Annotated in this window: 29 protein-coding genes and 1 pseudogene; 8 read left to right on the forward strand and 22 right to left on the reverse strand. The window is 41.8% G+C overall.

Annotated elements, in window-relative coordinates:
- Positions 1-276, reverse strand: a pseudogene (locus tag A1232T_RS10245) (RNA-guided endonuclease InsQ/TnpB family protein); the annotation flags it as partial.
- A gap of 229 nt (positions 277-505) precedes the next feature.
- Here A1232T_RS10245 and yfaE point away from each other — a divergent pair.
- From yfaE to A1232T_RS10260, 3 genes are all read left to right on the forward strand, one after another.
- Positions 506-763 (forward strand): class I ribonucleotide reductase maintenance protein YfaE, encoded by a 258-nt coding sequence (gene yfaE / locus A1232T_RS10250; RefSeq protein ID WP_077449319.1) that lies wholly within the window; start codon positions 506-508, stop codon positions 761-763.
- A gap of 93 nt (positions 764-856) precedes the next feature.
- Complete coding sequence (locus A1232T_RS10255; RefSeq protein ID WP_077449320.1) at positions 857-1,618, forward strand: Nif3-like dinuclear metal center hexameric protein; 762 nt, start codon at positions 857-859, stop codon at positions 1,616-1,618.
- Between the two features lie 940 nt (positions 1,619-2,558).
- Positions 2,559-3,788 (forward strand): transglycosylase SLT domain-containing protein, encoded by a 1,230-nt coding sequence (locus tag A1232T_RS10260; protein WP_077449321.1) that lies wholly within the window; start codon positions 2,559-2,561, stop codon positions 3,786-3,788.
- Between the two features lie 160 nt (positions 3,789-3,948).
- Here A1232T_RS10260 and A1232T_RS10265 read toward each other — a convergent pair whose 3' ends face one another.
- From A1232T_RS10265 to A1232T_RS10350, 18 genes are all read right to left on the reverse strand, one after another.
- The gene (locus A1232T_RS10265; protein ID WP_077449322.1) at positions 3,949-7,131 is read right to left on the reverse strand and encodes a lytic transglycosylase; all 3,183 of its coding nucleotides are present in this window, start codon (positions 7,129-7,131) and stop codon (positions 3,949-3,951) included.
- A gap of 246 nt (positions 7,132-7,377) precedes the next feature.
- Positions 7,378-7,863, reverse strand: a complete 486-nt coding sequence (locus A1232T_RS10270) for a hypothetical protein (protein ID WP_077449323.1) — start codon at positions 7,861-7,863, stop codon at positions 7,378-7,380.
- 192 nt (positions 7,864-8,055) lie between these two features.
- On the reverse strand, positions 8,056-9,273 hold the full coding sequence (locus tag A1232T_RS10275) for a CNNM domain-containing protein (protein ID WP_077449324.1): 1,218 nt from the start codon (positions 9,271-9,273) through the stop codon (positions 8,056-8,058).
- A gap of 66 nt (positions 9,274-9,339) precedes the next feature.
- Positions 9,340-9,639, reverse strand: a complete 300-nt coding sequence (locus tag A1232T_RS10280) for an integration host factor subunit beta (RefSeq protein WP_077449325.1) — start codon at positions 9,637-9,639, stop codon at positions 9,340-9,342.
- Positions 9,640-9,961: 322 nt separating this feature from the next.
- On the reverse strand, positions 9,962-11,644 hold the full coding sequence (gene rpsA / locus A1232T_RS10285) for a 30S ribosomal protein S1 (RefSeq protein ID WP_077449326.1): 1,683 nt from the start codon (positions 11,642-11,644) through the stop codon (positions 9,962-9,964).
- Positions 11,645-11,855: 211 nt separating this feature from the next.
- On the reverse strand, positions 11,856-12,560 hold the full coding sequence (cmk, locus tag A1232T_RS10290; RefSeq protein WP_077449327.1) for a (d)CMP kinase: 705 nt from the start codon (positions 12,558-12,560) through the stop codon (positions 11,856-11,858).
- A 229-nt stretch (positions 12,561-12,789) separates the two neighbouring features.
- A complete protein-coding gene (gene tadA, locus A1232T_RS10295; protein ID WP_077449328.1) occupies positions 12,790-13,338 on the reverse strand; it encodes a tRNA adenosine(34) deaminase TadA in 549 nt (182 codons plus the stop codon).
- 48 nt (positions 13,339-13,386) lie between these two features.
- Positions 13,387-14,127, reverse strand: coding sequence for a uracil-DNA glycosylase (locus A1232T_RS10300; protein ID WP_077449329.1), 741 nt, complete (start codon positions 14,125-14,127; stop codon positions 13,387-13,389).
- 147 nt (positions 14,128-14,274) lie between these two features.
- Positions 14,275-16,821, reverse strand: coding sequence for an AAA family ATPase (locus tag A1232T_RS10305; RefSeq protein WP_077449330.1), 2,547 nt, complete (start codon positions 16,819-16,821; stop codon positions 14,275-14,277).
- A 347-nt stretch (positions 16,822-17,168) separates the two neighbouring features.
- Positions 17,169-17,600: an ATP-dependent Clp protease adapter ClpS gene (gene clpS / locus A1232T_RS10310; RefSeq protein ID WP_425272069.1), complete on the reverse strand. Its 432-nt coding sequence runs from the start codon at positions 17,598-17,600 to the stop codon at positions 17,169-17,171.
- Positions 17,601-17,652: 52 nt separating this feature from the next.
- On the reverse strand, positions 17,653-18,450 hold the full coding sequence (locus A1232T_RS10315; RefSeq protein WP_077449331.1) for a hypothetical protein: 798 nt from the start codon (positions 18,448-18,450) through the stop codon (positions 17,653-17,655).
- Between the two features lie 289 nt (positions 18,451-18,739).
- Positions 18,740-19,807: an N-acetyl-gamma-glutamyl-phosphate reductase gene (argC, locus tag A1232T_RS10320; protein ID WP_077449332.1), complete on the reverse strand. Its 1,068-nt coding sequence runs from the start codon at positions 19,805-19,807 to the stop codon at positions 18,740-18,742.
- A 275-nt stretch (positions 19,808-20,082) separates the two neighbouring features.
- Entirely contained in the window at positions 20,083-21,189 is a 1,107-nt protein-coding gene (gene hemE, locus A1232T_RS10325; RefSeq protein WP_077449333.1) for a uroporphyrinogen decarboxylase, read from the reverse strand.
- Positions 21,190-21,293: 104 nt separating this feature from the next.
- Positions 21,294-22,523 carry a glutamate 5-kinase gene (gene proB / locus A1232T_RS10330; RefSeq protein WP_425272068.1) on the reverse strand — a complete coding sequence of 410 codons (1,230 nt, stop codon included), beginning with the start codon at positions 22,521-22,523 and terminating at the stop codon, positions 21,294-21,296.
- 173 nt (positions 22,524-22,696) lie between these two features.
- Positions 22,697-23,905, reverse strand: a complete 1,209-nt coding sequence (gene obgE / locus A1232T_RS10335; RefSeq protein ID WP_077449334.1) for a GTPase ObgE — start codon at positions 23,903-23,905, stop codon at positions 22,697-22,699.
- 420 nt (positions 23,906-24,325) lie between these two features.
- A complete protein-coding gene (locus A1232T_RS10340; protein ID WP_077449335.1) occupies positions 24,326-25,768 on the reverse strand; it encodes a glyceraldehyde-3-phosphate dehydrogenase in 1,443 nt (480 codons plus the stop codon).
- A 354-nt stretch (positions 25,769-26,122) separates the two neighbouring features.
- On the reverse strand, positions 26,123-26,761 hold the full coding sequence (locus A1232T_RS10345) for a lipocalin family protein (protein ID WP_425272070.1): 639 nt from the start codon (positions 26,759-26,761) through the stop codon (positions 26,123-26,125).
- A gap of 293 nt (positions 26,762-27,054) precedes the next feature.
- Positions 27,055-28,158: an NUDIX domain-containing protein gene (locus A1232T_RS10350; RefSeq protein ID WP_167367068.1), complete on the reverse strand. Its 1,104-nt coding sequence runs from the start codon at positions 28,156-28,158 to the stop codon at positions 27,055-27,057.
- A gap of 266 nt (positions 28,159-28,424) precedes the next feature.
- On the opposite strand from A1232T_RS10350, the gene hemP reads away from it, so the two are divergent.
- Positions 28,425-28,589 carry a hemin uptake protein HemP gene (gene hemP / locus A1232T_RS10355; RefSeq protein WP_077449338.1) on the forward strand — a complete coding sequence of 55 codons (165 nt, stop codon included), beginning with the start codon at positions 28,425-28,427 and terminating at the stop codon, positions 28,587-28,589.
- A gap of 88 nt (positions 28,590-28,677) precedes the next feature.
- On the opposite strand, the gene A1232T_RS10360 is transcribed toward hemP, so the two are convergent.
- Both A1232T_RS10360 and A1232T_RS10365 read right to left on the reverse strand, forming a co-directional pair.
- Complete coding sequence (locus tag A1232T_RS10360; protein ID WP_077449339.1) at positions 28,678-33,693, reverse strand: translocation/assembly module TamB domain-containing protein; 5,016 nt, start codon at positions 33,691-33,693, stop codon at positions 28,678-28,680.
- Positions 33,694-33,939: 246 nt separating this feature from the next.
- On the reverse strand, positions 33,940-37,356 hold the full coding sequence (locus A1232T_RS10365; protein ID WP_077449340.1) for an autotransporter assembly complex protein TamA: 3,417 nt from the start codon (positions 37,354-37,356) through the stop codon (positions 33,940-33,942).
- A 291-nt stretch (positions 37,357-37,647) separates the two neighbouring features.
- Here A1232T_RS10365 and A1232T_RS10370 point away from each other — a divergent pair, with 291 nt between their 5' ends.
- Positions 37,648-38,970 (forward strand): MFS transporter, encoded by a 1,323-nt coding sequence (locus A1232T_RS10370; protein WP_077449341.1) that lies wholly within the window; start codon positions 37,648-37,650, stop codon positions 38,968-38,970.
- Between the two features lie 132 nt (positions 38,971-39,102).
- Here the strand turns inward: A1232T_RS10370 and A1232T_RS10375 are convergent, their stop codons facing one another.
- Positions 39,103-39,291 (reverse strand): hypothetical protein, encoded by a 189-nt coding sequence (locus A1232T_RS10375; RefSeq protein ID WP_077449342.1) that lies wholly within the window; start codon positions 39,289-39,291, stop codon positions 39,103-39,105.
- Positions 39,292-39,576: 285 nt separating this feature from the next.
- Here A1232T_RS10375 and A1232T_RS10380 point away from each other — a divergent pair, with 285 nt between their 5' ends.
- From A1232T_RS10380 to A1232T_RS10390, 3 genes are all read left to right on the forward strand, one after another.
- On the forward strand, positions 39,577-41,394 hold the full coding sequence (locus A1232T_RS10380; RefSeq protein ID WP_077449343.1) for a DUF389 domain-containing protein: 1,818 nt from the start codon (positions 39,577-39,579) through the stop codon (positions 41,392-41,394).
- A gap of 223 nt (positions 41,395-41,617) precedes the next feature.
- Positions 41,618-44,338, forward strand: coding sequence for an alanine--tRNA ligase (gene alaS, locus A1232T_RS10385; protein ID WP_077449344.1), 2,721 nt, complete (start codon positions 41,618-41,620; stop codon positions 44,336-44,338).
- Positions 44,339-44,787: 449 nt separating this feature from the next.
- Positions 44,788-46,071 (forward strand): aspartate kinase, encoded by a 1,284-nt coding sequence (locus A1232T_RS10390; RefSeq protein WP_077449345.1) that lies wholly within the window; start codon positions 44,788-44,790, stop codon positions 46,069-46,071.
- Positions 46,072-46,734 lie beyond the last annotated feature (663 nt).

Raw genomic sequence — 46,734 nt, forward strand, 5'->3', positions numbered from 1 at the left:
GTTGCTGCGCCAGCTAAGTTTGGCTTTTTTAAATTGTTTACGTGATTTAGCGTGTGTCTCATTGATAGCCTGTAAGGTCTGACTGTGTAATCCTAAATATTCACCGCTACCTTTGGTATACTCACTTAAATCATAAGCACTAAAAAACTTACCGGTACGTTTTAGATGCTCAAAACTTAACGCATTAACATAGTTCCACACGAAGTTCACTGAACCGCTTAGACGATTAAGCTCTTTTATGTGTTTGTCTTTAATGCGTAGCTTGAGGGTTTTCATATGCTTAGTATCGCAAGATTAATTTTAGCTTACAACCCTTTAACGACTTCTTACGACAGTGTGTGTCTCCTTATATCCACCCCCTGAAGTGGGTGATTTTACGGCGACCGGTGATAAAATAAGTGCGTGCCGTTGTTGAAAAATGACTGCACGCCTTTTTACTTAATGCCTATTTCTCTGGGCGTAAGTAGCAATTTATACATGAATCAGTAATAAGTGACTCAAAACTATGACTTGGGTATTTACCTCAAAAAAACGTTTTTATCTGCATGATGATGAAACTTTGTTAGATGGTTTATTACGTACTGGGCATGATATCAATTATCAATGTCGTGAGGGTTACTGCGGCAGCTGCCGGATTACCTTGACCCACTCCTCTTTTCCAGTGACTTATGCAGAGCCACCTTTAGCAATGATTGAGCAAGGAGAGATTCTTGCCTGCTGCTGTAAAGTCAAAGGCATGATTCATCTCAAAGAAGTTGAGTAACTTCTCACGCTTAAATAAAACAAAGCCCAGTTAAGTCTTTTATTATTTGACAGAAAATTTATTAACACAGTATTTCTATTTAAGGAGTTTGTAATGACCGAACTAAGCCCATTAGCTCTTGAGCAGTGGTGTAATGACTACTTAAAAGCCAAAGAATTTAAAGACTACTGCCCCAACGGTCTACAAGTAGACGCCGATACCCCCATCAAAAAGATCGTAACGGGAGTTACCGCCACAAAAAACCTCATTGACGCTGCTATTGCACAAAACGCTGATGCCCTATTGGTACATCATGGCTACTTTTGGAAAGGTGAGCCTGAGCCTTTGACTGGAATGAAAGGCAAACGTATTCGCAGTCTATTTCAAAACAATATCTCTTTATTCGCCTATCACCTGCCTTTAGATGCTCACCCAGTCGTTGGTAATAATGCCGTACTTGCTGACCTATTGGATTTAGAGGTTGTCGGAGCATTATATCCAGAAGAAAAGCACCCTGTAGGCAATATCGCCCAATGCGAGCCTATTTCCATTGAGGCTTTTATTGAAAAAGTTACCCAAAAGCTACAACGAACCCCTACTCATATTAGTGCTGGTAACTCTATGATTTCAAAAGTGGGTATCTGTACTGGCGGCGCACAAGATATGATTGAACAGGCTGCTAATATGGGCTGCCAACTGTATATCTCTGGAGAAATTTCAGAGCGTACCACACACTCAGCTAGAGAGTTGGGGATTGATTATCTAGCTTGTGGGCACCATGCCACTGAAATGGGCGGCATCCAAGCACTTGGAGAAGTTATTGCAAGCACTTTAGAGGTGCAAGTGAGTTTTATTGATGATCCAAACCCAGCTTAACTCAAGTTTATTTAGTTGATTTAAAAAATTTTAAGAAGCTGATTAAAATTATCATACACACCTAAAACCTATTTTTTAGTATAATTGTCCGCCTTATAAATGTGGTTACTCTTTAGTAAGTCGACAATTTTCGGTTTTTTGTCTGTTTTTTATCAACAAATGCCGATTTAATGTTGAATTTTCATCTTAATACCACAATATAGTTAAGATAAGAACTGCCAAATTTAACAAACTATCGCAAGTGCGGATTTTGACTGACTTAAAGGACTTAAGTTTTAATACTCAATGTCATAAAGTATTACTTATGAAATAAGGTTTTAGAACTGGGTTATATTTAAGTAAGTCGGTGATTGTGGGTACAGAGCACTGATAATGAGCTTTTTAAATTATTGTGCTTTAACCCCCAATTAAAAGTAAAACTAAGATAAATGACAGGGATTTAAAACGGCTATATCGAGTTTTAAACCCCTCTGGTATTGGTGCTGTTTAAAGGCTGTCTGCTTTATTAAAGCAGCTATTTAAGCGCCATCAAAACCAGGTCAAAAACCCTACACTTATCAAACTAGCAGTTTGGCTGATATATGCAAATGCTACTTGATAGGATGATGGGTTTTGCCCTAAAGACACATTTATTAGGGTATCTATCTTAGGAGGGCTTTAATTCGTCTTGCTAGCAATATTTTTGATTTTAAAAAAGGGTACGAGCTTTACTCGGATAATACCTTTAATAAATCAAGCGTTATATGATCAATAAAAATGGCTATTTGTGTTTTTGCCCACCTTTATTGATGCTTTACAGATACTTAATAGCCCTACTTAATCTTGCGGCTAAAAGTTCTATATAACGTCTATGTTGCTCATGACTGTGGCTTAAAGAGCCTTTAATACAATGGTGTATTAAACTCTACACAGTGTGGATAGTTGGACAACGGAGCCATCCATGCAACGACTATCGAATTGGATAAATCGCAAAGACAATCAATCTATCGCCTCTAATGTATTTATTGCCCCTTCAAACAGTACCAAAAGTGTTCGTCAATTTTTAACACCCCTACACCGCAATTCCTTTATTTCAAAACGCCCTGCGAACAAGAAGTTTGCTAAGACAAAAATGCTAGCGCAAATCTCTGGCATTGCTCTATTGTCATTGCCAGCGAAAAGTCTGACCACGGCGCTATTCACAACTGAAGCAGACGCTTATCAAAAAGTTATGGCTTCCCAAGTTCTAACTTTAGCTTCAGTAAAGGGCAGTAGTACTTATTTTTCAACAGACCGTTTTGAGCATGGATTTGGCTATGATATTGCCCGCTCCTATGCGCATGACTTAGGCGTTGATATAGAAGTAAAGCAATATGATTCTGACGCTGACGCATTAGCCGCTGTACGTGAAGGCGAAGCGGATATGGCTCTAACCACAGCCAGTACCAAGCTTAGCTCTGAATCTGGGGTGGCTTCTGTCAATATTAGCTGCGGCTTTGACAGCACCTTAGCGGCAAATGGTCTTCATCCTAAGACCAATTGGAGCTTTAGAAGCAGTTCAGATCCTTTGGCGGTAAAAGCCAGTCACTTCTTATGTGATGATGGTCAGTTAATTAATACCACCAAAATTGCCAATTTTTATGATCAAACTTTATTAAAAGATGATTATAACCGTAAGCATTTTGAGAAAGCTTTAACGGCCAACTTGCCTAGTTATAAGTCTTCTTTTCAGCAGCAAGCCAGCACCTATAATCATGACTGGCAGCTGTTAGTCGCCATGGGCTATCAAGAGTCCCATTTGGATGCCAATGCCATCTCACCCACAGGCGTTCGCGGCCTTATGATGCTGACCAATAATACCGCCAAAGCCATGGGCGTATCCGACCGAGTAGACCCTTATCAAAGTATTGGGGGTGGCGCTCGTTATCTAGAGCAAATGAAAGCTGCTTTTTCAGACGTACCCAATCCAGATCGCTTATGGTTTGCTTTAGCCTCTTATAACATGGGCCCTAATGCGGTAAAAAGCATTCAGAAAAAACTAGAGAACAACGGACAAAACCCAAACAGTTGGTCAAATGTCTACACCTATATGTCAGACCATGCCAGTCAGAACTCTCGCTATATACAGTGCATGGACTATGTGACCAATATACGTAGCTATTTAGAGTCGTTAAAGATGCAAACTGTTTAATCTGCTAATTAACCTGATAGTACCTATCAAGCCTATCAGAACAGCAGTTTTCATTAAGTTTCTTGTCCTACTTTAAATTAAAAAATTACAAGTAAAAAAGAGCCCAGTTTAAAACTGAGCTCTTTTTTTATGGGTAATCTATGAAAGGCGCACTAGCAATTTATTGCACAGGAACCTTTAGGGTCTGACCCAATTGCAACATGGCGGTACTACTAATACCGTTCATCTCTGCCAACTGCGCTGGGGTTATACCATACTTTCTAGCCAAACCGATTAAGCTGTCACCTGGTTTTACCTTGTAGCTGGTAGTGGTCGCAGGAATGGTAATTTTTTGACCTACCTGCAGTTGAGAGTTAGTCTTCAAACCGTTGGCACTAGCTAGCTGCGAAACACTCATACCATACTGATTGGCCAAACGAGTCAGCGAATCACCAGATTTAACGGTGTAATTGCCGCTGGTGGTAACCGCTGGAGCCGAGCTTGAGCTAGAAGAGGTACTGCTGCTCGAACTAGAAGAAGAGCTGCTAGCCTTAGTGCTTGGTACCTTTAGAGTTTGACCAACGAACAATCCTGCTGTCGGACTGATATTGTTTGCGTCAGCCAACTCTGCAGTAGAAACTCCATACTCACGAGCTAGGTTAATTAGGCCATCCCCTGCTTTCACCTTATAAGTACTGGTATAAGCAGCGCTGCTCGAGCTACGAGTGGTTGACGCAGAAGAGCTGCTAGTTGACGTACTGCTAGTTGCCGCTACTGAACCACTGCCTGGAATAGTAATCACTTGACCAATCAATAAGTTTGAGGTCACACTCAAGTTGTTGGCTTTAGCAAGATCTGCAAGAGATAAGTTATATTTGCTTGCTAAGTTGGTTAGCGAGTCTCCTGACTGAACCTTGTACTTAATGGTCTGATTATTCAGGCTACGAGCTACTTGATCTTTGCTAACAGGCAGCTTAATGCGCTGGCCACGTTGCAGTTGAGTGGTCGCTGAGAATTTATTAATGTCAGCGATTTGGGTGTGAGAAACACCCAGCTTGTTAGCAATACCAATTAGCGTATCACCTGCTTTGACAGTATAGTTAGTCGTTTCACCAGTATAGCTACTTGTAGAGCTGCTTGAGCTACTACTTGATGAGCTAGAGCTGCTTGAGGTCGTAGACCCTGCAGGTACTGTTAAACGCTGGCCCACTAGTAACTGCTCATTTGGGCTCATGTCGTTCATTGCTGCTAACGTGGTTACTGGGATGTTAAAGCGTGAGGCAAGCCCAATTAGCCCTTCCCCGCGTTGTACAGTATAAGACTGTGTCTTACCACTATAAGCCGATGAGGAGCTGCTTGAGCTGCTAGTTTCACTGGTTTTTACCATACCTGGGATTAACCATAGCTTTTGACCCGCACGTAGCTGAGCATTGGTCGCCAAACCATTATAACTGGCCAAACGCGACACACTTAGACCCACACGATTGGCAGTACCAATTAAAGTGTCGCCTGGACGTACAATATAGGTATTTGGCTGGGCATCAGCCTGACTGGCATCCGGTTTAGATGCAGCTGAATCTAGCGGCTTAATTGGTTTTGCATTGTAAAGGTAAAGGCTAGTCCCTGCTAATAAGGTAGAGTTTGGATTAATTTGGTTCCAATCTGCAATATCACGCCAGTTTAAACCGGCACGTGAGGCAATATTAACTAGAGTATCACCACGTTGTACGGTATAGGTACTACGTTTTCCGGTAGGCTTTGGCGGTGTGCTTTGCTGCTGCGAAGAGCTTGGACGATCAAAGCTGATTTTTTTCTCTTCGCCGCGAGCCTCTAAAATGGACTGCTGAGTTTGAATGGCTTCAAGTTTGATATTACCATCAACTGAACTGACCACCTCACCCACTTCTGGAGACTGTTGACGGATTTGCTGCGAAATAAAGCTTTTTTCTTCTTCTGATAGCGGCGGCTCTTGAACGATTGTAACGTTCTTAGTCAACTGTGCAGAGGTGGTTGGCAGTGTATTTGATGCCGCTAGCTCAGATTCAATTCTTTTCTTCTCAGTGGCACTAATAGGTGGCTCACTTATCGTAACCCCTGGTGAGAATGAAGGGGTTGGAGCAATATAGCTGCTATTTTGCTGAGGAGCACGTGCCTTACTCGCAAACTCTGCTAAGCCTTCAGGAGACTTTGAAAGTACTTTGTATTGTGAGTCAGGAATACTATAAGGCGAGCTACTATTGGTGTTGCTGGCTAAAACAGAACCGCCACTGCCATTTAGATTACTTAGCTTAGAGTCCACCACGATGTTAACTTGGTTAGGAATAATGACACGGTTTGGTCCTGCAGAGTCAACTCGGCCACTGCTTAAAGAAGGGTTTAGAGCTTTTAGCTCATCATAACTCACCCCAGTTAGCTGTGACACTTCCATTAAACTTACGCCATAGTTGACCGGCACACTTCTGAAATGTTGACGGTTGGCAATGGCAGGTAAGTAAATACTGTATTGACCCGTGTCTTTAACAATTTGTGCAACGGCCATAAATCTAGGCACATAATGCATGGTCTCAGTAGGCAGAGATAATGACCAGTAGTCGGTAGGCAAGCCTCTAGCACGGTTGGCATCGATGGCTCTTTGGACACGGCCAGGACCGGCGTTATAAGCCGCTAAGGCCAGCTCCCAACTGCCAAACTGGTTATGTAGTGAGGTTAAGAAGTCGTAGGCGGCACGGGTCGATTCAATAACGTCACGGCGGCCATCATAAGTTGGCGTCTGAGTTAAGCCATAGATACGACCGGTACTTGGAATGAACTGCCATAAACCTGCAGCCGCTGCGTTACTGGTTCCTGTTGGATCGTAAGAGCTTTCAATCACCGGCAATAGCGCCAGTTCTGTTGGAATATTACGACGTTCTGCTTCACGCACCGTGTGATATAAATAACGACTCGCACGTGCCGTTAAACGGTTAATATACTCTTGACGGGTAATAAACCAGTTCTTCTGGGCATCAATTCTTTGCTGCTGACCATAGCCATAGCTTTGGCTCATGCGGAAGCCTGCACGCATTCTATCCCACAAGTTACCATACTGCTGAATGGCTAGCTTGTCATCTTCCACCATTTTCATATCGGTGGCTTCTAGTAAGTTTTCTAACTCTGATAGACTCTCATCATCTAACAAAGAAGTACTGTATCCACGGGTAGCAGGAACATTAGATACCGCTTCGTTTTGTGCAGCGGGGACACGACTCACCTGCTGTTTACCTTGTACTGGTGCGGTGCTATTACAGCCAGCTAAAATAACTGAGCCTATAGCAATAACTAAAGGTAGCTTACAAAATCGAATAGTGGTATTTCTAAAGTTCATGACAATAACAACCCAGAGTAATAAGTGAATAAATAACTTTATAATTTATAAAATAGAGTTTCAGAGTAGATAAGAATAATATCGTGCTGCAAAGTATAATAGCTTTTAATAAGAACTGGTATCAATAATAACTTTAACTAATGGGCAGCTTCTCAACGCTTGAGTATATCAGCAATTTCACTAATACAAAAAACGAAAAAGTTTGTAAATATTACAAACTTTTTCAAAACTAACAATCAAGATCGGTTATTCAATAGTGACTTGCGACACTGCTCTTAGCAGTACAGCATTATTGTTGTCAGATTTCAATGTGGCCCTAGAGGTAGTGCTCATAGTGCGCTGCTGACCATCTTTTACCCAAGTTTCTACTGTTTTGACATCGGCCTTGGCTTGCTCGCCCGTGATTACCACGTTAGAAATAGAGATGTCATAGCTGTAGTTACTAGACTTCGACCAACTGTCTTGCAAAAGCTTTAAGTAAGCGGCTTTATCTAAGCTGGTAGTTCTACCGCGGCGCGATAAAGAGATCAATGCTTCGTCTGCCACTAAGTTTGAAACTTTGCTGACATTCTTGCTATTGGCCGCTTGCTTCATTTGCGTGGCGTAATTTTGAACAGCAGCTTCATTAATTGCCGCTTGAGCAGAAGTAGCAGCAAAGCTAACCGCAGCAACCATGGCTACTGGAGTTAAAGCACCAACTAGAGATTTTCTTGAGCCAAATAGACTGTTCATAATGACTTCCTTAATATGATATTCGTGAATTTAAGCTAAAGACTGTCTATATAGTTGTTCTAAATTTCTTAGCCTATTCTCTTTATCTTACTACATTTAAAGTAGACTAATCCTAGCTGATTATTAACGCCTTGTAATATTTAGTCACAAATTAAATGAGCGACTTTTGCTGTATTCTTGAGTACTTTTGCTTTATTCATTGTTGGTATCATCATCTTCAACCAACATGCCTAAGCGTGCTGAGCGGCGTTGCATCATTTGACGAGCCAAAGCCTGCATGTCCTCTACTCTATCGACTTCATCGACAATCTCTAAGCCAAGCAGCGTCTCTAACACATCCTCTAACGTTACCAAACCTTTGACCTCACCATACTCACCCACAGTAACTGCAATATGGATACGACTATTGAGCATCAAATCTAAAAGATCAAATAACTTCATTTTAGAGAAAACAAAAGTAATCTCACGTTTATAACTCTCTAAGGGCTTGTCCATATGATTATTGGCTTTAGCCAATAAAATATCTGACTTTAAAACAAAGCCAGTGACTTTATCCAAATCTTCATCATAGATAGGCAATCTAGAGAACATCAGTTTAGGACGGTTTGCTAACAGCTCTGCAACCGTTATAGATTGATCAAACGCATGCATTACCGAGCGCGGTGTCATAATGTCTTCAACCTTGATAGCACCAAAAGCCAAAAGGTTACGAATAATGCGAGACTCTAGCGGATCTATTTGACCTGATTGCTCACCCACACTGGCAAGCGCTGCAAATTCATTACGACTAAAAGTGTGAGCTTTTTTGCCTCGAGTTAGAAGCTTAGTAATTTTTTCTGAGAACCAGATTAAAGGATAAAGTATAAAGATAATGGCTTTCACAAAATAAGCCACGGGACCTGACAACTGTCTCCAGTAAACCGTTCCTAGAGTTTTGGGGATGATCTCTGAGCCAACCAAAATCAAGAGTGTCATCACTGCTGAGAACACACCAAACCATTGACTACCAAAGACAATAGTAGCCTGTGCACCAGCCCCTAAAGACCCTACGGTATGCGCTACTGTATTTAAAGTTAAAATGGCTGCAATAGACTGATCAATCTTGTCTATTTTGACGCTTTTTAACATTTCTGATTTTTTTGGATTTTCTTCAGCAATAGAAGCCACATAAGACGGCGTCATGGTTAATAACGCAGCTTCAGAGACCGAACAGATAAAAGAGACGAATACCGACAGCACCACAAAGGCTATCAGCAAAGCGACATGAACGCCGTAATCCGAGGTTTGGATGGCAATATCAGCAGAACTGCCACCAGCTGCATAGGCAACTAATGGCAGTGAAGCGATAAGAGTCAATAAAATAACAGTGTTACGGGTAAAGCGTGATGATGTTCTAAATCGAGCTTTCAAGTCAAACACCTAATGTAGTTAAACATAAAAAATAAGAGTTACAGGATAGCATTAAACTCATTACGTTTACATCCATTTATCATTAACATCTTCTCGTAACGCCTTGCCTGGTTTGAAATGAGGAATAGATTTTTGTGGCACCATAACCGTCTCTCCTGTCTTAGGATTGCGGCCCTGACGGGCATCACGGTGGTGCAAACAAAAGGTCCCAAACCCGCGAACCTCAATTCGATTATTTTCAATTAATTTTTCAGAAAGTAGATCAATAATTTCTCTAACTGCCTCATCGACATCTGCATCAGGGATGTAGTCGCAACGGGCAGAAACGTCTTGAATTAAATCTGATTTATTTATAACTTCTGTCATATCCTTGTGACCTTAATTATTAGTTGAAATACCTTTAAAGTTATAGTCCTTTAAAAACCTTATAAGTAAATGACCATTACTCATATGATAATGGCTTATCTAAGAAAGCTTATAAAATAGCCTTGCAAAACTTAAGAGAGCTCCCCTACTTTGCAACTGAGCATATTTCATAGCATATTGATATTAAATCATAAGTTACGCCATCTGTGGAACTATTATTCCAATTTATCGACAAATATCAAGTAATTGGGCATAAAAAAGGAGCGCCCGAAGGCACTCCTTTTTTTTAACAGCTTATTAGCTATTAGATATTCATCAAAGATTAGTCTTCTTGCATTTGCTCTTTGATTAAGTCACCAATAGTTTTTGGCTGTGCTTCTGGAGCAGCTTGAGTGCTACCAAGCTCTTTAATAGCTTGACGCTCTTCCGCTTCATCCTTAGCTTTAATTGATAAGCTGATACCACGTGATTTACGGTCAACGCTGATGATTTTCGCTTCAACAGTGTCGCCTTCGTTTAGATGTTTAGTAGCATCTTCAACTTTGTCACGTTGGATTTCAGAGGCACGTAAGTAACCTTCAACTTCGTCAGCTAAAGTGATAGTTGCGCCTTTAGCGTCAACTTCTTTAACAGTACCAGTTACGATTGAACCACGGTCGTTACCTACTAGGTACTCGTTGAATGGATCAGAGCTTAACTGCTTGATACCTAGGCTGATGCGGTTAGCTTCAGCGTCAACTGATAGAACCATAGCTTCAACAGTGTCGCCTTTGTTGTAGTTACGGATAGCTTCTTCGCCAGCTTCGTTCCAAGAGATATCAGATAGGTGAACTAGACCATCGATACCACCGTCAAGACCGATGAAGATACCAAAGTCAGTGATTGATTTGATAGTACCAGTTAGCTTATCGCCACGGTCATATTTCTTGTCGAACTCTTCCCATGGGTTTGGTAGAGTTTGTTTGATACCTAGGCTGATACGACGACGCTCTTCGTCGATATCTAGGATCATAACGTCAACTTCGTCACCAATTTGAACTACTTTAGATGGGTGGATGTTTTTGTTAGTGTGATCCATTTCTGAAACGTGTACTAGACCTTCGATACCGTCAGAAATCTCTGCGAAACAACCATAGTCAGTTAGGTTAGTTACGCGAGCTTTAACGATGCTACCTACTGGGTAAGTACCGCTTACGTTATCCCAAGGATCTGTACCTAGTTGTTTTAGACCTAGGCTTACACGGTTGCGCTCACGGTCAAACTTAAGTACTTTAACTTTAAGGTCTTGACCCACTTCAACAACTTCAGATGGGTGCTTAATACGGCGCCATGCCATATCAGTAATGTGTAGTAGACCGTCGATACCACCTAAGTCTACGAATGCACCGTAGTCAGTTAGGTTTTTAACGATACCTTCAACTTCGATACCTTCTTCAAGCTTATTAAGTAGCTCTTCACGCTCAGCTGAGTTTTCAGCTTCCATAACCGCTTTACGGCTAACAACTACGTTGTTACGTTTTTGGTCTAATTTAATAATTTTGAATTCTAGTTCTTTGCCTTCAAGGTGCGTAGTGTCACGGATTGGACGAACATCAACTAATGAACCTGGTAAGAAAGCACGTACTGAACCAACATCAACAGTAAAACCACCTTTTACTTTGCTTGAGATGATACCTTTAACAATTTCATCGCCTTCAAATAGTTTCTCAAGCGCATTCCATGTTTCAACACGTTTTGCTTTTTCACGTGACAGTAAGGTTTGACCCATACCGTTGTCAACAGCTTCAACAACAACATCAACGCTATCGCCCACTGCTACTTCAAGCTCGCCATTTTCGTCTAAGAACTCTTCACGAGCTACAACACCCTCAGACTTCAAACCAGTGTCAACTGTAATCCAATCGCTATCGATTGCTACAACAGCACCGCTGATTACTGAGCCACGCTCAATATCAAGACCCTGCTCTTCTAGACTCGCTTCAAATAGTTCAGCAAATGATTCCATTATGATTACCTTAATATAGCCGTATCCTGTCCAGCACAGTACGGTTCAAGTTAATGAGAATAAAAGATTGACGCTGGTTTTACTCTTTTGATTCTCATTTGATAAAAACGTTAAATTTATTTGGGTAAAACCAAAACTAAATTCCCCATAGAACTAATTACTCAATAGGACTAACTTTAGTTTGGTAACTGCCTGATTTGCTAATTTTAGCCTATTCGCTAAAACAAATACCCTTAGTTTGGCAGAATTTTTTAATTTTTACATAGACTTCGTCAGCATCCAATTGGGAGCTGTCTAATACCAATGCATCCTCAGCCGGCTTAGACGGTGCAACACTACGATTTTCATCACGTTCATCACGTTGTTTGATGCTATTTAAGATAGCTTCGTAATCTGCACTTTGTCCCGCTTGCTTAAGCTGGGCCACTCGGCGATCCGCTCGAGCTTCTGCACTGGCCGTTAAATATACTTTGGCATCGGCATCTGGGAAAACCACAGTTCCCATATCTCGGCCATCAGCAATTAAACCAGCTTCATTGGCCATATTCTTTTGTAAGGCCAATAATGCAGCACGTACTTTAGGCAATGCAGCCACTTTTGACGCATAGCCACCAACGGTTTCATTTCTTATTTCGCCGGCGACACTCGTGCCATCTACTACGATGTCTACTTCACCGCTATCACGGGGAATAAACTGTATGTCTAATTGCGCAGTTAAATCAGCGATATTCTTTTCATCTGTCGCTGTTAACTCTTTGTCTGTTAACAAACCAGCTTCAAACGCTTTTAACCCAACAATACGATAAAGAGCGCCTGAATCTAGTAAGCGATAGTTTAAAGCTTGAGCCAGCTTTAAACAAAGGGTACCTTTTCCTGCGCCACTTGGGCCATCAATTGTAATAACAGGAAAGCTCATCTTTTTACCACCTACTGCTGCATTAAGTTTGCTAGTTATAACTGACTATTTACTGCCAATTAAACGCTCTATTTTGTGAGTAATAACGCTTTTTATATCGCTGTAAACGCAAATAGTGCAAGATTATAACAAATAAAGACCCGTACCACTAGATAATATTAACGATTTATACACAAACTTAGCTTTATTTTTTTGTTACTAACTCTATTTTTTATTCCGGCTTAGAAAGCTACTTCTTCTTTTTTTTATTACGTCTTGCTTTAAAAAAAGATTTTAAAATTTTTTGACTCTCAGGCTGTAATAAACCAGAGTTTACCTCAATCTTATGATTATAAAAATCCATTTCTGCTAAGTTCAACTGACTGCCTACCATGCCTGCCCGTGGCTCTTGTGTGGCAAAGACTAGCCTTGCTAATCGTGAATGAATTAAGGCGCCAAGGCACATAGTACATGGCTCTAAGGTGACATATAAAGTCGTATTCGAGGGTAATCGGTAATTTTGCAATCCCTTACAAGCTCCTCTTAGAGCCACTATCTCAGCGTGAGAAGTAGGGTCACAGCTTAGTATCGGCTGATTAAAGCCCTCTCCAATGATTTTGCCTTCATGCACCAACACTGCCCCCACAGGAACTTCTTCTTTAGTAGCCCCTTTTTTGGCCAAAGCCAAAGCAGCATGCATAAATTCAACGTCACTAAATGACCAATAGCTGGCAGCAGATAAGTAGTTTGTATAATTACTGGGATTTGGCTGCGGTGTTAAGCGTTTTATATTAATCATGGATTAAGCTTTTAATAAGCACTTGTTAAATATTTTAGAGATAAAAAATTATTGTGGCAATTGCCAATCAATAGCCTGTTTCCCATGCTGTACCAGATACTCATTGGCCTTTGAAAAAGGTTTAGAGCCAAAGAACCCGCCTCTATTAGCCGCCAAAGGGGAAGGATGCACTGCTGATAAAATCAGATGCTTTTCGGTATCGATGAATTTACCTTTTAGCTTGGCCTTACTGCCCCATAAAATAAATACTGTGTTCGAAGTTTGCTTATTCACCACATCAATCACTGCATCGGTGAACTGCTCCCAACCTTTGCCTTGATGACTGCCTGCCACACCCTCTTCAACGGTCAAAGAAGCATTTAAAAGTAAAACGCCCTGCTGAGCCCAGTGGGTTAAATCCCCATGTTTAGGTGGTACAGTGCCAATATCATCGGCCATTTCTTTGACAATATTACGTAGAGATGGGGGCATCGGAATCATCTTAGGCACAGAAAAAGATAAGCCCATGGCCTGCCCTGGACCATGATAAGGATCTTGGCCTAAGATAACCACTTTTACGTTAGATAGTGGCGTTAAGTTAAAAGCATTGAACATTTGACTGGCCTTCGGATAAATACTTTTGCCAGAACCATATTCTTGCTTTAAAAACTCTCGTAAATTATCCATATTTTGTGAAGTTAGCTCGTCTGCCAATGCCAACTTCCAATCTTCAGGCATTTGTACTCGGGCTAAGATGGCTTGCTTTTCAGCTTCACTTTTTTGCGGTTGGTCAGGGTCAAATAACTGCATAAGGACACTCTTAATATAATTATAAATTTTAGGGTTATTATAGTCTTTCGAATACGGATAAAAAAAGAGGTCAACCTTGGGCTAACCTCTTTTTTGAAATACCACAATAAAATTACAACGATTATATCAGTAAGATCGGATTAAGACCTAACCTTCAGCGTATTCCACACCACGCTGACCATGTTGCTCTACCACAGTTAGTAAGATGCGACTACCTTCAGCAGCAGCTTTATCATCACTATCCACTGGGCTTTCAAAAGGCTCATCGCTCAACGTAACATGCACCGCACCGCCTTCTGACAAGTCACCGAACAATACCATGTTCGCCAGCGGTTTTTTGATTTCATTTTGAATCAAGCGCTGCATTGGGCGAGCCCCCATCAGACGGTCATAGCCTTTTTCAGCTAAGTACTCACGAACCGCATCATCAATCTCTAACACCACTTGCTTGTCATCTAGCTGGGCTTGAAGCTCTACTAAGAACTTGTCTACCACTGAAATCACAATTGAAGGATCTAGCGGGTTAAACTGAATAATCGCATCCAAACGGTTACGGAATTCAGGGGTAAATACTCTATTCATCGCTTCAGTGTTGTCTTTACTGTGGTCCTGCTTAGTAAAGCCCATTGAAGCACGGCTGATACTATCGGCGCCCACGTTGGTAGTCATAATCAAGATCACCTGCTTAAAGCTAGCTACGCGGCCATTGTTATCCGTCAGTGACCCATGATCCATCACTTGCAACAACAAGTTAAAGACATCTGGGTGAGCTTTCTCAATCTCATCTAGCAATAACACACAATGCGGATGCTGATTGATTTTTTCGGTTAATAAGCCACCTTGGTCAAAGCCAACATAACCTGGTGGAGCACCAATTAGGCGCGAAGCGGTATGCGCTTCCATATACTCTGACATGTCAAAGCGTACCAACTCAATTCCCATCAGGTTAGCTAACTGCTTAGAAACTTCAGTTTTACCAACCCCTGTTGGACCAGCGAACATGAACGAACCAATCGGCTTATCTGAAGACTTCAGACCTGCTCTTGATAACTTAATAGCGTCAGATAAAGTCTTAATGGCCTCATCTTGACCGAATACTAAGCGATTTAAGTCACGCTCTAAGTACTGTAACAATGACTTATCATCATTAGACACAGACTTGGGTGGAATACGAGCCAATTTAGAGATAATTGCTTCGATATCCTCTACATCAATAACCGTAGGGGCTGGACGTTCTTTATCACCCTCTTCGCTACTGTCTGATGCTTCAGTTTCGGCATTATCTTCAGCACGGATGTCAGCACCTAACTCCTCTTCATTATCAAAGTCAGTATCGGCATCGTGCTCTAATTCACTCTCATCAGCTTCAATCTGAGCCTCATAATCGGTGTTATCCGTATTATTAATCTCATCAATCAACTGATCTTCATCTTCAACTTGATCGGCTTCCGGTGTAATACCTAAGCGCTTATAGGCACCCGCCTCATCAATCACATCAATGGCCTTATCGGGTAAGAAGCGCTCATGAATGTGCTTCGCAGATAGCTTCACTGCACTTACTAATGCAGCATCGGTATATTCCACATTATGGAATTCTTCATAACGCGGTTTTAAACCACGTAGAATTTCGATGCTATCGTCAATACTTGGCTCATTGATATCAATCTTCTGAAAACGACGCGATAAAGCATGGTCCTTTTCAAACACCTGACGATACTCAGTAAAGGTTGTAGAACCGATACATCTTAGCTCGCCGTTGGCCAACGCCGGCTTAATCAAGTTTGAGACATCCATATTGCTGCTCATTGAAGAGCCAGCGCCAATAATCATATGGATTTCATCAATGAATAAAATAGCATTAGGCTTAGCTTTTAACGCATCAAGTAGCGCTTTCATACGCTTCTCAAAGTCACCGCGGTACTTAGTACCTGCTATTAATGAACCGATATCTAGACTATAAATCACGCAGCCTTGTAGCGGTTTAGGGGCTTTATTGTTGATAATCAACCAAGCCAAACCTTCAGCAATTGAAGTTTTACCCACTCCTGGATCGCCCACTAACAGAGGGTTATTCTTGCGGCGACGACACAAGACTTGAGCAGCACGCTCAATCTCAGTACTGCGACCAATTAACGGATCAGTTTTGCCTTCTGCTGCTCTTTTATTTAAGTTTTGAGCAAATTCAGTCAAAGGATCTTTTTTTAGTCTAGCACCTTTAGCATCCCCACTTTCTGAGTCAGACCCTGAATCACGAGTCTCATCTCCCTCATTGCCATGAGATAGATACTGGGTTAATTCAAGACGACTAACGCCCTGTTTTTTTAGTAAATACACGGCGTAAGTATCATGTTCTGAGAACATAGAGACTAGAATGTCTGAACCTTGTACCAATCTTCCTGAGCCAATAGATTGCACATGGAAAATAGCACGCTGTAAGATGCGATCAAAACTTTGAGTGGCCTGAGGCGTTTGCTCCAGATCAGCATCTAAGGTAGGCGTGTGTTTTTCGATATAAGCTTCAAGATCTGAGCGTAAGCTCGCAATATCTGCCCCACACGCTTTTAACGTAGTAGCAGCGTTATTGTTTTCTAACAAGGCAAGCAATAAGTGCTCAACCGTTAGATACTCGTGTGACTTTTGTCGGGCCAACGTCATGGCTAGACGCAAGGAAACTTCGAGATGACGACTTAACATAGAGGTGTCCTGTCAATATTGTAATTTTTTATTTGCTAAGATCTTTATAAGAGTTTTTTTGAGTACCAGTTAACTATAACAAGTTAACAGGGGGTTTGGGTAGTTTATGAATATGATATTGTTTATATCACAACTTTTTTGTAACTTAGATCTTAGCCACATACTAACTAAATAGGGTTGGACACCCTAAATATCAAGTCGTATTACTAACAATGTTTACTGCAGATACTCAAAACAAACAAAGATTTTTGTCTTTATTTCAATGAGTTATTGGGGGCTTAGATAAAACGAAAGCCTAAAGAGATAGGCTTTGAGTGGGGTTTTTATTGACAGATAATCTTTAAAAATTAACTTTGATGAGGCTCAATTTGGGTTAATAAAGGGTACCCTTCCTTGCGAGCCGTTTGATTGACTTTTTTGGCCTTGGTTTCGGCAATATCTTTTGGATAAATACCAGCAATACCACGGCCTTGATTATGAATATTTAGCATAATCTCAACCGCTCTAGCCGTATCATGGCGAAACTCAGACTGTAGAACATACACCACAAACTCCATTGGCGTATAGTCATCGTTATACATGACCACAGCATACATAGGTGGCTCTGCCAGCTCAGGATCAGCCACCATAACTTCTACTTCGCTATCCCCCTCTACTTCTTCATCTATTAATCTAGAAGGCAAGGTTTTGACAGGGCGCAAAATAGGCAGAGTCGCAGGATGATGCCAATCTGCCGAAATCTGCTGTTCCTGTTGCGAGGTGATATCGGTACTTTTAATCATAATACATCTATTTGGTAAAAAATCTTGTCCCATTAAGAATAACTCTAAGTTACTCTGCATTACCTTTACCCTCTTTTACAGGACGCTGATCTGTCTCTGGGATTTCTGATAACGAAAGAGGCATCTTCTCTACTGGGCTAGCTAATTGCCAATTGTAAATCTGCTCAACTTCCTGCCCATTAGACTCAAGATTTAACTTAGCTTGCTTTGGACTAAAGCCTTTTGGCATAACAAAACGGCCTCTAATACGAGCAATGCCTTTGATATCATAAGTGCTAGGCTCTAACGGCACATCAACTAAGTTATCTTCATCCAATAAAGTTAAAGTTGGCTTTAGACGATGTTGATGACCATCTTTAGCTAACATAGCCACATCGAAGCGGTACTCGAAGGCATTTTCTGGGAGCGGTTCCATCTTGGCACCTACCACTTGTAGCGGCAAACCACCTTGCTCTACCACTCTGTCAGCATAAACTTCGTTTAACTGAATCAGCTGCAGATTCTTCACTTCTAACTCTTGAATATCTTGACGCATTTGCTCTAAGTTATTAAGGCTAATGTCACGTTCTTGCTTTGCCGTATTTAACTGACTGGTTAACGACTGAACGTTCTGTTTTAGCTTCTTGATATCTTCAGCGGTCAATTGCTGCGCATCACCTTTAAGTTTCGTATCATTTTGCGATGCCTGATAGCCTCGGTAATAGCCAAATTTATGGCCAAAAGCAGTAGCTATAACGCCAGTCAATAATACTGCGCTCGCGAATAATACCAATATCAGCGGACTCATCACAGCTTGAGATGATCGCTTCACATTTTTCACAGTGGATTTGCTGATTTCGGTGGGCATGTGTTCTAGACTCGTATCTTGTGAATCGGCAATTAGTTAAGCCGCCATGTTCTATGGCAGATTTAAGGCAAGGTATTATACCTAAATCTCAAACTAATAACTAACAACAGATTGGCTTCAATGTAATATTTATGTCGTAGATTATTGATAATAACTTAAATAAGCAAGCATATCGTAATATACAGCAACACTTAACACTTTATATTCTAAAAATAACTTACGACTAAGAAAGACTTAAGATAGAAGTATTCCTCGCTATCTTAAGCATTAAATTCTCATTAATATCAAATTAAGGAACCACAGGGACGTGATTTAAGCCCAAAGACTCATCAAATCCAAACATGACGTTCATACACTGAACGGCTTGTCCAGCAGCCCCTTTAACCAAGTTATCCTGCACTACTAAAATAGTGGCAGATTTAGTGTTATTATCTTGATGAACCGCGATTCTGAGTCTATTGCTCGCTCTTACGCTGCGAGTATCTGGGAACTCACCTTTAGGTAAAACATCGATAAATCTCTCGTTTTGATACACTTGCTCATAAAGCTGTTGTAAATCTAGCTCACAACCTGCCTCGGTTAATCCTAAATGAATCGTGGTAAACATACCGCGAATCATAGGCACCAGATGTGGCACAAAACGGATATTGTGGGTAAATTCGCTTTGTAGTAATTGATGTACCCCTTGCTCAATTTCAGGCAAGTGACGGTGACCTGTTACCCCATAAGCGTTAAAGTTATCTGTGGTTTCAGCATAATTAAGATTCAGCTTGGCTTGACGTCCTGCACCAGAGACACCTGATTTTGCATCAATGATGATGCGAGACTCAATAACCGGCTCGCCTTTTTTATTTTGAGCTTCAATAACAGGTTTTAAGCCTAATATTGCGGTTGTTGGATAACATCCTGGGTTACCAATCACTTGTGCCTCTTTAATGGCTTCACGATTGATCTCTGGTAAGCCATAAGCGGCTTGTTTTAGTAGCTCTGGGCAAGCATGTTTATGCTTATACCACTGCTCAAACTGCTCTAATGACTGTAATCTGAAGTCTGCTGCCAGATCAATGACTTTCACCCCTGCTTTGACCAACTCTTCTGCTTGCTGCATGGCCACACCATGAGGGGTCGCAAAAAACACCACATCACAAGCAGCTAGTGCCTGTAAAGTATCTTCACCCAAATCACTATAGGTTAAATCAGATATGCCTCTCAAGCTTGGGAATATACTGGCGACAGGCTTACCCGCTTCTGATCGCGAAGTTAACCACTTAATGGTTACCTCCGGATGAGAAGACAACAATCTTATAAGCTCAACACCTGTATATCCTGTTCCACCAACAATGGCTGCTTGTAACATATCACATCCTATCTGATTGATTAAAAGCCGATTAAATAAAGTCCTTCTTATTATTTAACCTAACTTAGGTAATTAAATATAATCGTTATTTTTCAAAGAGTCATTCTATTTATAAATTTTACGTTATCCCATAATGCGATTCAATCAATGTCTTAAACCTGACGGTTTAGGGATTGTAAATGTCTGCAAGTAGAGAAACCAAACTACCCATTATAAAATAGGCTTATTTAAATAAGCCTATTTTTTATATTACTCAAATTTTAAATCGATAAAGCTTATAGCTTGTATTCGTGTACCGCTTCAATAAACACTTTGGCATTATCAGGATTAACCCACTGCGTAATACCATGCCCTAAGTTAGCGATATAACCGGTTTTCACACCGCCGGCATAAGCATCATCTAGCATATTGTTCACAGATTGACGGATCAGCTCTGGAGAGCCATAAAGCGTAGCTGGGTCTAAGTTACCTTGAACCGCAATTTGTTTATTGCTTTCAGCTAAAATTGCTCTGGCTTTGTCTAATGGCATGGTCCAGTCTAAGCCCAAGCAATCTGCTTCAGAGTCGGCTTGAATGTCTAGCCATAATCCACCGCCCTTAGTAAATACCACAACTGGAACTTCTGGATGACGCTGCTTAAGCTCTGAGACCACACGCTTGTTGTACTTATGAGAGAACTCTTTGAACTGACGGTGTGCTAACGCACCACCCCAGCTGTCAAACAGTTGAACAAGCTGAGCACCGGCCACAATTTGTGCGTCCAGATAATCAATGATTGCCGTAGTAATGTGATCTAGGATTTGATGTAAGAATTCAGGCTGACTGTAAAGCAAGCCTTTGGTATAGCGATAGTCTTTAGAGCTGCCACCTTCAATCATGTAGGTCGCTAAAGTCCAAGCACTCCCTGAGAATCCAAATAAAGGCACCAGACCGTTTAACTCCTTGCGGATACTGGTCACTGCATCCATCACATAACTTAATGAGTCAGTGGCTTTAAACGGTTCAAGCTGATTAAAATCTGCTTCGGTACGTAAGGTACGCTTAAATTTAGGACCCTCACCTGTTTCGAAATACAGGCCTAAACCCATGGCATCTGGGATGGTTAAAATATCACTAAATAAAATAGCCGCGTCTAAATCAAAACGTCGTAAAGGTTGCATCGTAACTTCTGTCGCACGGGCTGTGTCTTTACACAAGCTCATGAAATCACCAGCTTCAGCTCGCGTCGCCTTGTATTCTGGAAGATAGCGACCTGCTTGGCGCATCATCCATACTGGCGTCATGTCTACTTCTTCAAAGCGTAAAGCTTTAAGTAGACGATCATTCTTCAACGGAGCGAAGTTGTGAGTGTTGTTAACAGAATCAGAATTCATTATAGACATTATTATCTCTTTAAAGTCCTAGATTATAATCAAAATGGATAGGTGGAACCGTTTACTACCTATCAATGGTATCAGGTTATACCCCTCTTCACACCTTATGGCCCTTATTTATTTAAGATGGCCATATCATCACGGTGTATCATCACCACTCGCTCTTCTGACTCGCCCAAGATTTTGTCAAAACTTTGGGTTCTTTTGCGAGCCACACATTTGGCTTCTTCAGAAGAGAAGTTTACTTGACCCACTGCAATACGCTCTTTTGTGGTCTCATCGACCACTGCAACCACGTCGCCTTCATCAAAGTCGCCATGGATATCTACCACACCCACAGGCAATAAGCTCTTACCTTGAACGGTAATGGCGTGTACAGCCCCTGAGTCGATAAATAAAGTACCGGCCATTCTTAGATGGGCTGCTAACCACTGCTTACGGGCAATGATTTTGTCTTCTTGATTGGTCTGCAGTAGCGTCCCTACTGACTCGCCCTCAACAACACGAGTAATGACTTTATCTAGGCTGCCATTGGCAATTACCGTTGGACAGCCACCCATAGCGGCCAATCTACCAGCTCTAATCTTAGTCAGCATACCGCCACTGCCAAGCTTACCGCCCTCGCCTGCAATATCAAATAGATAGTCTGCCATTGCTCGCTCTTGACGGATCATTTTGGCATTAGGGTTTTCACGAGGGTTATCAGTAAATACCCCATCTTGGTCGGTTAAAATAATATAGAGATCTGCACTGACCATGGCCGCGGCCATTGCACCTAACGTGTCATTATCCCCAAATTTAATTTCATCAACCGTAATGGTATCGTTCTCATTAATAACCGGCAGTACTCGCCATGCCAATAGCTTGTGCAAGGTATTGGCCGTATTCAGATAGCGTTCACGATTCGACAAATCATCATGGGTTAACAGTATCTGAGCACTGCGTACGCCACTTTGAATTAAGGCCGATGACCAAGTCTCTATTAGTCCCATTTGCCCAATGGCAGCACAGGCTTGTAACGCCTCTAATTTCTTAGGACGCTCATCAAGACCCATTCTAACCAAGCCCTCAGCCACTGCCCCAGAAGACACTAAGATCACTTCCTTGCCTTCATTATGCAGCTTGGCAATCTGACTGGCCCACTCATAAATCGCGGTACGATCTAATCCTTTACCGTTATTGGTCAGTAAAGACGAGCCAATTTTTACAATGACTCGCTGTAAGTCAAAAGATCTGTTTTTAGTAGCAAATCTATTGTCCTCTGAGTCTGAGTCAATTGGCTTAGGTATACTGTTTTTTGGCTTACTGACTTTCGAGCTTTTCTGGTTATTATTAGCACTCATAATTCTTCCCAAAATCTAATGAATAGAATAGTAATATGCTGGGTAAACGCTTTGAACTATTGCGAGTATAAAAACTACTGAAGGTTCAAGCACCCTCTCACCCCCTAGCTTATTATCAGCATATAACCCACAGTCTGACACAACAAGATTATAAGGAATGAGCAGAGTGTTGACTATGGCGCGTAAATAACCTCTACACCATCGTCATCATCATCTCCATTATCGGCATTGAAAGCGGCTTCACGGGCGGCACGACGGGCAGCACGATAAGCTTCTTTTTGCTCTTCTGTATTGAGTCGCACTTCAGCTTCAAGACGCTCAAATCTCTCTCTTTGCTCCTCAGCAAATAAAGGATCTTCTTCCTCGCGTTCTTTCTCGCGCTCAATTTCATTCATGAGATGATATTTCACATCATCCACGCCCTCACCGGTTAGCGTTGAGGTTCTAAACACCGCCCCTGTCCAGCCTAGCTCTGCCACAATGTGTAAGCACAGCTCATCCAGTTCATTGGCATCAGGTACTTGGTCAATTTTATTTAAAATCAAAATTTGTGGTAAGTTGGCAAGCTCAGGTGAGAAGCGCTCAAGCTCATTTAAAATCACTTGACCATTTTCTACAGGATCACTGCCATCAATCGGCTTAATATCTAAGATATGCAGCAAACGGCGGGTACGGGCCACGTGCTTTAAGAAGCGAATACCCAAACCTGCGCCTTCTGAAGCGCCTTCAATTAAACCTGGAATATCGGCCATAACAAATGAGCGATGCAGGCCCACATCTACCACACCTAAGTTGGGGACTAAGGTAGTAAATGGATAGTCAGCAACTTTTGGCTTAGCAGAAGATACTTGTCTGATAAAAGTCGATTTACCGGCATTTGGTAAGCCAATTAGACCCACATCAGCCACAACTTTTAGCTCAAACTTAAGCTCTTTTAACTCACCTTCAAATCCTGAGGTAGCCTTACGAGGCGCTTGGTTGGTAGAGCTTTTAAAGTGGGTATTACCTAGGCCGCCGTCTCCGCCTTTGGCCACTAATACTTCTTGACCTATCTCAGTCAAGTCGCCGACCACTTCACCGGTCTCATTGTTAACAATGGTAGTACCGATAGGCACACGCAGATAGATATTGTCTGCCCCTTTACCCGAACAGTTTTTACTTTGTCCATTTTGGCCACGACCCGCATCATAACGACGGGTATAGCGATAGTCTACTAGGGTGTTGGTATTGTCATCGGCAACCACAATAACGTCACCGCCTTTACCCCCATCACCACCATCTGGTCCGCCACGAGGCACATACTTTTCACGGCGAAAGCTCACAATGCCGTTACCACCATCCCCTGCTTTGACAGTAACAATTGCTTCATCAATAAATCGCATTGGGCTTGCTCCCTTAACTTCTTTTAAATTGGTCTAACGTAAATTGGCTAATTACAGTCTTCTACTTGGTGTAGAAGGTTTGTTTATTAGAAATATAATATTTTAGAGAAATAGATTTCTAGAAAATAGAGTTGGTTTTATAACGCCGTATTCTACAGCATTATCCTTGATTACATAGAATTAATATTTATGGCTATTTTAATAAAAATACCCGATAACCATAACGATTATCGGGTATCGTTGCAAATCGTCTCAGTCATTATTTCTTTTTTTTCCCCTCGTCAATAAGCGCTTTTTTAGATTAGCCTATTGTCTAGGTCAAAAACTTAACAGAGTAATTGCAACTTTATTATGTCCAATCTAGCTTATGGTATTCGATGCTTAAGGCCATAAAGGTTACCCTTTACAGCTAAGCGAATATTAAGCAGTAATGTTGGTGTAGTGAATACCAGCCATTTGCGCTGCCACTCTTAACACCTGAGTGCTGTAGCCTACTTCGTTGTCATACCAAACATAAACTGTGGCATGGTTATCAGTTACGATAGTAGCTTGGGCATCAACAATACCTACTTGCTTAGTACCAACGAAGTCTGTTGAAACTGCTTCAGTTGAATCAGTGTAAGCAATTTGTGACTGCCAAGCATCGCTTTCAGAAACTTTCTTGAAGAAAGCATTTAACGCTTCAGCGCTCTCTGGTGCTTTTTCTAGGTTTAAGTTTAAGATAGCCATACTAACGTTTGGTGTTGGAACACGAATGGCGTTACCCGTTAGTTTACCATTTAATTCTGGTAAAGCTTTACCCACAGCTTTAGCAGCACCAGTGCTGGTAATAACCATGTTCAATACCGCACTACGGCCACGACGATCTGATTTGTGGTAGTTATCGATTAAGTTTTGGTCGTTGGTGAAAGCGTGAATGGTTTCAACGTGACCATTTACGATACCAAATTCATCATTAAGTACTTTTAGTGATGGAGTAATAGCGTTAGTAGTACAGCTAGCAGCACTAACAATAGTATCGTCGCCGATAGTATCATTGTTTACGCCGTATACAACGTTTTTGATCTCGCCTTTTGAGGGTGCAGTTAATAAAACTTTTTTCACACCTTTGGCTTGTAAGTGCTTACCTAGGCCATCTTCATCTTTCCAGATACCTGTGTTATCGATAACGATAGCATCATTGATACCATAGCTAGTGTAATCGATTTCGCTTGGATCATTAGCATAGATTACTTGGATAAAGCGGCCGTTTACGATAATACCTTGGTTTTCTTCGTCAACTACGATTGAACCTGCGAAGGTACCGTGAACTGAGTCGCGCTCTAATAATGAAGCACGTTTAGCGATGTCACCGTCTTTACCTGGACGAACCACAAAAGCTTTTAGTTGCAAACCTTTGTCAGTGGCCGCTTCTTCTAACAATAAACGAGTTAGGATACGACCAATACGACCGAAACCATAAAGAACAACGTCAGTCGCTTCGCTAGCAGCAGGCTTTGACTGGTCTGCTTTAGCTAGAGCATCTGCAACGCTCACTTTATTCTTTAATAACTGACCAGCATCTACTACTGCAGTTTTGATATCTTGGTTATCCACTACTTCTTTTACAGTAGCTACGATATCATCGATACTTAATGCTTTACCTTCGTTACGATCAGCAGTTTGCTGAACTTTAGTTAGCAAGTCAGCGGTTGAAAGGCCATTAAGTGTTTCACCAAACAAATTAACTTTTACGTCTTTATTGTTATAAAGATTATGCAGCTGGTTCACTAGCTCATAAGCCTGATTTTCTTGTTGTTGGTATTTGGCTAAATGATCTTTATGTAACTCACGGCGCGTATTAGCATTACTCACAATAGTCATCCTTTGGGTAAATGAAGTGAAGGGGTTAGTGAAATCAAATTAATCGCTAAATAAAATAAGGATACTGTAGATATGACCAAAATCTGCTTGTGAAATTCAAAAGCAGATTCAGGATAAATTCTCTATCGGTATATTCAGGGTAGATTTTAAATCATATTGGCAATTTTAGCCAGTACATCAGCTAGGAATCACTCTCAATCAGCCGTTTTCCTGCTTACTGGCCTATCTATTAAACACCTTTACTTAACCTACCCGTTATTACCAACTCAGTTACTAAATCAGCAACTAAATTAATTACCAAATCAGTTACTAAACTAATTACTCAATTAGTTGCTAAAATCATTACTTAGCTATTTACTCAACAATAGCCTTAGGTGTGCCCGTATGAGTGGTAACCTCTAGCTTGTTAATATCGTAGCCCTGCATTTTTGCTGTCTTTTTATAATCTTCAAACACAGCTTCAGATAAGGTAGGCTTACGAGACAATACCCATAAGTATTTGTTATCTGGAGTGCCTACCAAAGCGCTTTGATAGTCTTTATCAAGCTGTAATACCCAGTAATCTGCCTTACCCACAGGTAACCATCTTAACCAGCTAGGCAAAAAGGTAACTTTGAGCTCACTTCCAGTGTCATTAGCGGGCTTGGCCAAACCTTCAGACTTCATCATCGAGCCATCTTGTTTACGACATTGGTTGATAACTTCTACGGAATTCAGCTTGCCAGCTTTATCAGTGTTTAAGTTATATGTCGCTGTAACATCTGAGGCACAGTTACGCTGAAAGTACATAGGTAAACGAGCAATTTCATACCATTGCCCTGCATATTTATTTAATTCTACGCTGTCTACAGAAGTTGGAGCAGTAATGTTCATGCTGTCCTCATTAGTATTTGTCGTAGGCATACCCGTCTCTGCGTGGGAGAAAGTCGAGTAAGCAGCCAAAGGTACGAGTAAAGCTAAAGCAATGCCCGTATGTTTAAGCAACGCCTTCATAAAGGCTCTATCTGGGATTTCGTGACTAAATCTATTCATAGTAGCATCTGGATAATTATAAGTTCAATATAAGTAAATTTATAAGCAATTTGATAAAAGCCAGTTTTAGCCAGTAGCCTAAAAAATGCCCTTAGCTTTGATTCAATACATTACTGACTGAGCTTTCATTAAAATTCGCTGTATTTTTTGATGTAAGTATCATATTACTCACCCCCACTCATTACTATCCAAAAAATGTAGTATTACGATACGGTTTGTAAACTCACTGTTCTATGTTTGATTTTTTGGTGAGCTTACGTTAAAAACTTGCCTATTCCTGCTACTTTATCTCCCTGATAATACCGAACTTGCCCGATATTTGCTGGCGCCATGCCTCCTAAAGCAATCACAGGGATCTCGCTATCTTGTGCGAGGCTTGCAAAACCTTCCCAGCCCAAAGGCGTCGCTTCAGGATGAGTATTCGTCGCTTGCACAGGTGAGATAAAAATCCCGACCACAGGAGATAAATTGTGGTTAAGTCGATATTGTGCCAACTTGTTCGCTTGTAGAACACTGGCCTCACTATGAGCACTTACTGTCACCGGCAAGTCAGATAATAACTTAAACTCTGTATCTAAATACGCTTGCTGAGTTAAATGTTGAGCGATAATTTGATCCGCCATAGCAGCATTTGTGTCGCTATCTAAAAAATTGGCTAACTCATAATCTATGATTAGCTTGATATCTGGTCGAATAGCCAATAAGGCCAATACCAAGTCTTTACGCTGTGCAAGATTGGATTGCTTTAATCTAATATAAACACAGGCCTGCTCAGGCAGCGTTTGTTGATAATAGTCTAGCCATTGCTGTTCTGGCCGATGTGCTGAATATCCTTTAGCTTTGCTTTGCTCATTCAAGTCTGTGTTGTTCTGAGATGCTTTGATTGCCCCAACCTCTTGGGTAATTGCGATTATATTGGGTAGCTTTAGCCACTGCAAAATGGTTTTATTAGCATCAGGCAACGGGTATTTATTATTAATTAAATCCTCACAACTCACCCACTGTAACTGCTGACCTTCACAGCCTTCATTGTGATGAGCAAACTCTGTGAACTGCGACTCACTCAAGGCTACTCGAAATACATGCAAGCAAACTGTCTTTGACTTACTAGGCACTTCGATTTCTGCATAATGATGACGCAGTACTCCCAAAGGATTTATGACACTCTGCTTGGCAATATCTAGTCCTATCTCCTCAAAAACTTCGCGAACAAGGGCCTGCTTAGCCGTCTCATTGGCTTCAATTTTACCCCCGACGAATTCATAGCGGTTACCTTGATGCTGCTTTGCATTACGAAATCCCAATAAGTATTGGTCACCAAAGTGAATTACCGCTACGGCCACATCGATATTTATCACAGTTTTTTTGTCCTTACTTGCTTGATTATTAAAATTCATTCATGCGAGATAGCAGGCTAATTCCTGCATTACCCCTTACTTTCCTATCATAGTGTCAGTTTATTTTGATAAAACCCTTGCAATGACTTTCATAATAAATAATAATTAAAGTTAATGATAATCATTATCAATTAGGTGTATTTTTACAAGCCTGCATCACCTATACCTTTACCACCTATAGATGCAGAAAATAAACCAATAACTTATAAACTTAAGGATTAAGCTTTATGGCCACTATCATCTCGCGAGCACTTAACCTTCGTGACAATCAGCTTCCTATGTTGCAATCGGAGCATCTATTTGCTTTGACCAAAGAAGTAAGGATTCAACATGAGGGAGAAGAGTACCGCCTACGTTTAACTCGCAATAATCGGCTTATTCTCACTAAATAGCACCAATACTAAATAAAACCGATAAATAGAGTCGATATATATAGATAATAAAATAAGGGGTGACTATCAAAGTCACCCCTTATTTTGGTTAGAAGTTGAAACTATAAACAACATCCACCGCATTCTCTACCGCCGAAGTGGCTTCGATATAAATACGGCGTGTTAATTGATACCTTAACGACAAGCTACTTTGCGCATTGAATACGCCTACCCCGTAACGGATGTATAAGTCTGGGGTGATATAACCGGTGACGTTAACGTTGGTATCGCTGTCGGTGCCAGAAGCATCAATTGTCAGACGCTCTAAACCAAAGGCATCACCAATGGTATTGGTTAAGCTTCGAGTACCTGTTAACCCCAGACTCAAGCCAGCCGCAGCCAAGTTATTGGTAACTTCTGACTTAAAGCCCTCTTCACTAATCTGAGTGGCACCAGGGTTAGAGATACGGCCGGTTACTAGAGCATTCATCGCTTGCTGCTGAGTTAACCCTGCATTATTAAAGACCACAATATTAGGTTCTGAAACTCTGCCTTTAACGCGTAGACCAACCGTACGACCTTCAATCTCTTTGGCGGCTTCAATACTTAAGCGAGGATTGACTACATCGCCATTAAATCGAACTTGGGCATAGTTTAACTCAAGGTTTTGACCAAAGGCATCAACGGTACTACGGCGACTGACCTGTACCACACCTAACGCATTCATTACGCCTTGACCTTTTTGAGTGATATGCACTGCTCCTGCCAATGGCAAGACTGCACCAAAGCCACGGAAGTTTACATTGTCACCCAAATCAACGCCGATATCTGCATTAATCGACCAAGGCTGTGAGATGGCCAATACGTCTTCGATTCTATCCACTAACTCACGGTTTAAGACCACAACATCATCAGACTTAGTGATAACTTCTTCGTTGGCCTCTGGCGGTCTAATGGTAGCCGTAGGCACTGAAACTGCCCCGACTATATTGACATATTTTTGCATCGGCTTAACGATAATATTGAAGTCTGGGTTCACTTCTGCATACAGCAATGGCGGCTGAGTAAGCACCAGCCCCTCACCGGTAATACGCAGTTTGGCTTGTAACTCTTGTCTCCAGTCTACCGTTCCTGTTAGCTCGCCAGCGCCTTCACCACTTAAGAAGGTGCCTTCAAGCTCAGCGCTTTGACCTCTTATTCTAGCCTTAGCATTGATATCGGTTAGATTCACTGGCAAATCCAACATGGCGACAGTGGCTTCTCTTAGATTGACATCACCATAGAATACGGGACTAGACAAAGTACCACCTAGACCTCCTGCCATAGTGATGTTACCAGCAAGTTTGCGCATACCTGGGAAGAAAGGTTTTAAAATAGCTAAGTTTAGCTCGTTCAGTACCAAGGCTCCTGATATAGGCTTGTCCTCTTTATAAGGATCAATCACAACATCAGCGTAGCCTTTAGCCCCACTTCCATTATCGATATCAGTACGCAGCTTTAAGCCTTCCTCAAAAGATCTAACAATGACCGATACTCGCTTATAAGGTATCGTCAACGCTTCATCTAGACCTTCTTGAACCAGACCCAACTTACCATTATCTGAATATAAAGTGGCATTAATTACCGGCTCAATTCCTTTGCCCCACTCAATAACGGCTTTACCATTTAGGCTGGCTTGCCAGCTCAAATCTTTCGGCATTATAGGCGCAAATAAAGAGGTATCAATGTTTTGAATAGCCAAGTTCACCTGACCTCTATCGGCAGAAGCAATTAAGTTTTCTCGTAGACAAAGCTTGCCCGTCTGACCTACAGCTTCCCAGCAGTGAGCTGCCAACTGGATTTCAGGGGTTTTCCCACCAAAAGTAGCAATAAGCTGTGCCGGCTGACTTTGAGCTAGCGTGGCATACTCCGTTGATACCTCACCGTCACCGACTACCCCCTGCCACTTACCTAGTTTACGGTCTAAGCTACCTTTAATCGTGGCTTGAATACCTACCTCAGTATTGGCGTTATTGGTATCCCCTTTTAAAGTTAAAGTATGATCTTGCTCAGTGCCATTGAATACCGCATAGATATTTTCAAACTTACTGCCAGAAGCCTGCAGGCCATCTGCCATAATAACCAAGGTACTTGGGCGTTTGGCTAAATCAACAATTTTACCTTTTATCATACCTTGGGCTAATAGTATGCCTGGCAGGGCTAACTTATTACCCGTCAAATCAACATAGATGGTCGGTAATGCCTGGCCTTTATTTTGGCTTAAGGTAAAGCCCCCTACCACAGAGCCTGCAAAATCCTTGTTGATCTGGCTTAGGTTACTGATGTTCACCTTGGCTTCTAACAGCTCAGTATTGCCATTGGCCACAACTTGGTTATCACCCCATTGCAGCATCAAGTTATCAGCATTTAGGGTTTCGACCACACTCTTAACTTGTTGAACTTGGCCACTGGCATCTGTTGCTTTTAATCTTTCAAAATACTGACCCATATCTTTGGGTAGGTGTAAGGTAGTATTGAGACTGCCTTGAGCCAATAGAGGCTCACCGTCTATCTCTCCTCGTAGCGCCATTTGTTCAATACTAATGCGCTGTACCGAGTCTTTCCATAAGCCGGTACTCGACACACGACCAGTAATGTTACTTGGTACGTCTTTCACAAAGTAGCTAAGATTAAAGTCATCCATGACGGCATTGACATTCCAAGCTACGCCATTTGTGACGTCCAATTTACCTTTGGCGATAAGACTGCCTGCTTCACCAACGTGGCTTAAATTACGGATGGTAATCGCTTGAGCATTACCGCCAGCATCGATAACCAGCTTACCTTTAGGTAATTGAGGCGTATCAATTGACCCATTAAACTTCACGTCAAAGTCGCGTAAGTCCCCAAGCTTGGTTTGGTTATCTCGCCATTTTCCTGAAGTTTGTAGGTCACCTGTGACAATACCTTCTGTCTGTGGAGCAAAGAAACCAATGTTAAACTTATTGGTATTGGCCTTTACATCCCACTTAATACCATCACTTAGATTCACGTTACCCGAGGCGGTAATATCCCCCGCTTCCCCGTTGTGGCTGAAGTTTTTGATGTTTATATTTTCAGTGGTGCCATTGGCATCAACAATAAAATTGCCTTTAGGTACCCCTTGAGTGGCAAGCTTGCCATTAAATCTGGCATCAAAGTTCTGTAAAGAGCCATTTAGAACGTCCACCACACCATCGCCGTAGCCCATAACATCGACTCGGCGATTTTCAGAAGTTATTTTCCCAGTTTTTGGGTCTGTAGAATTAACTTGTGCGGTTAAAGTAGAAGATAAGTCTGAAGAGTTGATAGTAAACGCATGACGCTGACCCTTTACCACCTTGCCATTAATGCGACGCGTGATGTCTAGCATCTTACCGGAAGCACTGATATCCCCCACCAGTCTATTGACCGGAATGGCGTCACTAAAGGCTTGTGGCTTTAGCTCTTTGGTCTTGGCATCTATACTCCAGGTCAATGGCGACTTATTGGTGGCCAATAAGATACTGCCGTTACCGGCAAGATTCCCCATCACCCCATCATAGTTCAGATTTTGAAGGGCAATTCGATTGTTGTACTTATTGAGCTTAACCTTGTAATCACCAGCAGGAGCAACATTTAATTTGTTAACCTGAGCATCCGCAGTGACCCATAGTCTCTCATCACGTAGCATGACATTGGCCACACCACTTGGACTATCTATATCTCCAACGTCAGGCACATCTTTACGGCGTAAATTCTGCCAACTGGCATCGACATACCAAGGAGCATCAAATCTAGGATTCTCTGGCTTGGTCCCTTGCACAACTTTGGCTTTAATCTGCTCGCCATCGCGCTGCTTTAAGTTGGCATTAATTTGCATTAAGCCTTCTTCATTGCTCAGGTCAAACACCACGGCCAATTCGCCATTTAAATACTCTGGAGCATAAGGTGCTGCAGTTTCTGGCAGTAAGCTACGTACCTTATAGTCTCGACTATAAAGCATGGCTTTGGTCGTGAAGTCTTCTTCCCAATCAAGCACCCCAGTGGCTAACAGATTGCCCTCTGGAGTGTCAGCAGTTAGACGATGTACCAGCATTTTACTGGTATCAACAATATTGGCTCGGCCTTGATAATGACCGCTAGGAATGTCATTGGCCAACAGTCGACTATTGATGCGAAGCTCAATATCAGAGATTACCCCTGACGCCGTCGCTAAGCCATTTTGTAGACGAATATCTTGACCTTCAGCATAAGGCAGGTCAATCTCATCCCAGTTTAATTTGGCTTCAAAAGGCGCGTTGTCATCTAACCCTTGAACAGTAAAAACGCCTCGGACATTGTTATCATTATATTTACTACGCAGTTTCCCATAAGTGCGTTTAACACTACCGACCGCCTCAACTTCAATAGGATCGATATAAACTTTATCTAAGCTGTTAACCGTGACTAACGCAGATAAATCTAAAGGATAATTACCCTCTAAAGTAATTGTTCCTTTTAAGTCTGAGATATTAACAATATCGCTATATTGTAGATTGCCTCGACCTACCTTGACGTTAGTCCCCACCCAATGTAAATCATCGGCTTTGATATCCGTTACTTCAATAGGGTCTCTACCGGCTTGGTTATAGATAATTCTATTAATCCGAGCTCTATCAAAGCGTAAGTTGACCGGCAACTCATACTCTTTGTACTCAAACGGATCGCCTGAAGGCGGTAGACGGTTTTCAATAACAATGGTTTCGATATCGGCATCACGTAAATGCACCTCTCTTGCAAATAAGGCACGCCAGCCAATCTTGACATAGGTATTGACGAAGTGAACATCCACATCTTCTGAGGCGCTCATAGTGATGTCTTTTACCTTAAGCCCATCACGTAAATTACCTTCTGAGTACTCTAACTTAACCCCAGTTTCTGAGATAATTTTTTCAAGTATAAACTTAGTCCCCCTTTCCGTACCCGCCATTATGTAAAAAGTGATACAGATGATTAAAAATAAAATCAACAGTAGCGCTAAAAGCTTTATCAAAAATGACAAAGGATAATGGTGCTTAACCCGCTCAGCATCACGCTGAGCAGGATCTTGTTTTGGATTAGGTTCAGGGGTTTGCGAAGTGGTCATGGGGTAAGTAACTTGTTATCAATAAGGGAAGTCAAAACCAAGCTTAATACTTAAATCAGATTTAATCAGCAATAATTAAAATTGTTTATTTTATTAGCGTTAAACCTCTATTAAACTTAATGATAACTTCCCATATTTAGGATTAGAATGGCCTGTTTTCACAAGAGAATCAAAGTCGAATCATAGTAAATGATATTCAATATAACGGCAACATCATAAGCCGCTTTATTTCCGGCAATAACCGTATTACTGCAGGGGTGAGCCAATAAAGAAGTGCAGTCGTACTGGAATACTGTCTTCTAAAACACCAGCTGCCAAGTCGACTCGGACCATGCCTACCGGTGAGGCCCAGCGTACCCCGAAACCTAAGCCCAGCTTAGTATCGGCTTCAAAGTTAGTGTCATAGGCGTTACCCACATCAGCAAACACAGCCCCTCTTAAACCCGGCTTAAACTCATAGTTATACTCAGTGCTACCCACAGCCAATACTTGACCCCCGACTAAATAGCCTTTTTCGGTGGCAGATAAGCTGTTGTAATCGTAACCTCGGATACTGCGGTCGCCCCCAGCGAAGAATCGAAGCTTATAAGGCACATCTTCAAAATCTTTGGCCCAAATATATCCCCCATCTAGACTGGCTACCACTTGGTGCTTATTCATTTCACCGAAGCTATATACTCCGCTTACACCGGCTCTAGCAATGGCCATATCCGTATCGGATAACACGCTATCAGAGCCCGCTTCTACTGAGTAATATTGATGCCAGCCTTTGGTTGGGTTGGTGGCATTGTCGGTCACTGTCTTATCTATCTGATACCCAAGTAAGAAAGCTTCTTGCTTGAACTGCGCCCCTTCTCGGTTAAAAGGTACCGGTAGGTTTTCGCGATCAGGACCCGTCACCCCACTTTCTAACTCATCTTGGCGGTAACGTACTGAATAGGTTCTATTCCAGCCTTCTTCATTACGAATTTTACGGTTAACGCCCCCTTTAATGGTGTTGGTTTCTAAATCTAAGTTACCCTCACCTTGGTTGATGGTTTCTTCCTCATAGCTGATATTGGCATTGAGCGTGTCATCTAAAGGATGCTTCCAAGGACGACTGGCATGAAGATTAACGGACTTGTTAATCTTAGAGGCACCCACACTAATACCGGCTTGATACCCATCACGGTTAATCAAGTTGTGCTCCATACGAGCCACAGCTCGTACCCCTGTATCCGTCCCGTAACCAATACCTAAATCCACATCTCTAGGCTTATCTGCGGTCACGAAGACATACAGAGGTACTGATTTGCTTTGTGCCACATCCTGAGGAGTCTTACGATTGGCAAGCACCGTCTTACTTAAATCGTCAGGCAGCGCACTGGTATCGGCAAAAGGGTCTTTTTCATCAGGGAAAACTTTCTTTGCCACATCACTGACGGCATTGGAAATTTTACCCAATAGACTTTTTGCCTTCTCTTCCCTCTCATCTAAAACCCTATCATCCGGCAATCTAGAGAGACGCTGCGCTTTTGCACTGATTTTATCTAGCTTAGCTGTGGTTTCTTGATCCAGTGTATATTCAATAGGCGCAAACTCATCCTCCCCTGTATTGTTCCCTGAAGCTTGGGGGTTTAGAGGCTGACCCTTTTCATCAAACTGTTTTTCGCCAGAGCCTTGACCATTGGTCTGGCCGTTTAGTTGACCCTCATCACCATTTAATAGCCCTTCTTCCTCATCATCTTTTTCAAAACCTAAGGTAGCCCCACTGGTATTGGGTCTAACGGTCTCAACGTTCACTGAGTTAAAGTAGCGCGTGGCAGACAAGTCATTGGTAAACTTGGTAACGTCTGGAGCATAAAACTCATCACCCACTTCAAACTTATGTAGCTGATGCAGCAGCTCTGCTTTAACCGGCAGTTTATCGGGATCTGTGGTGAGCTGTCCTGTTTCTTTATCAACGGTAAAAAACACCACTTTATCAAAGTGATAACGCTCTCCAGTATCGTAGACCAAATCAACATCTGCAGTATTATCAGGCAAGATAACATCGACTGATTTGTTTAGCCATTGCCCATCAAAGAAGCCAAACTGACTTTTTGTAGTTTCAATTCTTTGTTTGGTTTCTTTATATTCACCGTGGTTAAAGATTCGACCCTCCTTGAGCGGCGAGTCCTCTTGAATGGCTTTAAACTGGGCTAAATCTTTACCCTCCCCGCGTATATCAATAACAGGGTTTTTACTGACTTGTACAGGATCGCCTAGGTGCTCAATCATCACCTCAATCTCATCTGTGTCAATACGTTTAAAACTCAGCTTAATGTCATAGTAACCCACGGCTTGAGCCGCATCTAATGCTTCTTGATGCAGCTTGGGCGTAACCGCTGTGAAATCTGAGATGGACTCAACGGTAATGTTTTCCATAGCCGCTTTAATGTTGGCAGCAGGCTGGGCATCCTTGTCTAATTTAACAGGTTTTGGCTTAACCCCATTTTCATCTTCTTCCGGCTGTAAATAAATCTTGGCTTTAACTCTTGGCAAGGCGGCATAACCATCATTAAAAAAGCGGTTATAAAGACCTTTAATAAACCCAGGCTTGGCTTCAGAGCCATCATCATTCTCAAACTCACCTTCAGCAACAGTGGGCGTTAAATCATGATTAGGGTCTTCTTGATACTCTGGTAAATAATCCTCTGGATCAATACCAGAATCTGCTGCACCATTCTCCTGTGCTTCAGCCATCACATCATCGGTAATCTCGGTTTCAGTGTTTTTAACTGTGTTGTCAACCTTACCAATAGCTGTGTTTTTTACCGCTTGATGCGCAACACTTTCTGCAGTTTTTGCCTCCTGGGTATCAGGGTTAACCGTAACATCCTTTGCTTCATAGACCGGCTTTGTTCCCTCTAGCTGCTCCTGTGTCGCGTCTTCATCAGTAGTAATGCCCAAGGTTTGTTGATTGGAAGGGTTAATCTGCGCTGCGGCATCTAGATTTGTATCAAACCCCAAAGGAGGCTGAGTCGCATCTAAGCGAGCCACAGGCTTATTAAAATCACGAGAAACCTGAGGGGTGATTTGCGATAAAGCCTGCTCAATCTGCTGGGGAGACTGCATGACCGGGGTATTGGCCAAACGGTTACCGGCATTCTCATTGGTTTGCAAACTGCTGTCCGAGAAGACTCTATCAAAAATAGCGTCGCTACTCTCATCGGGTTGACTTGAGGAGGGTTTTTGGTTGGCCGTATTCTCGACCTGACTTGGTTTTTTATTGGGCTGAGGTACAGGCGTATGTAGAGTTTCGCGTTGGTAATCTTCGAGCACACTGGGGTCAATTAGTCCCTGCTCAACCGCTTTTTTTAACTTAAGCGCAATAAGCGCCTCTTCTAATTGTTCTGGCGACTGTATTTGAGCTTTACCTATGTTGGGGTCATAAGCTTGATTGGCATTGGCCAAGCCTTCAGGTTGGGTCGGCTCAATAGCGTGAGCTGCTGTTGTCAGTAAGACTTGAGCCATCAAACATGCAGATAATCCACACGCAAGTTTAGAATAGCGAAAAGGCAGCTTTCGACCACCACAGCGGCTGTAAAAGAAATGACCATAAGGAGAAAACTGATTGTCAACTGACTGCTTAGCCAGCAACAAGGTAGCGTCTAAATTAGGCATTACTGCTCTCTTATCCATATTAACTTGCTATAGTAGTCCGATTAACGAAAGACTAACGTTTAAGTTGTGTCTCTGCAAATACGATTTTGACCAACCAAAAAAAACAAAATTAATTTAGTTGTGATAAATTGTGGCTATTATACTTGCTGGCTCAGTCTATTTTCTGGCTCAGCTTATTTTAAAGTTTTTATTTTAAAGTGCTTACTTTAAAGTACTTAGTCAGGCTTAGCGTTAAATTAAACTTTGCTAAGCTTAATTAAGCTCTAAAAATCATAATAATTAATGGCAATAACATTAGGAAGCCGGTTTATGGCATCACAATTCACACTTTTTCGCACTCGTCGTTTCACCCCTATGTTTTTCACTCAATTTTTGGGTGCGTTTAACGACAACTTTTTTAAACAGGCGTTATTACTAGTACTGACTTATAGTGCCGCGGCTAAGCTAGGCTCCTCAGTTAGTCTACTCAATAACTTAGCGGCCATGTTGTTTATTTTGCCTTTTTTCCTATTTTCAGCTTTGGCCGGTCAATTGGCTGATAAATATGAAAAATCAAGGCTGACGGTATATATTAAAATTCTAGAAATCGTCATCATGGTATTGGCCGCATTTGGTCTTATCTTCGAAATATACTGGTTGTTGTTTGTGGCCTTATTTTTATTAGGCGCACAGTCTACTTTTTTTGGTCCCATCAAATACGCCTACTTACCTCAAGCCATGCACAAAGATGAATTAGTCGGGGCTAATGCACTATTTCAAACAGGCACCTCGCTATCCATCTTAATGGGTATGATAGTGGCCGGCGTGTTTACCCAGTTGGACAACCACTTATACTGGGTCAGTGCCATGGCGCTTCTCATTGCAGGATTAGGCCTGCTTTCTAGTAAATTTGTGCCCCACATGCCCGCTGTTGAACCAAATATCAAAATTAACTGGAATATCTTTAGCACCAGTATGGATACCGTTAAGTATTTATACTCTCTACCGCTTCTGTTCTTCATTATTCTTGGTAACAGCTGGTTTTGGTTCTATGGTGCTACTTTTTTAACTCAGACACCTGAATTTAGTAAGGTTATATTAAATGGCAATGAATCTGTGGTGATCTTTTTATTAACCCTATTCTCTGTCGGTGTATCAATAGGCTCGCTACTTTGTAAAACCTTAACCAAAAACCAAGTAAGCTTTAAACTGCTTCCCTTTGGTATTGCAGGGTTAAGTGTGTTTGCCATTGATTTATACTTCTCACTTTCTGCTTTAAATATTAATTCAAGCACCCTGCTAGGCATTGGTGAGTTGTCTCAAGTCCCTGGTAGCTGGCGTGTTTTCGCTGACCTCTTCTTCCTAGGGTTTAGCGGAGGTCTTTATATTGTGCCCCTTTATGCTTCTATGCAAGCTTATTCGCCTATTAGTCATAGAGCGCGCGTTATCGGTGCCAACAATATTTTTAATGCCATCTTTATGGTGACCTCGGCCATTTTCGCCATTGTTATTCTGAACGTATTAAAACTGTCTTTGCCTCAGCTGTTCTTGGTTACAGGCATACTTAATATAATGTTTGGCGTATTTTTATATTTTAAACTAAAACAATATAAAGATACCATGCAAATTCAGCAAGATGCGATGATTATGTAGTGTGGTAAGTTTTAGAAAAATAAAAGCCAACTTCTAGAAGTTGGCTTTTTTTGTTTTATGATTTACTTTATTTTTATTGAGTTATTAAACCTCTAAATTAAAACCTCTAAACAGAGTCACACAATCGTCAAATTAGCTAATGCGATTAACTTTCTTAGTGACCACAACTGAAATAGGAATAGCCACCAACGCACCAATCACAGCCGCACTAATAATATGAGGAATATCATCAAAGCCAATCACCAAAGCGGCAATCATGAATACGCCGATAAGAACAGTTGCTGCCATACCCCATATCATGCTAAGTAGTTGCCAGTTCATAATTAACACCTCACTAAAAAAATATCACTAGTTAATAATATAATTAATACTATAGTTATACACTAAATCCTTAGTTTCTTTAAGGGTTTTTACAAAAAATTTTATCACATTAGCAGTCGTCTTATTATAAAGACCCTCAAACGGTTAAGTGATATACTTAAAAGAGCTGTCTTTATGACAATAAATAATCATAATTTGGCTTATTTTGGTTTATCATAACTTTATCTTATTCATTCTTTCTTAAGCTTTGTTTGTTATTTTCATCGGCTGTTTACAGGGTAATTCATGTCGCAAGTCTCCTACATTCCAGTGCCTTATTTCCAGTTTATCTCTAAGGTCGCAGATTTTGATTTAACCCAGCCTTTATTTGCTCCTGTTCCCAATAAAAAAATCCACCGTCACTGCCCGTTTATCATTATTGATGCAGACTATATTAATGCACCTTTAATGGATGTGGCTGTGGCTACTTGTGAGGATGAAGAGCCTGAGTCTACCTCCGAAACTACACAAGAGCAGCCCAAAGAAGCGGCAGAAACAGAGCAGCAACCCCTAAAAAAAGAACAGCTAGATTACCTAGCTAAGCAGCAAGCTAAGCCAGAACACGCCAAAGCCTACGAAAACCAAAAAACTGAGTCAGACGAAGTTGATTCGCCTTTGGACAATCAAAACCAAGATATCTCTAATGACCACATTGAGGTCGCAAAGGAGATACCAGAAGCAGGCTCCCCTTCATCAACAGTAGCAGATGATACAAATCCTGAACCTACTGAACATGAACATGAACATGAGCCTGAACCTGAACCTGAACCTACTGAGAAAAAATCAGCTATGCCCGAAGAGCAAAGCTTAGAAAGTGAAGACTCTTTTGTAGAAGATGACGTGCCTGCCGACTCTGAGCAGCACACTGAAGAATCTCAAATTGATGCTGAGGAAGAAGACAGTAGTGAAGAAGAGGTTGAGGACGATGAAGATGAAGAGCTTAGCGAAGATGAAAAGCAAAAGATTAAGAAAGAATCCCAGCTAGAATCTTATAAGCAGTTTTTGGCTGAGCAAAAAAGCAAAGTAAAAATTGACTACCCAGGTATTCGGGTAGATATTGAGGCCAACGCCCTACCCAGTCGCATGTACTTTATTATGAATGCGCTGTCCGCCATTATTGCCAGTTACGGCTTGGTCGTAAACTCTGCAGCCGTAGTAATCGGAGCGATGCTCGTAGCGATGATGCTTGGGCCTATCAGTGGGGCTGCCTTGGCCATTATCGATTACCGCATGCCTTTTTTGCGTAAGTCTTTATTGACTGTACTGGCTGGCGCAGCAATGGTGGTGGTGATTGGTTTTATTGTCGGCTTTATGCACCAAGACTCCCCTCTCACTAATGAGATCTTATCTCGCACCCAACCTACTTCGATGGACTTGATGATTGCATTAGCAGGCGGTACTGCGGGAGCATATGCCATGATTTCCCCTCAGCTTTCTGTTGCGGTAGTTGGGGTTGCAGTAGCCACAGCATTGGTTCCCCCCTTGGCTGCCAGTGGCATATTATTCGCTCATGGTGAAGGCTCTTTGGGCCTTGGTGCTTTATTATTGGCCTTAACCAACATTATCGCCATTCAATTTACCAACGCTTTGGTACTCTGGTCTGCAGGCTTTCGACGCCTGGTGGAAGACGACTATAAAAGCAGCCCTATCATTGCTTTTTTCCGCCGTAACGCCGTTCCCTTGTTGCTATTGGCCGTAATTGGTACCTATCTTACCTATAACTTTAACACCATTACCAAAAAGCAAAAGTTTGAAAATGAGGTCAAAGAAAGCCTGAACACCTACTTTATTGATAAAGGTAACGCGCTGACCACCACCCAATTTGTGCCAAGAACCGACTATCAAACCGTCAGAGCCGTCATACGTGGAGAGACACGCCCTTCTTCAGATGACGCTAAGTACTTAGAGCAACAGATCAACCAAATCATCGAACAGGACTATCCAAAATATCAGACTGTACGTCTGCAAATAAGATATATCCCAGTTATCGTTATCGAGTCTAGTCCCTCTCATAATGATGTAATTGATAAAACCGATGCGGCCATTTTAGCCAATGAGCAATAAGAATCGATTGGACTAAAGTTACAGCCAGTGTTCGCATCATCTAAAGTGAATAGTCATGTTTTGGCTATAAATATGCTAAACTTTGACGCTATTATTTGTAGCCGCTCACTTATTACCAATTTGTATGCGGTTTGGTGGCTATGAAATCTATTTTTATTGCTACAAATTTTGTTTTTATCATTAATAAACCTTTAGCTTATCAGCCATTCTTTAAGGAGTTCATGTGACTCAGTCTGCGCCCACATCTTCAAATTCAGTATCCCCTGCTTCAAATAAATTCTTAAGCACAGCCGAGCTGCGTAAATCTTTTATCGACTTCTTTGTTAGTAAGCAGCACACCCATGTGCCGTCATCAAGCTTAGTGCCCTACAATGACCCAACCTTATTGTTCACTAACGCCGGCATGAACCAATTTAAAGACTGTTTCTTAGGTATCGATAAGCGAGACTACACCCGCGCTGTCACCTCACAAAAGTGTGTGCGTGCTGGGGGTAAACACAATGATCTAGATAACGTTGGTTATACCGCCCGTCACCATACTTTCTTTGAAATGCTTGGTAACTTCTCTTTTGGTGATTATTTCAAAAAATCAGCCATTGCTTATGCTTGGGAGTTTTTGACATCAAAAGACTGGTTGGCTTTAGATGCAGATAGACTGTATGTCACCATTTATGAGACCGATGATGAGGCCTTTGATATCTGGCACAAAGACATTGGCCTGCCTGCTGAACGCATTATCCGTATTGGGGATAACAAAGGCGCTCCTTACGCTTCAGATAACTTCTGGGCAATGGGTGATACAGGTCCTTGTGGTCCTTGTTCAGAGGTTTTCTATGACCACGGCGCCCATGTAGAAGGTGGCTTGCCAGGTACACCAGAAGAAGATGGCGACCGTTATATTGAAGTTTGGAACTGTGTTTTCATGCAGTTCAACCGTCAGCCAGATGGCACGATGGAGCCTTTACCTGCGCCAAGCGTAGATACCGGTATGGGGCTTGAGCGTATCAGTGCTATCTTGCAAGGCGTACACAGCAACTATGAAATTGACCTATTCGTCAACTTAATCAATAGTGCTGCTGATTTACTGGGCATCAAAAATGAAGGCCAGGCTTCTTTAAAAGTTATCGCTGACCACATCCGTGCCGTAAGCTTCTTAATTGCCGATGGTGTATTACCAAGTAACGAAGGCCGTGGCTATGTGTTGCGTCGTATCATTCGCCGTGCCGTAAGACATGGTAATAAATTAGGCGCTGAAGACAGCTTCTTCTATAAAATGGTTGCCCCATTAGTTAAAGAAATGGGCGAAGCTTATCCACAGTTGGTTGAAAAACAAGCTTTCATTGAATCAGCAATCGAAAAAGAAGAAGTTCAATTCGCAAAAACTTTAGCCCAAGGCTTACGTTTATTAGACAGCGAGTTGGTCTCTTTAAAATCAGGCGACGTTTTATCTGGGGAAGCCGCTTTCAAATTATATGACACCTATGGTTTCCCAGTAGATTTAACGGCTGACATTACCCGTGAGCGTGGCATCAGCATTGATGAGGCTGGCTTTGATGAGCAAATGAATATCCAGCGTCAACGTGCCCGTGATGCGGGTAAGTTTGATGTGGACTACTCAGCAGCCATTAAAGTTGATAGCCCCACTGAGTTCGTGGGTTATGAGAAATTAGATGAAACTCAAGTTAATATCATCGGCCTATACCAAGACGGTAAAGAAGTTGAGGAATTAAACGAGGGTGATGAGGGCGTTATCGTCCTAGATCGCACCCCTTTCTACGCGGAAGGTGGTGGTCAGGTTGGTGAAATGGGTGAAATTCGTACCAGCTCTGGCGTATTTAATGTAGAAGACACTAAGAAGTCTGGCCAAGCCATTATTCATCATGGTGTGGTCAATATGGGTAGTCTTAAAACCAAACAGACTGCAGATGCCCAAGTAATCTCTGCCATTCGTTCAGCCAGTGCCAGAAACCACTCTGCCACTCACTTATTACATGCTGCTTTACGCAAAGTATTGGGTGACAAAGTTTCACAAAAAGGCTCATTAGTCAGTAGCGAAGTTCTACGTTTTGACTTCTCTTATGACAATGCTGTGTCTCAAAAAGATTTAGCTGCCATCGAGCGCTTAGTGAATGAGCAAATCCAAGCCAACGTTGAAACCCAAATTGAGCACATGAACATCGATGATGCCATGGCCAAAGGCGCAGCAGCTTTATTTGGTGAAAAATACGGAGAAACCGTTCGCGTATTAACCATGGGCACCAATGAGATTGAAGATGGCATCGAGAAGCCCTTCTCTATCGAGCTTTGTGGTGGTTTGCACGTAAAACGCACCGGTGATATTGGTTTATTCAAAATCACTTCTGAATCAGGTATCGCCGCAGGGGTTCGCCGTATCGAAGCCTTAACCGGTATGGGTGCTCTACGCTATGTACAGCAAGCGGACAGCCAGTTAACTACCCTAGCCAATCAGCTAAAAGCCAAACGCCCAGAAGTGGCTGACCGTGTACAAACCATGGCAGACAAACAACGTGAGCTAGAAAAAGAGATTGAGCGTTTAAATCAAAAAATCGCTAGTGCTCAAGCTGCTACCTTAGTCGATAACGTACAAACAATCGCCGATAAAAAAGTGCTTATCGCTCAAGTTGCCGGTATTGATGGCAAAGCCATGCGTGGATTGGTTGACGATATGAAGTCAAAACTTCAAGACACCATCATTGTCTTAGTCGGCGAAAAAGGTGAGCAACTGGCTCTAGCTGCCTCTGTAAGTAAATCATTAACTGGCGACATCAAAGCCGGTGATATCATTCGCTACCTAGCCACTGAGCTTGGCGGAAAAGGTGGTGGTAAGCCAGATTATGCTCAAGGCGGCGCTCCAAACAGTGATAAGTTAGAAGCTGTTATGGCACAGCTACCTAATTGGTTAGAGGGTCAGTTAAGCCAGTAATTTAAGGGTCTAACGTTACTGTTTACGCTTTTTATTAGATAACTGTCTGTTCGATAATTGGGCCATCTCGTGTGGCTGGCCCAATTAAGACATTAAACAGGGTAAATATCGCATATTGCGATAAGTTTAGCTGTCTATAACTATTTACCATCATTAATTTTCCTGCTTTCTTTGATGGTAACGTTTTGTTGTGATATAAAGTACGTTTGTCTATATAGTTTTTTATGATTGAAGCAGGATATTAATTGCCTCACTCAGGATAATTTATCCCATTAAACTTGCAGACAAATTTAAATAAACCAAGGGATTACCGTTTTTTATTATTATTTTCTCTTACTGCTTATGCCGTAATGACCGTATATCAACAGCGTAGCTCATCTAGGCATAAGTTTGGGCGATAGTAGTAGAGATAATGGTGAAAACCAAACTTTCAATTCAAAGGGTTTCACATGGCATTGATTGTACAAAAGTATGGTGGTACGTCGATGGGCAGTATCGACCGTATCAAAAACGTTGCAAAGCGAATTAAGCGCTGGCATGACCATGGACATCAAGTAATTGTTGTCGTATCAGCCATGAGCGGTGAGACTAACCGATTAATCGACCTTGCCAATCAAATCAGCAGCACTCCAGATCCTCGTGAATATGACCAAATGGTCTCTACGGGTGAGCAAGTTTCTATCTCCTTATTATCTATGGCTATCAAAGAGCTCGGCATTGGCGCCCGCTCTTTTACCGGTGGCCAAGTCGCTATTCGTACCGATAATAAGCACAATAAAGCACGTATCGAAGCCATCGACTCTGAGAAAATTCAAGCACAGCTTGATGACGGTAATGTAGTTGTGGTTGCAGGCTTCCAAGGTGTTGACGCTGAAGGCAATATTACCACTTTAGGTCGTGGTGGCTCAGACACTACCGGTGTGGCTCTAGCAGCTGCTTTGGGCGCAGATGAATGTCAAATTTATACCGACGTTGACGGCGTATACACCACAGACCCACGCGTGACCGCTAAAGCCCGTAAGCTTGATAAAATTACTTTTGAAGAAATGTTAGAAATGGCCAGCTTAGGCTCGAAAGTATTACAAATTCGTGCCGTAGAGTTCGCTGGAAAATACCAAGTACCTTTAAGAGTTCTGTCTAGTTTTGATGAAGGTCAAGACGGCAGCTTTGATGAAGAATTTCGCCAAAATGTTGGCACACTGATTACAGTAGACGAAGGAGACGACATGGAACAGCCGGTCATTTCAGGTATCGCATTTAATAGAGACGAAGCAAAGATTGTGGTACGTGGTGTGCCTGATCATCCTGGCGTTGCCTCTTCAATTTTGACCCCTATTAGCGATTCTAATATCGAAATTGATATGATTTTACAAAACCTATCAGATCAAGGTTTAACAGATTTTAGCTTCACTGTGAATCGCCCTGATTTTGATAAAGCAGTGAATATTTTAGAAAGCATCAAGCAAGACATCGATGCCAAAGAAATTCATGGCAACACAGATGTGGTTAAAGTCTCTTTAGTCGGTGTGGGCATGCGCTCACATGCGGGTGTGGCAAGCAAAATGTTCCAAGTATTGGCTGAGAACAACATCAACATCCAAATGATTTCTACCAGTGAAATCAAAATCTCTGTATTGATTAAAGAGCAACATTTAGAAAAAGCGGTTAAGTCTTTACATACTGCCTTTGGTCTAGATCGTGCAGACGGTGAAAGCAAAGTAGCCGGCCTATAATATTTGGCTATTTAGCCAATTAAAAATTAGGTAATAAAAAGAGATCTAACTTCACATTAAATAGCTAGTATTTTGTAAGTAATCTCTGATAAGTTAAAAGAGTCCTCGGGCTCTTTTAACTTATATAAGGTTTCAAAACCGGTATAAGGCTTTAAAACCAGCTTCTGTGTTAAAAATAGTGAATATTAATGACACTGCTGCTATAAAGCCTTATAATGTTCTGTTCGAATATGGCCTATGCTGATGTATTTAAGAGAAAAACGAGCTCTTAGGGCAAATACATCATCAATAGCAATGCTATTTTGAACACTTTTATTCCCTTGAAAAGTTGGTTGTTGTTTCGCTACATTTTAAGCACTCAATACTTTAATTGAGTTGCTTTAAACTTAGCAAATGACTTCAAAATAGCGTTGGACGATCCAAGTCGCCTCTTTTAAGGGCAAACTTAATGGGCAGCGTTATGACTATTTCATCATTTGGCATTTGCCAGTTTTTTCAATTGCGACCTCTGTACACGACAAAAATGCTCAAAGTCTCAAAGGTCGTGGACTAGGAGACAAATAGCTTATTAGAACCTCAAACACACGTCGATTGCCAGCAAAGAAATACTCACGCAAACCATCAATCAAAACATCCAAACCAATAGCAAATAAACTTTGCTGG

It is taken from the genome of Psychrobacter pasteurii (assembly GCF_900162815.1).
In the GTDB taxonomy this organism is placed as follows: domain Bacteria; phylum Pseudomonadota; class Gammaproteobacteria; order Pseudomonadales; family Moraxellaceae; genus Psychrobacter; species Psychrobacter pasteurii.

Coding starts and splice junctions, on each gene's coding strand:
- yfaE (WP_077449319.1), top strand. CDS start 506: ATGACTTGGGTATTTACCTCAAAAAAACGTTTTTATCTGCATGATGAT.
- A1232T_RS10255 (WP_077449320.1), top strand. CDS start 857: ATGACCGAACTAAGCCCATTAGCTCTTGAGCAGTGGTGTAATGACTAC.
- A1232T_RS10260 (WP_077449321.1), top strand. CDS start 2,559: ATGCAACGACTATCGAATTGGATAAATCGCAAAGACAATCAATCTATC.
- A1232T_RS10265 (WP_077449322.1), bottom strand. CDS start 7,131: ATGAACTTTAGAAATACCACTATTCGATTTTGTAAGCTACCTTTAGTT.
- A1232T_RS10270 (WP_077449323.1), bottom strand. CDS start 7,863: ATGAACAGTCTATTTGGCTCAAGAAAATCTCTAGTTGGTGCTTTAACT.
- A1232T_RS10280 (WP_077449325.1), bottom strand. CDS start 9,639: ATGACAGAAGTTATAAATAAATCAGATTTAATTCAAGACGTTTCTGCC.
- rpsA (WP_077449326.1), bottom strand. CDS start 11,644: ATGGAATCATTTGCTGAACTATTTGAAGCGAGTCTAGAAGAGCAGGGT.
- cmk (WP_077449327.1), bottom strand. CDS start 12,560: ATGAGCTTTCCTGTTATTACAATTGATGGCCCAAGTGGCGCAGGAAAA.
- tadA (WP_077449328.1), bottom strand. CDS start 13,338: ATGATTAATATAAAACGCTTAACACCGCAGCCAAATCCCAGTAATTAT.
- A1232T_RS10300 (WP_077449329.1), bottom strand. CDS start 14,127: ATGCAGTTATTTGACCCTGACCAACCGCAAAAAAGTGAAGCTGAAAAG.
- A1232T_RS10305 (WP_077449330.1), bottom strand. CDS start 16,821: ATGTTAAGTCGTCATCTCGAAGTTTCCTTGCGTCTAGCCATGACGTTG.
- A1232T_RS10315 (WP_077449331.1), bottom strand. CDS start 18,450: ATGCCCACCGAAATCAGCAAATCCACTGTGAAAAATGTGAAGCGATCA.
- argC (WP_077449332.1), bottom strand. CDS start 19,807: ATGTTACAAGCAGCCATTGTTGGTGGAACAGGATATACAGGTGTTGAG.
- hemE (WP_077449333.1), bottom strand. CDS start 21,189: ATGTCTATAATGAATTCTGATTCTGTTAACAACACTCACAACTTCGCT.
- proB (WP_425272068.1), bottom strand. CDS start 22,523: ATGAGTGCTAATAATAACCAGAAAAGCTCGAAAGTCAGTAAGCCAAAA.
- obgE (WP_077449334.1), bottom strand. CDS start 23,905: ATGCGATTTATTGATGAAGCAATTGTTACTGTCAAAGCAGGGGATGGT.
- A1232T_RS10340 (WP_077449335.1), bottom strand. CDS start 25,768: ATGACTATTGTGAGTAATGCTAATACGCGCCGTGAGTTACATAAAGAT.
- A1232T_RS10345 (WP_425272070.1), bottom strand. CDS start 26,761: ATGAAGGCGTTGCTTAAACATACGGGCATTGCTTTAGCTTTACTCGTA.
- hemP (WP_077449338.1), top strand. CDS start 28,425: ATGGCCACTATCATCTCGCGAGCACTTAACCTTCGTGACAATCAGCTT.
- A1232T_RS10360 (WP_077449339.1), bottom strand. CDS start 33,693: ATGACCACTTCGCAAACCCCTGAACCTAATCCAAAACAAGATCCTGCT.
- A1232T_RS10365 (WP_077449340.1), bottom strand. CDS start 37,356: ATGGATAAGAGAGCAGTAATGCCTAATTTAGACGCTACCTTGTTGCTG.
- A1232T_RS10370 (WP_077449341.1), top strand. CDS start 37,648: ATGGCATCACAATTCACACTTTTTCGCACTCGTCGTTTCACCCCTATG.
- A1232T_RS10375 (WP_077449342.1), bottom strand. CDS start 39,291: ATGAACTGGCAACTACTTAGCATGATATGGGGTATGGCAGCAACTGTT.
- A1232T_RS10380 (WP_077449343.1), top strand. CDS start 39,577: ATGTCGCAAGTCTCCTACATTCCAGTGCCTTATTTCCAGTTTATCTCT.
- A1232T_RS10390 (WP_077449345.1), top strand. CDS start 44,788: ATGGCATTGATTGTACAAAAGTATGGTGGTACGTCGATGGGCAGTATC.